Source organism: Funiculus sociatus GB2-C1 (assembly GCF_039962115.1).
In the GTDB taxonomy this organism is placed as follows: Bacteria; Cyanobacteriota; Cyanobacteriia; order Cyanobacteriales; family FACHB-T130; genus Funiculus; species Funiculus sociatus.
On sequence record NZ_JAMPKJ010000027.1, the window covers coordinates 1 to 55,699 of the forward strand.

At 45.3% G+C, this 55,699-nt stretch carries 64 protein-coding genes and 7 pseudogenes (1 of these 71 cut by a window edge); 30 read left to right on the forward strand and 41 right to left on the reverse strand.

The features are described 5' to 3' along the window. Positions 1-163, forward strand: a pseudogene (locus NDI42_RS14255) (ISAs1 family transposase); the annotation flags it as partial. A gap of 14 nt (positions 164-177) precedes the next feature. On the opposite strand, the gene NDI42_RS14260 reads toward NDI42_RS14255, so the two are convergent. Next, positions 178-312: a hypothetical protein gene (locus NDI42_RS14260; RefSeq protein ID WP_348231418.1), complete on the reverse strand. Its 135-nt coding sequence runs from the start codon at positions 310-312 to the stop codon at positions 178-180. Continuing rightward, complete coding sequence (locus NDI42_RS14265) at positions 309-1,016, reverse strand: winged helix-turn-helix domain-containing protein (RefSeq protein ID WP_190450904.1); 708 nt, start codon at positions 1,014-1,016, stop codon at positions 309-311. The genes NDI42_RS14260 and NDI42_RS14265 overlap by 4 nt, the downstream gene beginning before the upstream one ends. A gap of 174 nt (positions 1,017-1,190) precedes the next feature. Here NDI42_RS14265 and NDI42_RS14270 point away from each other — a divergent pair, with 174 nt between their 5' ends. Both NDI42_RS14270 and NDI42_RS14275 read left to right on the forward strand, forming a co-directional pair. Further along, positions 1,191-1,880 (forward strand): Uma2 family endonuclease, encoded by a 690-nt coding sequence (locus tag NDI42_RS14270; RefSeq protein ID WP_190450906.1) that lies wholly within the window; start codon positions 1,191-1,193, stop codon positions 1,878-1,880. 52 nt (positions 1,881-1,932) lie between these two features. After that, positions 1,933-3,399 (forward strand): Fic family protein, encoded by a 1,467-nt coding sequence (locus NDI42_RS14275; protein ID WP_190450908.1) that lies wholly within the window; start codon positions 1,933-1,935, stop codon positions 3,397-3,399. A gap of 191 nt (positions 3,400-3,590) precedes the next feature. Here NDI42_RS14275 and NDI42_RS14280 read toward each other — a convergent pair whose 3' ends face one another. After that, positions 3,591-4,451: an MBL fold metallo-hydrolase gene (locus NDI42_RS14280; RefSeq protein ID WP_190450910.1), complete on the reverse strand. Its 861-nt coding sequence runs from the start codon at positions 4,449-4,451 to the stop codon at positions 3,591-3,593. Between the two features lie 143 nt (positions 4,452-4,594). Continuing rightward, entirely contained in the window at positions 4,595-5,398 is an 804-nt protein-coding gene (locus NDI42_RS14285) for an SDR family NAD(P)-dependent oxidoreductase (RefSeq protein ID WP_190450911.1), read from the reverse strand. A 50-nt stretch (positions 5,399-5,448) separates the two neighbouring features. Between NDI42_RS14285 and NDI42_RS14290 the strand changes: the two genes are divergently transcribed. From NDI42_RS14290 to NDI42_RS14300, 3 genes are all read left to right on the forward strand, one after another. Next, positions 5,449-5,673 carry a hypothetical protein gene (locus tag NDI42_RS14290; RefSeq protein WP_190450912.1) on the forward strand — a complete coding sequence of 75 codons (225 nt, stop codon included), beginning with the start codon at positions 5,449-5,451 and terminating at the stop codon, positions 5,671-5,673. An 80-nt stretch (positions 5,674-5,753) separates the two neighbouring features. Beyond that, positions 5,754-6,356: a hypothetical protein gene (locus NDI42_RS14295; protein WP_242017457.1), complete on the forward strand. Its 603-nt coding sequence runs from the start codon at positions 5,754-5,756 to the stop codon at positions 6,354-6,356. Between the two features lie 301 nt (positions 6,357-6,657). Then, positions 6,658-7,440 carry an intradiol ring-cleavage dioxygenase gene (locus tag NDI42_RS14300; protein WP_242017458.1) on the forward strand — a complete coding sequence of 261 codons (783 nt, stop codon included), beginning with the start codon at positions 6,658-6,660 and terminating at the stop codon, positions 7,438-7,440. Between the two features lie 84 nt (positions 7,441-7,524). On the opposite strand, the gene NDI42_RS14305 is transcribed toward NDI42_RS14300, so the two are convergent. Further along, positions 7,525-7,701, reverse strand: coding sequence for a hypothetical protein (locus tag NDI42_RS14305; RefSeq protein ID WP_190450913.1), 177 nt, complete (start codon positions 7,699-7,701; stop codon positions 7,525-7,527). Between the two features lie 369 nt (positions 7,702-8,070). Between NDI42_RS14305 and NDI42_RS14310 the strand changes: the two genes are divergently transcribed. After that, entirely contained in the window at positions 8,071-9,717 is a 1,647-nt protein-coding gene (locus NDI42_RS14310; protein ID WP_190450914.1) for an RNA-directed DNA polymerase, read from the forward strand. Between the two features lie 5 nt (positions 9,718-9,722). Here the strand turns inward: NDI42_RS14310 and NDI42_RS14315 are convergent. The 16 genes and pseudogenes from NDI42_RS14315 to NDI42_RS14390 all read right to left on the reverse strand — a co-directional run. After that, a pseudogene (locus tag NDI42_RS14315) lies at positions 9,723-9,866 on the reverse strand (nucleotidyltransferase family protein); the annotation flags it as partial. 35 nt (positions 9,867-9,901) lie between these two features. Continuing rightward, positions 9,902-10,537, reverse strand: coding sequence for a Uma2 family endonuclease (locus NDI42_RS14320; protein ID WP_190451008.1), 636 nt, complete (start codon positions 10,535-10,537; stop codon positions 9,902-9,904). Positions 10,538-10,629: 92 nt separating this feature from the next. After that, on the reverse strand, positions 10,630-10,773 hold the full coding sequence (locus NDI42_RS14325; RefSeq protein WP_190450915.1) for a hypothetical protein: 144 nt from the start codon (positions 10,771-10,773) through the stop codon (positions 10,630-10,632). Further along, complete coding sequence (locus tag NDI42_RS14330; protein WP_190450916.1) at positions 10,736-12,625, reverse strand: tetratricopeptide repeat protein; 1,890 nt, start codon at positions 12,623-12,625, stop codon at positions 10,736-10,738. Before NDI42_RS14330 ends, NDI42_RS14325 begins: the two co-directional genes overlap by 38 nt. A gap of 281 nt (positions 12,626-12,906) precedes the next feature. Further along, complete coding sequence (atpC, locus tag NDI42_RS14335; protein WP_190422420.1) at positions 12,907-13,317, reverse strand: ATP synthase F1 subunit epsilon; 411 nt, start codon at positions 13,315-13,317, stop codon at positions 12,907-12,909. A 99-nt stretch (positions 13,318-13,416) separates the two neighbouring features. After that, positions 13,417-14,865 carry a F0F1 ATP synthase subunit beta gene (atpD, locus tag NDI42_RS14340; RefSeq protein ID WP_190450918.1) on the reverse strand — a complete coding sequence of 483 codons (1,449 nt, stop codon included), beginning with the start codon at positions 14,863-14,865 and terminating at the stop codon, positions 13,417-13,419. Between the two features lie 263 nt (positions 14,866-15,128). After that, positions 15,129-15,809: a PEP-CTERM sorting domain-containing protein gene (locus tag NDI42_RS14345; RefSeq protein ID WP_190450920.1), complete on the reverse strand. Its 681-nt coding sequence runs from the start codon at positions 15,807-15,809 to the stop codon at positions 15,129-15,131. A gap of 690 nt (positions 15,810-16,499) precedes the next feature. Beyond that, positions 16,500-16,616: pseudogene (locus NDI42_RS28915) on the reverse strand (PEP-CTERM sorting domain-containing protein); the annotation flags it as partial. A gap of 61 nt (positions 16,617-16,677) precedes the next feature. After that, on the reverse strand, positions 16,678-16,998 hold the full coding sequence (locus tag NDI42_RS14355; RefSeq protein ID WP_190450922.1) for a hypothetical protein: 321 nt from the start codon (positions 16,996-16,998) through the stop codon (positions 16,678-16,680). A 104-nt stretch (positions 16,999-17,102) separates the two neighbouring features. Further along, on the reverse strand, positions 17,103-17,780 hold the full coding sequence (locus NDI42_RS14360; RefSeq protein ID WP_199310920.1) for a hypothetical protein: 678 nt from the start codon (positions 17,778-17,780) through the stop codon (positions 17,103-17,105). Between the two features lie 1,203 nt (positions 17,781-18,983). After that, entirely contained in the window at positions 18,984-20,837 is a 1,854-nt protein-coding gene (locus NDI42_RS14365; RefSeq protein ID WP_190450925.1) for a PKD domain-containing protein, read from the reverse strand. Between the two features lie 875 nt (positions 20,838-21,712). Next, positions 21,713-21,988 carry a cell division topological specificity factor MinE gene (minE, locus tag NDI42_RS14370; protein WP_190422427.1) on the reverse strand — a complete coding sequence of 92 codons (276 nt, stop codon included), beginning with the start codon at positions 21,986-21,988 and terminating at the stop codon, positions 21,713-21,715. Between the two features lie 20 nt (positions 21,989-22,008). Further along, positions 22,009-22,815 (reverse strand): septum site-determining protein MinD, encoded by an 807-nt coding sequence (gene minD / locus NDI42_RS14375; RefSeq protein ID WP_190444794.1) that lies wholly within the window; start codon positions 22,813-22,815, stop codon positions 22,009-22,011. A gap of 270 nt (positions 22,816-23,085) precedes the next feature. Next, entirely contained in the window at positions 23,086-23,886 is an 801-nt protein-coding gene (minC, locus tag NDI42_RS14380; protein WP_190450927.1) for a septum site-determining protein MinC, read from the reverse strand. A gap of 128 nt (positions 23,887-24,014) precedes the next feature. Continuing rightward, positions 24,015-25,364 carry a four-carbon acid sugar kinase family protein gene (locus NDI42_RS14385; protein WP_190450928.1) on the reverse strand — a complete coding sequence of 450 codons (1,350 nt, stop codon included), beginning with the start codon at positions 25,362-25,364 and terminating at the stop codon, positions 24,015-24,017. Positions 25,365-25,366: 2 nt separating this feature from the next. After that, positions 25,367-26,038, reverse strand: a complete 672-nt coding sequence (locus tag NDI42_RS14390; protein ID WP_190450930.1) for a hypothetical protein — start codon at positions 26,036-26,038, stop codon at positions 25,367-25,369. A 217-nt stretch (positions 26,039-26,255) separates the two neighbouring features. Here NDI42_RS14390 and NDI42_RS14395 point away from each other — a divergent pair, with 217 nt between their 5' ends. Together NDI42_RS14395 and NDI42_RS14400 are read left to right on the forward strand one after the other, a co-directional pair. Continuing rightward, the gene (locus tag NDI42_RS14395) at positions 26,256-26,963 is read left to right on the forward strand and encodes a DUF4230 domain-containing protein (protein WP_190450932.1); all 708 of its coding nucleotides are present in this window, start codon (positions 26,256-26,258) and stop codon (positions 26,961-26,963) included. Between the two features lie 97 nt (positions 26,964-27,060). After that, positions 27,061-29,748 carry a hybrid sensor histidine kinase/response regulator gene (locus NDI42_RS14400; protein WP_190450933.1) on the forward strand — a complete coding sequence of 896 codons (2,688 nt, stop codon included), beginning with the start codon at positions 27,061-27,063 and terminating at the stop codon, positions 29,746-29,748. A gap of 26 nt (positions 29,749-29,774) precedes the next feature. Here NDI42_RS14400 and NDI42_RS14405 read toward each other — a convergent pair whose 3' ends face one another. The 3 genes from NDI42_RS14405 to leuB all read right to left on the reverse strand — a co-directional run bounded on the left by NDI42_RS14405 (position 29,775) and on the right by leuB (position 32,379). After that, positions 29,775-30,596, reverse strand: a complete 822-nt coding sequence (locus NDI42_RS14405) for a prepilin peptidase (protein ID WP_190450935.1) — start codon at positions 30,594-30,596, stop codon at positions 29,775-29,777. Positions 30,597-30,933: 337 nt separating this feature from the next. Further along, a complete protein-coding gene (locus NDI42_RS14410) occupies positions 30,934-31,197 on the reverse strand; it encodes a hypothetical protein (RefSeq protein ID WP_190444788.1) in 264 nt (87 codons plus the stop codon). 93 nt (positions 31,198-31,290) lie between these two features. Then, positions 31,291-32,379, reverse strand: a complete 1,089-nt coding sequence (gene leuB / locus NDI42_RS14415) for a 3-isopropylmalate dehydrogenase (RefSeq protein WP_190450937.1) — start codon at positions 32,377-32,379, stop codon at positions 31,291-31,293. Positions 32,380-32,572: 193 nt separating this feature from the next. Between leuB and NDI42_RS14420 the strand changes: the two genes are divergently transcribed. From NDI42_RS14420 to NDI42_RS14435, 4 genes and pseudogenes are all read left to right on the forward strand, one after another. Further along, the gene (locus tag NDI42_RS14420) at positions 32,573-33,523 is read left to right on the forward strand and encodes an ABC transporter ATP-binding protein (RefSeq protein ID WP_190444786.1); all 951 of its coding nucleotides are present in this window, start codon (positions 32,573-32,575) and stop codon (positions 33,521-33,523) included. An 84-nt stretch (positions 33,524-33,607) separates the two neighbouring features. Continuing rightward, positions 33,608-35,314 carry an ABC transporter permease gene (locus NDI42_RS14425; protein ID WP_190450938.1) on the forward strand — a complete coding sequence of 569 codons (1,707 nt, stop codon included), beginning with the start codon at positions 33,608-33,610 and terminating at the stop codon, positions 35,312-35,314. A gap of 121 nt (positions 35,315-35,435) precedes the next feature. After that, positions 35,436-36,944: a hypothetical protein gene (locus tag NDI42_RS14430; RefSeq protein ID WP_190450940.1), complete on the forward strand. Its 1,509-nt coding sequence runs from the start codon at positions 35,436-35,438 to the stop codon at positions 36,942-36,944. A 214-nt stretch (positions 36,945-37,158) separates the two neighbouring features. Further along, positions 37,159-37,323, forward strand: a pseudogene (locus tag NDI42_RS14435) (IS982 family transposase); the annotation flags it as partial. A gap of 79 nt (positions 37,324-37,402) precedes the next feature. On the opposite strand, the gene NDI42_RS14440 reads toward NDI42_RS14435, so the two are convergent. Further along, positions 37,403-37,846 carry a hypothetical protein gene (locus NDI42_RS14440; RefSeq protein ID WP_190450943.1) on the reverse strand — a complete coding sequence of 148 codons (444 nt, stop codon included), beginning with the start codon at positions 37,844-37,846 and terminating at the stop codon, positions 37,403-37,405. A 159-nt stretch (positions 37,847-38,005) separates the two neighbouring features. Between NDI42_RS14440 and NDI42_RS14445 the strand changes: the two genes are divergently transcribed. The 3 genes from NDI42_RS14445 to NDI42_RS14455 all read left to right on the forward strand — a co-directional run bounded on the left by NDI42_RS14445 (position 38,006) and on the right by NDI42_RS14455 (position 39,757). Beyond that, positions 38,006-38,644 (forward strand): TVP38/TMEM64 family protein, encoded by a 639-nt coding sequence (locus NDI42_RS14445; protein ID WP_190450944.1) that lies wholly within the window; start codon positions 38,006-38,008, stop codon positions 38,642-38,644. A gap of 77 nt (positions 38,645-38,721) precedes the next feature. Beyond that, complete coding sequence (gene nudC / locus NDI42_RS14450; protein WP_190450946.1) at positions 38,722-39,540, forward strand: NAD(+) diphosphatase; 819 nt, start codon at positions 38,722-38,724, stop codon at positions 39,538-39,540. Between the two features lie 52 nt (positions 39,541-39,592). Continuing rightward, on the forward strand, positions 39,593-39,757 hold the full coding sequence (locus NDI42_RS14455; RefSeq protein ID WP_190450948.1) for a hypothetical protein: 165 nt from the start codon (positions 39,593-39,595) through the stop codon (positions 39,755-39,757). Here NDI42_RS14455 and NDI42_RS14460 read toward each other — a convergent pair. Beyond that, a complete protein-coding gene (locus NDI42_RS14460) occupies positions 39,741-39,938 on the reverse strand; it encodes a DUF2283 domain-containing protein (RefSeq protein ID WP_190444774.1) in 198 nt (65 codons plus the stop codon). The genes NDI42_RS14455 and NDI42_RS14460 overlap by 17 nt on opposite strands. Next, the gene (locus NDI42_RS14465) at positions 39,925-40,188 is read right to left on the reverse strand and encodes a DUF4258 domain-containing protein (protein ID WP_190450950.1); all 264 of its coding nucleotides are present in this window, start codon (positions 40,186-40,188) and stop codon (positions 39,925-39,927) included. The genes NDI42_RS14460 and NDI42_RS14465 overlap by 14 nt, the downstream gene beginning before the upstream one ends. A gap of 62 nt (positions 40,189-40,250) precedes the next feature. Here NDI42_RS14465 and NDI42_RS14470 point away from each other — a divergent pair, with 62 nt between their 5' ends. Then, complete coding sequence (locus tag NDI42_RS14470; RefSeq protein WP_190450951.1) at positions 40,251-40,484, forward strand: hypothetical protein; 234 nt, start codon at positions 40,251-40,253, stop codon at positions 40,482-40,484. A gap of 161 nt (positions 40,485-40,645) precedes the next feature. Here NDI42_RS14470 and NDI42_RS14475 read toward each other — a convergent pair whose 3' ends face one another. Both NDI42_RS14475 and NDI42_RS14480 read right to left on the reverse strand, forming a co-directional pair. Next, positions 40,646-41,668 (reverse strand): IS4 family transposase, encoded by a 1,023-nt coding sequence (locus NDI42_RS14475; protein WP_190450952.1) that lies wholly within the window; start codon positions 41,666-41,668, stop codon positions 40,646-40,648. Between the two features lie 21 nt (positions 41,669-41,689). Then, positions 41,690-42,190: a Uma2 family endonuclease gene (locus NDI42_RS14480; protein WP_199310921.1), complete on the reverse strand. Its 501-nt coding sequence runs from the start codon at positions 42,188-42,190 to the stop codon at positions 41,690-41,692. A 209-nt stretch (positions 42,191-42,399) separates the two neighbouring features. On the opposite strand from NDI42_RS14480, the gene NDI42_RS14485 reads away from it, so the two are divergent. The 3 genes from NDI42_RS14485 (at position 42,400) to NDI42_RS14495 (ending at position 43,567) form a co-directional block, all read left to right on the forward strand. Continuing rightward, entirely contained in the window at positions 42,400-42,735 is a 336-nt protein-coding gene (locus tag NDI42_RS14485) for a DUF5674 family protein (protein ID WP_190450953.1), read from the forward strand. Next, positions 42,732-43,109: a hypothetical protein gene (locus NDI42_RS14490; RefSeq protein WP_190450954.1), complete on the forward strand. Its 378-nt coding sequence runs from the start codon at positions 42,732-42,734 to the stop codon at positions 43,107-43,109. The genes NDI42_RS14485 and NDI42_RS14490 overlap by 4 nt, the downstream gene beginning before the upstream one ends. A 140-nt stretch (positions 43,110-43,249) precedes the next feature. After that, a complete protein-coding gene (locus tag NDI42_RS14495) occupies positions 43,250-43,567 on the forward strand; it encodes a DUF4357 domain-containing protein (RefSeq protein WP_190450955.1) in 318 nt (105 codons plus the stop codon). A 188-nt stretch (positions 43,568-43,755) separates the two neighbouring features. On the opposite strand, the gene NDI42_RS14500 is transcribed toward NDI42_RS14495, so the two are convergent. From NDI42_RS14500 to NDI42_RS14515, 4 genes are all read right to left on the reverse strand, one after another. Then, complete coding sequence (locus NDI42_RS14500) at positions 43,756-43,941, reverse strand: hypothetical protein (RefSeq protein ID WP_190450957.1); 186 nt, start codon at positions 43,939-43,941, stop codon at positions 43,756-43,758. A 36-nt stretch (positions 43,942-43,977) separates the two neighbouring features. Next, positions 43,978-44,301, reverse strand: a complete 324-nt coding sequence (locus NDI42_RS14505) for a XisI protein (protein ID WP_190450959.1) — start codon at positions 44,299-44,301, stop codon at positions 43,978-43,980. After that, entirely contained in the window at positions 44,268-44,732 is a 465-nt protein-coding gene (locus tag NDI42_RS14510; protein WP_190450961.1) for a XisH family protein, read from the reverse strand. The genes NDI42_RS14505 and NDI42_RS14510 overlap by 34 nt, the downstream gene beginning before the upstream one ends. A gap of 164 nt (positions 44,733-44,896) precedes the next feature. Continuing rightward, positions 44,897-45,340: a hypothetical protein gene (locus tag NDI42_RS14515; protein ID WP_190450963.1), complete on the reverse strand. Its 444-nt coding sequence runs from the start codon at positions 45,338-45,340 to the stop codon at positions 44,897-44,899. Positions 45,341-45,378: 38 nt separating this feature from the next. Between NDI42_RS14515 and NDI42_RS14520 the strand changes: the two genes are divergently transcribed. The 5 genes from NDI42_RS14520 (at position 45,379) to NDI42_RS14540 (ending at position 47,024) form a co-directional block, all read left to right on the forward strand. After that, a complete protein-coding gene (locus NDI42_RS14520) occupies positions 45,379-45,543 on the forward strand; it encodes a hypothetical protein (protein WP_190450965.1) in 165 nt (54 codons plus the stop codon). Positions 45,544-45,595: 52 nt separating this feature from the next. Further along, complete coding sequence (locus tag NDI42_RS14525) at positions 45,596-45,826, forward strand: hypothetical protein (RefSeq protein ID WP_190450967.1); 231 nt, start codon at positions 45,596-45,598, stop codon at positions 45,824-45,826. Further along, complete coding sequence (locus NDI42_RS14530) at positions 45,823-46,086, forward strand: ParE family toxin-like protein (protein ID WP_348231417.1); 264 nt, start codon at positions 45,823-45,825, stop codon at positions 46,084-46,086. Before NDI42_RS14525 ends, NDI42_RS14530 begins: the two co-directional genes overlap by 4 nt. 177 nt (positions 46,087-46,263) lie before the next feature. Further along, the gene (locus tag NDI42_RS14535; RefSeq protein WP_190450968.1) at positions 46,264-46,626 is read left to right on the forward strand and encodes a hypothetical protein; all 363 of its coding nucleotides are present in this window, start codon (positions 46,264-46,266) and stop codon (positions 46,624-46,626) included. Then, complete coding sequence (locus tag NDI42_RS14540; RefSeq protein WP_190450971.1) at positions 46,623-47,024, forward strand: HNH endonuclease; 402 nt, start codon at positions 46,623-46,625, stop codon at positions 47,022-47,024. Before NDI42_RS14535 ends, NDI42_RS14540 begins: the two co-directional genes overlap by 4 nt. 219 nt (positions 47,025-47,243) lie before the next feature. Here NDI42_RS14540 and NDI42_RS14545 read toward each other — a convergent pair whose 3' ends face one another. From NDI42_RS14545 to NDI42_RS14555, 3 genes are all read right to left on the reverse strand, one after another. Beyond that, the gene (locus NDI42_RS14545; RefSeq protein ID WP_190450973.1) at positions 47,244-47,648 is read right to left on the reverse strand and encodes a fasciclin domain-containing protein; all 405 of its coding nucleotides are present in this window, start codon (positions 47,646-47,648) and stop codon (positions 47,244-47,246) included. A 596-nt stretch (positions 47,649-48,244) separates the two neighbouring features. After that, positions 48,245-48,658: a hypothetical protein gene (locus NDI42_RS14550; protein WP_199301606.1), complete on the reverse strand. Its 414-nt coding sequence runs from the start codon at positions 48,656-48,658 to the stop codon at positions 48,245-48,247. Next, complete coding sequence (locus tag NDI42_RS14555; protein WP_190450974.1) at positions 48,648-49,541, reverse strand: pirin family protein; 894 nt, start codon at positions 49,539-49,541, stop codon at positions 48,648-48,650. The genes NDI42_RS14550 and NDI42_RS14555 overlap by 11 nt, the downstream gene beginning before the upstream one ends. 269 nt (positions 49,542-49,810) lie before the next feature. Between NDI42_RS14555 and NDI42_RS14560 the strand changes: the two genes are divergently transcribed. The 3 genes and pseudogenes from NDI42_RS14560 to NDI42_RS14570 form a co-directional block, all read left to right on the forward strand. Beyond that, the gene (locus NDI42_RS14560) at positions 49,811-50,347 is read left to right on the forward strand and encodes a PadR family transcriptional regulator (protein ID WP_190450975.1); all 537 of its coding nucleotides are present in this window, start codon (positions 49,811-49,813) and stop codon (positions 50,345-50,347) included. Between the two features lie 89 nt (positions 50,348-50,436). Further along, positions 50,437-51,317, forward strand: a pseudogene (locus NDI42_RS14565) (IS982 family transposase). A gap of 12 nt (positions 51,318-51,329) precedes the next feature. After that, a pseudogene (locus tag NDI42_RS14570) lies at positions 51,330-51,576 on the forward strand (transposase); the annotation flags it as partial. Positions 51,577-51,590: 14 nt separating this feature from the next. On the opposite strand, the pseudogene NDI42_RS14575 reads toward NDI42_RS14570, so the two are convergent. Both NDI42_RS14575 and NDI42_RS14580 read right to left on the reverse strand, forming a co-directional pair. Then, positions 51,591-51,740: pseudogene (locus NDI42_RS14575) on the reverse strand (IS982 family transposase); the annotation flags it as partial. Positions 51,741-51,886: 146 nt separating this feature from the next. Continuing rightward, positions 51,887-52,168 (reverse strand): hypothetical protein, encoded by a 282-nt coding sequence (locus NDI42_RS14580; RefSeq protein WP_199310923.1) that lies wholly within the window; start codon positions 52,166-52,168, stop codon positions 51,887-51,889. A gap of 148 nt (positions 52,169-52,316) precedes the next feature. Between NDI42_RS14580 and NDI42_RS14585 the strand changes: the two genes are divergently transcribed. Continuing rightward, the gene (locus tag NDI42_RS14585) at positions 52,317-52,553 is read left to right on the forward strand and encodes a hypothetical protein (protein ID WP_190450977.1); all 237 of its coding nucleotides are present in this window, start codon (positions 52,317-52,319) and stop codon (positions 52,551-52,553) included. Between the two features lie 48 nt (positions 52,554-52,601). Here NDI42_RS14585 and NDI42_RS14590 read toward each other — a convergent pair whose 3' ends face one another. From NDI42_RS14590 to hisC, 3 genes are all read right to left on the reverse strand, one after another. Next, positions 52,602-52,733, reverse strand: coding sequence for a hypothetical protein (locus tag NDI42_RS14590; RefSeq protein ID WP_277876787.1), 132 nt, complete (start codon positions 52,731-52,733; stop codon positions 52,602-52,604). Positions 52,734-52,865: 132 nt separating this feature from the next. Then, positions 52,866-53,525, reverse strand: coding sequence for a hypothetical protein (locus tag NDI42_RS14595; protein WP_190450978.1), 660 nt, complete (start codon positions 53,523-53,525; stop codon positions 52,866-52,868). 174 nt (positions 53,526-53,699) lie between these two features. After that, the gene (gene hisC / locus NDI42_RS14600) at positions 53,700-54,749 is read right to left on the reverse strand and encodes a histidinol-phosphate transaminase (RefSeq protein ID WP_190450979.1); all 1,050 of its coding nucleotides are present in this window, start codon (positions 54,747-54,749) and stop codon (positions 53,700-53,702) included. A 432-nt stretch (positions 54,750-55,181) separates the two neighbouring features. Here hisC and NDI42_RS14605 point away from each other — a divergent pair, with 432 nt between their 5' ends. Next, positions 55,182-55,699, forward strand: the beginning of a protein-coding gene (locus NDI42_RS14605; protein ID WP_190450981.1) for a serine/threonine protein kinase. It continues 865 nt past the right edge of the window; the window shows 518 of its 1,383 coding nt (coding positions 1-518); it begins with the start codon at positions 55,182-55,184; the stop codon falls past the right edge of the window.

Here is a 55,699-nt window from a genome sequence, read left to right on the forward strand (position 1 = left end):
AAAGCGCCGTTTTGCTGTCAATGCCCTCAATCGAGAAGCGACCGGCAAGCGCAGTCTACGGCAGAAGTCAAAGCAGGCTGCTATGGATGATACCTATATGCTAACGGTATTAGTAGCTGCACTACCCGAGCCCATTGAAAACCTAGACCCTATCTGTAAATAGCGTTTGAGGTGCGCTTACCCTGCATCGAGACGGCTTACCTTCGCCTCATAAATCAGCCACCAAGAGATTAACCCAAACCCAACGATGGCGCTCCCTGCGAGAACAGCAGACAATAGAGCAATTCGGATACGGAAGGAACGCAACTTCACTGTTGAGACTCTGATTGCCGAAACCGATAGCCAACGCCGCGAATGCTTTCAATCCAACCCGCGCCACCGATGGAATCAATCTTTTTGCGAATGCGTTGAACGCACACATCTACGACGTTGGTATTGGGATTGAAATCGTAGCCCCAGATATGTTCTAAGATTTGCGTTCGGGTGAAGACTCGTCCAGGCGATCGCATTAGATATTCCAAGAGGTTAAACTCGCGGGTGGTGAGTTCAACTATATGTTGATTGCAAGTGGCTTCTCGCGTGATGCGATCGAGCTTTATGGGGCCAACGCAGACTAGATTTTGGCGATACTCCGAAGGAGTCGCTCCGCGATCGCCCGCACTCCGACGCACGACGGCATGAATACGGGCAACAAGTTCTTCAACGAAAAATGGTTTCGCTATATAGTCGTCAGCACCCAAATTTAGCCCCTCAAGTCGGTCATCCAATTCATTACGAGCAGTCAGCAAAATTATCGGCACATTCTGTCCTTTCCGACGCAGGTTTTTGAGGATGGACAAACCATCTTTTCCCGGCACCATTATGTCAAGTACAAGCGCGTCATACTCGTTATCCAAAGCGCGAGTATAGCCCTCGTCTCCGTTATCGCAGTAATCGACAACAAATCCTTGTTCCTTCAATCCAGCTTGGACGAAATTGGCAATTTTTGCTTCATCTTCAACAAACAGAATATGCACAGTTTCTCATGCGATTGAACGGCTTGGGAGGTTTATCCAGTTTAACTAAATGATTCGTGAAGGCGAGATACCCGACTTCTCCAAGAAGTCGAGTATCTGAACCAGTGGCATCTCACAATAGCCGATATGATCGGAGGATGACCCGGCAAGAAACCCGAACCCAAAACACAAGCAATGGTCAGAACACCTCCTCATCAAAAACCTTTGCCAATTCCACCGCTCGAAAGTGGCGATCGCCTAAATCGCTATGAATTTGAGCGACGCTACAATGCCATGCCCCATCTCAGGAAAGCTGAACTGATTGAAGGAGTTGTTTACGTGTCTGCTGCCAGGGGTTTTAGAAGTCATGCTCAACCTCACGGAAATTTGATTGGTTGGCTGGGCAATTACAAAGTTGCGACACCTGGTATTGAGTTGGGGATTGAACCCACCGTTCGTTTAGATTTGGACAATGAACCTCAACCCGATGCGGTGCTGATGATTGAGGAACAAGCTGGAGGTCAGGCGCGGCTGAGTGAGGATGATTATATAGAGGGTGCGCCAGAGTTAGTGGCAGAGATTGCAGCGAGTAGTGCAGCGATCGATCTAGGTAATAAAAAACGAGCCTATCGTCGCAATGGCATTAGAGAGTATATCGTTTGGCAAGTGTTTGAGCAGAAACTCGACTGGTTTTATTTGCAAAAAGGGGAGTATGTTCCACTGCCAGCTGATGAGCATGGGGTGGTTCGGAGTCAAGTGTTTCCAGGTTTGTGGTTGGCAGTGAATGACTTATTAGCAGGGAATATGGGACGAGTGCTAGCTGTGTTGCAGGAAGGTTTAGCTGCACCAGAACATACGGCATTTGTGCAGCAGCGATCAAAGTAGTAAGTGTTAAACGTTGTTAAACTATCCCAAATAGCTGTATGAGCAAACGCTTATGTTGTGGCAACCGATAGAAGACTTACCGTCAGACTGGAAAAATTTGGCAAGTTCTGAGTTGCCGCCTCTAGTCACTGTTTGGAACGAGCAGGCAGATCGTCTGCGTAAATCTGGTGAGTTCCAAACTTTTAACGAGAAGCTACGTAGGGAAATAGCTATTGAAACTGGGATAATTGAGCGTTTATACACTATAGATCGCGGCATTACTCGTTTATTAATTGAACAAGGAATTAATGAGGCTTTAATTCCTCATGGAGCCACAGATCGTCCGGTCAAGCAGGTGGTTTCTCTTATTAAGGATCAAGAAGCTGCAATTGAAGGATTATTCGATTTTGTAGGCGGACAAAGAACACTATCAACCTCTTATATAAAGCAGTTACATCAACTCCTAACTCAGAGCCAAGACAGTACGGAAGCTCTAGACCCACTTACAGAAAAAATATTTCGTGTCTCTTTGATAAAGGGCGACTGGAAACGTCAACCTAACAATCCTCTGCGACAAGACGGCACTGTTCATGAGTACTGTCCTCCTGAGCAGGTTGCATCCGAGATGGACACATTGATTGCACTACATCATCAACATCGTGACCAAAAAGTTCCTCCTGAGATCGAATCAGCGTGGTTGCATCATCGATTTACACAAATTCACCCATTTCAAGACGGAAATGGTCGTGTTGCTCGTTGTCTAGCTAGTTTGGTCTTTATTCAAGCTAGTTGGTTTCCTTTGGTTCTTACCCGTGATGATCGAGCAGTGTATATCGCAGCCTTGGAAGAGGCAGATCAAGGAAACCTATCCAACTTAATTAGTCTCTTTGCCAAGAGCCAAAAGCAAGCTTTTCTCAGAAGCCTTGGCTTATCGGAGCAAGTTCTATCAGAAGGACGACGAACTCAATTTATTATTTCCTCCATTGCTGACAAATTGAAACAAAATCAGTCAGCGTCTATTCAGGAGCGGTGTAATAAGGCTGAAAGCTTTGCCTCAAGTTTATTTGATATAGCTTCTGATCGCTTACAAGACGTTGCTGAGGAAATTAAGCTATCTGTCCAGAATTTTATAACGGATCCACAAGTTTTTGCGGTTTCTGCTCGTGTTGGCGACCCTCGCTCATATTACCATCGCTACCAAGTTGTGGAAACAGCTAAGCAGTTGGGGTACTTTGCCAATCTTCGCAACTACCACACCTGGATTCAATTAGTCATTAATGTAGAAACATCAACAACACTTCTTCTTTCATTCCATGTTCTTGGACATGAATACCGAGGGTTACTCGTATGCTCTGCATGTGCCTACCATAGAGAGGATGCTGAGGAGGGTGAACGAAATATTAGTGATATTCAGTCTTTAACAGATTCTCCATTCCAGTTTTCCTATGCAGATGAAGAACAGAATTTGATAGAACGTTTCAAGCAGTGGCTAGAAAATGTAATTTTGTCAGGCTTAGAGTATTGGAACAACAGTATTTAAGCAAGGTAACACAGTAATTGCATGAGAAGTGACGCGGCATAATCCCATTGTTCTGCCTTGCACTCATGGCAGAACTCGTGTTTTGGACTTGACCTCAAACATCAAATTGGGACTAACAGAGCATAGTCTTGTGTTGTTCGGCGCGATCGCTCTACTTTTGCTTCTTCAATCAATCTAACTGACACAGAACTTCATGAATGATGAATTTTCAAGTTCTGGGAGTCGCTGGACTGGTCGGCGAAGGCTTTGAATTCAATCGCATCGTGACTGCAAAAGAGGCGCACGTCGTTACTGCGATCGCGCGATAATGCACGCAGCCGATCTTGATTGTGGAGCCTCGCCTCGCGATCCACCTCCATCATCCATTGGTAAAACCGCATTCCCGGCGTGCAACGTGGCTCGGAGGAGTCCATCTCATGTCGGTAAAAGTAGGCATCGCCTGCATTCAGGAGCCAACCCTCTGCTGTCTGGATGGCAATGCCAGCATGACCCCGAGTGTGACCAACAAGCGGAACTAGGAGAATCTCTGGCGGTAGTCCCTCAAGATCGCGCACAGCCTGGAAGCCGAACCAAGGTTCGCCCCCCGGCGAATAGAACTTCCAGCGTTTTACCTCGTCCCACTGGTCTGGACGATAGCGCTGGGTGGTAATGAAGCCGTGCCGATCCTGCGCTGCGTCAATTTCAGTCTGCATTACGTGTACCGTTGCTTCAGGGAAATCCTCCAGCCCACCAGCATGATCGAAATCGAGGTGAGTAAGCACGATATGGCGCACGTCGCGTGCGGAAAATCCTAGTTGCTCGACCTGAGCGATCGCTGTGTACTTGCGATCAAACTGGATACCATTGAAATGAATAAAAAACGGGCTGAGTCGCGCGTAAGGCGAGTTGACATCGCGCAGACCAAAGCCAGTATCGATTAGAACAAGTCCCTGGTTTGTCTCCACAAGCAAGCAGTGGCAGACAAGGCGAGCTGTCAGACCGCGACTGAAGCCATCAAAGAGCGCCCCACCGACCGGACACATACAGCCACAATTGAGATGATGAATGTGCATAAATGTTCTGCTTTAAACTACTTCTTGCCTACGGGTATTGATGTCTGCACCTCATTCGACGCTTGCATTTGCTTCGGTCGGTATGAGAATGCCTGCCAAAACGCCTTTACATACAACAGATGAGCAGGAAGGCACTGCGTGCGTTACTTGTTAGCCGAGTCAGATTCAGTCATCTGACGATGCAGTTCAGCCTTGAGCGTATCAGGCAAAACCTTGCTTACATTGCCCTGAATCTTCGTCAGGAGCGAACCGGCGATGATGTGATCCTTGCCTGCCATTAGGGCATCGAAACCCTGTTTGGCGACTTCAGCCGGGTCATCGTTCTGTTTTGTACCCACCGTGGTGTCGTCCATTCCCGCACGATGGAAGAAGTTGGTATCGGTTGGCCCAGGCATGAGTGAGGTAACAGTGACGCCTGTATCCTTTAACTCGTTGCGTAGCGCTTCCGAGAAGGAGTGTACAAATGCTTTGGAAGCCGCGTAGACTGCTTCAAAGGGCCCTGGCATGATGGCAGCAATTGACGAACTGAAGAGGATTCGACCCTTGCCGCGCTCGACCATATCTTTCACTACCCGTTTGGCAAGATGCACAGATGAAACGACGTTCAGGTTGATGAGATTCAGCTCGTCCTTCAGGTCAGTCTCGCGGGCGAAATCACCGCCGACACCAACCCCTGCATTTATCGCGATCGCATCTACCGATCTGCCAGTCGCCTTAATCTGATTGTAGAGTGTCTCAACACCGTCATAAGTAGCAAGATCAGCTTGCACCGTCTCGACCTTGGCACCCATTCCCTCAAAGGTTTGAGCAGCTTCATCAATACTCGATCCGGTGGCTGTGACGAGGAGATCAAAGCCGTTTTGGGCGAACTGTTTGGCAAGCTCGTAACCGATGCCCTTGGAGGCACCTGTCACGACAGCCAGAGGTCGGTTCGACGAACTGTTCATAACCATTTAAACTCCTGTGGGACTTCTCCACGCTAGGAAAGCTGTGGATTGTGCTTCTTTTTCGCTACCAGACAATCTGCGCGAATGCGATCGCAACTCTTACTAATCCTAGGAAGACATCTGTGCGATCGCGTCTTTCCAAGGAAGTATGGCTGTTGTGTGTTTGGGGTTACTTTCCTAGAGTTCACGCGATTGCCTACGGTTCAGATCCCCGACATCTTAGAAATGTCGGGGATCTGACCTTCACTAGCTCGAATTACAAAACTGTAATTTAGACGAAGGGCAAGCTGTAATTTTGGTTGAGCTTAATTGAATTTATAGACACGTTTCGAGATTCAACCAAAGGAGAAAGCTTGTGATAAATACCCGCCGACTGCTGGCAGCGATCGCAATTCCTGTTCTAGTTGGGACGTTTGGATTTGTAACTTTGAATCAGGCAACGGCTCAATCGCCCAACCAACAGGCGCAAAACTCATCCCAGCCGAATCAACAACAGCAGGGACAGGGACGCAGACGAGGGCCAGATTTTGCCGCTGCGGCTCAGAAATTGGGCATTTCAGAAGCTAAGTTGAAAGAAGCACTGGGAGTGCCAGCGAATCCTACACCGGGACAACGCCCGCCTCGTCCCGACTTTAAGGCTGCGGCGGCAAAACTCGGCATTACCGAACAACAACTGGTTGATGCGTTGGGAGTTCCGCCGCGTCGCCCACGTCCAAATTTTGCAGCCGCAGCGCAGAAACTGGGCGTATCAGAAGCCAATTTAAAGGCAGCGCTTGGGGTTCCGGCAAATCCACCGACTACGCCGCCTGCACCGGGACAGCGCCCACCCCGACCCAACTTTAAGGCTGCGGCTGCAAAACTCGGCGTTACAGAAGAGCAACTGGTAAATGCGTTAGGAATTCCGCCCCGTCCTCCTCAAGATGGCAACCAACCAGACGTACCTCCTCCTCCTCAGTAATAAGCTTAAGCTCAAGCCAATTTAGCAACCTGTTCATGGATGCGACCAAGTTTTCAGGTCGTGTCCCTGACATCTTGGGTGAGATGTTTCTCATGTTGATATCTTGCGCCAGTCACAATAAGCCCCAGCGATTAGAAATCGCGGCTAAACAAACCAAGTCCGCCTGCGCGGACTGTAGAGACGCGAAATTTCACGTCTCTACATTTAAAGGGTTTTGAAACCCGCGAAGGCGGGTTTTGTGTGTGTAGACGCGGTTTCAACCGCCCAGTAAATTGCGATAATTCTATTGGGAGCAGATGCAATGAAAAAAGACCGTGCAAAAATAATTCCCGTAGCCTCCATGCTGAAGCGACGAGAGGTGCTTGGCTTCCTAGTGGGAACAGCCGCCGTATCGCTTATTGGATGCTGGCGCGGACAGTCTACCTCAGCAAAGCCGATAGGTACATCAACTCAGACACCAAATCGGAAAGCGATCGCGCAAACTCCGACCTGCGTGGCCAAACCCCAACAAACGGAAGGGCCATATTTTGTCGATGAGAAGCTTAACCGTTCTGATATCCGCTCAGATCCATCGAACGGTGCGGTAAAGCAGGGAGTACCGTTGCGTTTGGTGTTTCGTGTCTCTGGGATTGATGGTAGCGCCTGTACACCTTTGAGGGGTGCGACTGTAGACGTTTGGCATTGCGACGCGCTGGGCGTATATTCGGATGTTCGAGACTTCAACGGGGATACGCAAGGGCAAAAGTTCCTGCGCGGCAATCAGGTGACAGATGCAAATGGGACTGCGGAGTTTGTGACGATTTACCCTGGTTGGTATCCAGGCAGAACGGCTCACATCCACTTCAAGATTCGCACCGATTCTGCGTCCGGGCGGGGTTCTGAGTTTACCTCGCAGCTTTACTTTGACGATGCTCTCACGGATCGAGTCCACGCACAGCCTCCCTATGCCGCTAAGGGACAGCGCACCCAGAGGAACGATGGAGATAGCATCTTTCAAGATGGTGGCGATCAACTGATGCTCCAGCTTACCCAAGATGCACAAGGCTACGTGGGAACCTTCGATATTGGGCTTCAGAGGACTTGAGCGAGCGGATTTTACTTATAAGCGATCGCATTCTTCATAATCCCTGAGTTGATAGAACGCGATCGCCCAAAACGCCCAACTCACTCACGACGAAACACAATGGAGTGGCTGTGGGATGGGATTGATGTCCTCTAGCCGTTGCACAATTGTATCAATTGGCTCTCCATCAGATGGAAATAAGGCTTGCTGTAGCCCTAACGCTTCCACTCCTTGAAAGAGTTCGGTTTTTAAAACAAATCTCGTTGCGTCATCTCCTACCATGTTTTAATGTTCCACTTTCATACTTTGGGGAAAGCATACATATATTTAGAGAATAGTTACCCTTGGCTAGGATAGTTCGGGAAGATGACTTATCTGGTGCAGCCGACTTTAGGTCATGCCAGTCTCATCATTAAAAGTAAGAAGACTAATTCAGTGGATTCTAAGCTACGCTAGGTCATGTAAGCGTTGCTACTAGGCTTCGTGAACTTCATGTTCGTCCACAGGGAGGCAGTAGCCTTCTGCCTCGTAGGTGATGTGTTAGCTATGATCATCAATTAGGTGTCTCTGAGACGAATCAGCCATGTTAACCCGTATTTTCATCGATACTAAAAAGTCTAAGGGCATATAGTCACGCTAATATTACTACGTATGACACAGCTTAACCCTTCTACAGAAAAAGATTTTTTAGAGCTAGAGGAAAATTCTCAGCCAGCTCCTACAATACAAGATTTTATTAAGAAAGGTTTTTTTCCTAAAGAGTTAGTTCCAGCGTTCACAACTGAGAGCCTAGCGCAGAATTTACCTTCTTTTAAAGAAATTTTAGGAAGCAAAAATAATTTAGCTAGTAAATGTTTTTATTACTCCTTTCCTAAAGTTAAACATCTTCGTCGTAATCTAGGAATCCCCAACCCTTTTCATCAAATTAACCTTTCCCAAACTTTAATTGATAATTGGATTGAAATACAAAAAACAATTTCAATCTGCGATCTATCTATAAGCGCTCCCTTAACCAATTCTATCAATAGAGCAGTTTCTCCTCCTCCTGTTCAACTAAGTAATGAACGAGCTATACAAGCAGCTGGCTCTCGCTATCGTTTATATACTGATATTTCACGCTACTATTCCACTATTTACACACATAGCATTCCTTGGGCTATTCATGGAAAAGCTCAATGTAAAGCTAATCTAAAATTAAAAAAAAATCAAAGGACTACTTTCTATGGTGACTTAATTGATGAATGTGTTCGTAATACACAGGACAAACAAAGTATAGGGATACCAATAGGCCCAGATTCTTCCTTCGTTATAGCAGAGATTATAGGTACAATTATGGATAAAATGCTATGCGATCGCTTAGGGGATAAACCTAGGGGGTTCCGTTTCATTGATGACTATTATTTATATTTTGATACTTTCTCGGATGCAGAACAAGCACTTTATCAACTCCATAAAATTCTGAAAGAATTTGAACTTGAAACCAATTCATCTAAAACTTCTATTATCGAGCTTCCTGAACCTCTAGAGTCGGCTTGGGTTTCTGAAATAAGACGTTATAATATTAGTCCTGACGGGAAGGAACAAAACACAGAAATTATAAGTTTTTTTAGCAAGGTATTTGAGTACTCAAAATTATTTACAGATGAACAGGTAATTAAATATTCTTTGAGTAGAATCCGCAACCAAAAAAATCCTATATCTCCTGACAACTGGTCTCTTTTTGAATCTTTAATCTTACAATCAATTATAGCTGAGCCAAGTGCCTTAGAAACAGGAACTGAAATATTAGTTAGTTACTACGAGAATGACAACTTTGAATTAGATAAGAGCAGAATAGCTGATACTATCACATCACTTATTATTAACGATAGTAAACTTAGTCATAGCCATGAGCTTGCATGGGCTTTATGGCTAAGTAAAACATTAAAAATAGCTATAAAGGAGGAAGCGGCTCAGAAGATTTCGGAAATTGAAGATTCTGTAGTGGCTCTAGTTACATTAGACTTACGTGAGCAAGGGCTTATACCAAGAGGCTTAGATTTAACTAGATGGGAATCATTAATGACAACTGATGAGTTATATTCAACCAATTGGCTTCTAGCTTATGAAGCAAACATTAAAGGTTGGCTTCCCTCACAGGGTAAAAGCGATCATGTTGATAAAGACGCTTTTTTTAAATCTTTAAAATCTCATAATGTCAGTTTTTATGACTCAATACAGCAAGCCAATCTAGTAGATGATGATCAGACTGGATACGACAACGATGATGAAACTGAAGCTTACTATTGGATGTACTAAACAAGACCAAACAGCGATCGCCAAACCGTATTTCGTACCGCACCACCTGCTAACCACCAGTTGGGGAGATTGAGAAGGGAGATCGCAGGTAACACAACACCAACAGGCGAATCAATTAGAATCTTCTGGAGGCGAGTGGCACTATCCATGTTTTGCTTATCTAGTTTTGTTCCCATCTTTCCAGTTATTGACTCAGTTGTATTTTCAGTTCGCGCAGCATCCGACTGGTTCCATCATCAATGGCTTTTTGCACCAGTTGGGGAATCATTTCGGTAATCGGCAAATCGGGAAAGATAGCACTGACGGATGATTCGGCGTAGTCACCATTTTGTAGAATGTAAATCTTGAGTTGGCGATTCCGATAGATCCACACTTCCGGAACGCGCAGCGCTTCGTAGGCGTTCAAGGTGGTCTTGGAAGTGACATCAGACTCAATGGCGAGATCCGGGGGTGGGTAAACCGCTAGATCCATATTGGTGCAACCCCGGACACGACTCGCATTCTGGATGTAAAAGCAGGTATCGGGTTCGACTCCGGCAATTTCTGGTTGCTTTAGAGTAGTTGAGCCAAAATCTTCCCAGTCCCGCCCTTGAGCCTCCAAGATTGTTGTGAGGAGGTAAGCAATAATGCGATGGGGGCGTTCGTGCAGTGCTAGAGGAGACATGATTTCGAGAGTTCCTCGGTAGTATGCAATGCGGGTGCTGCGCTGTTCTCCCAGTTCCGTAAGAATCTGTTCAAAGTCCTGCCAAGACAAGTTATGAATGCTAATCGTACTACCGGGAGTGAGTTCAATGGCACGAATGGGAATGGTAACGGTCATTGGTGTTCCTCCATCGATTGCTGGGGCGGTTTCTTCAACCGTAACTCGGCATTCACCCATAATTATCATTAATGACTAACTGACAGTCATTGCTAAATAGCGATCGCTTCTACCGTATTTCGCACCGCACCACCCCCTAACCACCAACCGGGGAGATTCAAAAGCGCGATCGCAAATAATACAGCTCCAACAGGTGAATCAGCCAGAAGCTTTTGGAGACGAAATAGAGCGAGCAATTTCTACGGCTTGCTCTAGTAACTTTAGAGCTTCCTCAGTCTGCTCAGCTTGAGCGTATTCACGAGCGATCGCACTGAGCGCCTGAACCCTTCTATAGTTACCAAATTTGTTCGAGTTCATCATATTAACAGCTTGAATCGCACGGTCAAACTGCCTTAACTGTCCATACTCACGAGCAATTGCCAAGAGCAGTTTATTGCGATAGTTAAGACTCTCATTTGTCGCTCCATCAATTGTCTCACCAATGGCTTGAGTTGCCTGCTTTGTCCATTCAATTGTCTGAGTTGTTTGCACCGCCCAGTCTAGTTCTCTTGCCTCAATAGCCCGTTCGATGATACTGTAAATGACGCTAGCTTTATTTTGAACTTCCAGAGCCTTAATCATCTGAGCCGTCTTAAGCGCTTGGGCGTACTGCCCTTTTGATGCATATTGATCGACAATGCGACGCAACGCCTCGTCTCGATGACCTCTACCAAGGGTATTAGCAAGCTGGAGTGCCTGTTCAAATTTCCCAGTTTGTGCATAGAAGTCCACAATAGGTGGCATCAAACTTTGGTAGGCAAACTTGGAGTCTACTGGAACTTGAGAAAAGTCGGAAGCGGCAAGATTCAGTTTGCCAGTTTGAACCAGTTGAGCCACTGCGAGTGCCTGAGCGATTTGTCCAATTCTTAAGTACCCAGCAATAATTTCTTCAAGCGCACGACTCGCCTCATAACGAGCATCTGAGCGTAAATTTTCTGCACCGGCTTGTAGAGTCAATAGTGATTTATTCAAAAGCTTGACTGCTTCTGCATCCTTCTCCACATTTGCATACAGATTGGCAACTGCTGTCAATGTACGCGAGCGAGAAATAGGATTTGCAATCTTTTGTGTAGCTACAACTATTTGTTCAAGAGCTTTGAGAGTTAGTGCAGAAACTTCTGTCGCTTGTTCAGCTAGTTCTACTTCCTGGCAACTGTTGAGAATTTGCCTTAGCTGCTCTGGATCTAAAGTTTCTATAATTGTTCTTATTGACAAAAGAGTGTTAGTTTCTTTTTGGGCAAAACACCGAGAAAGCTCTATTTGTGCTTGATTTTGTCGAGATTCGGTGCTTGAGGAGCTACTATTGAAGGTTCGCTCAGCCTTTGAAGCTAAACTCTGAAGCTCGGCTGCTCGGTCAGGCTGACCTATCTCGTTATAGTAGTTAACTAGGAAAAGCCATATTTGAACAGCTTTGTCAGATTGCCCTGTCCTGTTGTAGTAATCAGCTAACTTTAGCTGTATTTCAGCCGCTCGATCAGGTTGTCTTAAGCCACTGTCAGTGTATGTATATAGCAGCCCTTGCAGCATATCTTCAAGATAGTTGTCTCCAAAACTCGTTGCGATTCTAAGGGCTATGTCATGGCGACCATCTCTAGCGTGCCTTCCCGCCGCTACAAGTACCCAATTCTGTGGATCGTTACGAGCAGATCCAGACGGTTCTGGTTCGCAGTATTTAGTTGTCTCAAGAATTTTTTGAGCTTGAGCAAAAAGTGCAGAACTTTTGGCTTCTTGCCCCATGAAGGCGTAGTGACCCGCAACATCGGTTAAAATTTCGAGCTTGTGGCAGGGGTTTGCCAGGGTTTGATTGAAAGACAACGTTTCTTCTAGAAGCTGAATAGCTCGGTCAGGCTGCTTAATGGTAGTGTAGCCCCCTGCAAGGGAAGCTAATAATTCTGTTTCAGCTAGAACCAGCTCCGGCTCCGCATTTTTTTGTCCAATCACTGCGCTTTCAGCTAGAACCTGTTCCGGTTCCGCATCTTGTCCAATCACTGCGCTGCCTGGATGAGTGATAGTCAACAGCAGCACAGCCAACAAAAGTTTGAGTTTCACCCTGTAAACCCCTGCTAAAACTATAAATGTAAGTTGTTGTTAACTTGCACAATCTTCAATCAAGTTAGTCACATCTTAACAACCGCCAAATCGTATTTCGCGCCAGACCACTTGCCAACCACCAGTTAGGGAGATTGAGAAATGCGATCGCAGATAATATAGTTCCAGTTTAGTGACGCATTACCTCCACCATCTTGTCGGAAATACCGAAACAAAAAACTCCTGCTGTGCATGGACAGAAGGAGTTTTAGAAATAGAAAGGTTTGGCGAAAACTTTTAACTTAAACCATGCCACCAGCAGCTTGAAACCGAGCGCGGGCGCGTTTAAGGGCTTGAGTTGCCTGAATTTGCTCCTGACGGGAGCCGCCACTCTCAGCTTTATTAATTCTGGCTTCGGCTTCGGAGTACGCAGCACGGGCTTGTTCCCGGTCAATTTTATCGCCCCGTTCGGCACCATTAACCAGAATAGTGACTTCATCATTGTCCACTTCTGCGAAGCCACCCATCAGAGCGATCGCTACCCAATCTTTCCCTGGACGAACGCGCATCACACCGATATCCAACGCCGTCAGTAAAGGTGCGTGGCCAGTGAGGATACCTAGTTGACCAGTTGTGCTTGGCAGAATCACCTCTTCAGCACTGGAATCCCAAACAGTTTTGTCGGGAGAAACTACACGAATAGTTAAAGCCATAGTTTGTTACTTGTCAGTTGTCAGTTGTCAGTTAGCTCATCGCTAATGCCTAATTGTCAAAACTAGCCATCCTGACCTTAGCGATGAGCAATCCTTCAATTAGCCTTTGATTTTTTCGGCTTTAGCCATCGCTTCGTCAATTGTGCCGACCATGTAGAAAGCCTGCTCTGGCAAAGAATCCAACTCTCCTGAGAGAATCTTCTTAAAGCCGTCGATTGTTTCTGCCAGCTTCACATACTTACCAGGAGAGCCGGTAAAGACTTCTGCTACAAAGAATGGCTGAGACAAGAAACGCTCAATTTTCCGCGCCCGAGCCACAGTCAAGCGGTCATCTTCAGACAATTCATCTAAACCCAGAATGGCGATGATGTCTTGCAGTTCCTTATAGCGCTGGAGAGTTGCTTGCACTTCACGAGCAATCCCGTAGTGATCTTCACCAACAATAGCAGGCTGCAACATGGTGGAAGTAGAACCCAGGGGATCTACAGCCGGATAAATTCCCTTAGCAGCCAAGCCGCGAGACAACACAGTTGTTCCGTCCAAGTGAGCAAAGGTGGTTGCTGGCGCGGGGTCGGTTAAGTCGTCTGCTGGCACGTATACCGCTTGAACAGAGGTAATCGAACCTTCAGTGGTTGAGGTGATTCGCTCTTGCAAATCTCCCATGTCGGTTGCCAGAGTCGGCTGATATCCCACAGCAGAAGGCATCCGTCCTAGTAGCGCCGACACTTCCGAACCTGCTTGCACAAACCGGAAGATGTTATCAATAAACAGCAATACGTCTTGCTTACTGACATCGCGGAAATACTCAGCCATTGACAGTGCTGCCAAGCCTACGCGCATTCTCGCGCCGGGTGGCTCGTTCATCTGACCGTATACAAGGGCGATTTTCGATTCATTGAGATTATCTTTATTAATAACCCCAGACTCGATCATTTCATTGTAAAGGTCATTTCCCTCGCGGGTGCGTTCGCCCACACCGCCGAACACAGACACACCACCGTGGTTGGTGGCAATGTTGTTGATCAGCTCCATCATGATTACGGTTTTGCCGACACCAGCACCGCCGAATAAACCGATTTTGCCGCCGCGTCGATAGGGTGTCAGCAGGTCAATAACTTTAATCCCGGTTTCAAACACTGATGGCTTGGTTTCCAGGTCAGTCAGCTTGGGTGCTGCACGGTGGATGGGGAAGGTTTCCTGGGCATTAACTGGCCCTTTGTTGTCTACAGGTTCGCCCAACACGTTGAAAATCCGACCCAAAGTGGCGGGGCCAACGGGAACGCTGATAGGAGCGCCTGTGTCTACCACGTCCATACCGCGCACAAGTCCATCGGTGGAACTCATAGCAACGGCACGCACTTGGTTGTCGCCCAAAAGCTGCTGGACTTCGCAGGTTACGGACACGTCTTGTCCGGCTTCGTTTTTGCCTTCAACCTTCAAAGCATTGTAAATTTGCGGCATTTTGCCAGTGGCAAATTCCGCATCGATAACGGGACCGATGATTTGGGTAATACGCCCTACGTTTGTCTTGTCTGTGGTGGCTACCATGCTTGTGCCTATGTTGTGAAGCTATCTATATAGATACAGGAAAACGGTCTTAACATTTAGCAATGCCATTCTCCAGATTACCACGCCAAAGCGATCGCACAGCTAGAGATGATCCCTATGAGGATGCGATCGCTATTTATGATTTCCCCTTACTCAACCGGAACGCCTGAACTAAGCTGATTACAAAATAAACTGCTGTGCCAACCACAAGGAAAGCACAGCAGCGATCAAATTAAATTTAGAATCTGAGTATGGCTATTATCTTAGGCTTGCTGTTCTTGTTTGCGCTTGGCCCGCTTTGTGACACCTAATGCACCAAGACCCAGTAAAGCGATCGCACTAGCAGGCTCAGGAACATCTATCGGCGGCTGTACTGGATCGGTTGTCGTACCGCTATCAGTATCGGCTTTAAAGCTCATCCCCCCTGTAAATCCGTTAAGCCAGCTCATTGACAAAGTACCGAACAAATCGCCCAGTGAAATGTCAATTGGTGTCGAATAGTTAGATGAAGTTGGAGCTTGTCCAGATTGGACTGCAAACGACAAACCACTAGCCGACCCAGGCGTACTGGGGTTGCTACCTGTATCAAAAACTGTGTTTCCGGGAATAGCATTGATTGTCAACTTGGCAATACTTTGCCCCAGGTTGTTAAATCTCCAGGCTGAAGTGAAAGTATCACCAGCTTGGGTCAACGACCAGTTGCTACCGAATGCTCCTCCCGAATTGGCATCATTTGAAGTTGCCGGATTTGAAGTCGCCCCCCAAGTTGCAGTCTGGGAACCTCCACCGAGATAATCAACTGTCACTTTCATCCCAGCCATCATGTCTCCGAAAGTTGAAAACCCTGTGAGAGTGGTTGCTTGGGATGGTGCTACGCCTGTTCCCACGATTAACGTCGCCCCAACAACACCAGTTGACAATTTTTTCAAGAAAGATGTACGCATAAAATTCATTGCTCCAAACGGCTAACTTTTTGATATTACGGTTAATGGTTACTTGGCAATTACAACAATTTCGTATTATTAGTAGTTGCCAATTTCTGAGCTACACTTAGCTATTTAGCTTTTGTAATTGCTTGTGCTTGCAAACGCTAAGACGAATATGGCACATGATTTTTACAACTGGCAACTACTTTAAGCTATCTTCATCAAATCAATACATTTAAATGACTTCTGTAAACTTCGTGATTTGTTTTTTAGAAAAAATATTCAAAAAAATACTGGAAGCGCTAATTTGTATAAATAGAAAAAATTTATTAGTAATATTACAGGCTAAGCTAAACTATTGATAGTGTTATTTCTTCAGTATTACGTACATAGTATTTTATCTTGCTCGTAGGATTACTTAAGTGTACGTCTATACATGGTTAGTAGGGGTAATAAACGTTCCATTTTCCTTTAAAATTTAGTAATTATAATTAACTGTGCATAATTAATTGCACCACAATCTTGCCTTGCTACCTAAGGCTTTTAATAGGATTTGAGGTGTAATTTATTTCGCATATTCACTCATTTGTAAAGAATACAAGAGTGCGATCGCACTCTGAGCAATACCCACATTTACCATCCTCTTTTTCAAAAAACTGCCATGTCTTCTGGTAGAAGACACGGCAATCATTAACTAGATTTTACTTTTTATGCTTTGTGTGGTTGTTTGCGCTTTAAATGCGAAGCTGCACCCAAAGCACCAAACGCCAGTAAACCCATCACAGAAGCAGGCTCAGGAACATCTTTCGGTTCCACTGGATTGGTTGTCGTACCGCTATCAGTATCGGCACGGAAACTCATCGTACCTGTAAAGCCATCAAGCCAGTTAATTGACAAAGTACCAAACAAGCTCGCCCAAGGAGATATCAATTGGCACAGAGTAATTAAAGGAAGTTGGAGCTGTCCCAGGGGTTACCAAGAATGGCTGACCAAAAGCTGACCCAGGCGTACTCGGTACACTTCCTGTATCGAAAACCGCATTTCCCGGAATAGCATTGATTGTTAGGGAAGCAATTTCTGACCCAAGGTTGGTAAATGTCCACGCTGAAGTAAAGGAATCGCCTGCACAACTTAAACCCCAGTCAGTGCCAGAAGCTTTTCCCGTATCAATACCAGCAATAGCTCTTTGTTTTTTAGCAATAAACAAAACTTATGTTCTATGTCATGCTGTCGGTGCTTCGCCTTCCCTGATATGAAGCGTTACCCCTATTTTTTTTACATAGAATTGAGACTATTTTCCTTGGCTTTGTGTCACTGTTGGCTCAACAGCCGCGACCGGACACCTAAAGCACAAAATGTTAATATACCGAACACAGAGGAGGTTTCAGGAATTTCACGGGCTGCCAAACGGAACTCAGCCATAGCAAAACCATTAGCAGCACCGCCCGTTCGGTCAGTGATCGTGACGGAGGAAAGCACACCTCCATTAGTGGCGTAGAATCCGAAATACTTGGCACCTCCAAAACCATTTATTTCTTGCGTCAGAGTTGCCAGACTACTATCAATAACCGTTACTGTAATTTTGTATGTACTAAACATATCTGGCTCTACATACAAATCAAACGCAGATATACCAAAGGGCAATTTAATCTTCGTGGTCACAACATTAGCGCCGCTATAGTAGACCTCGCCCATGTGGCCATGACTCCACGTTGTCCAGCTGGAACCAATATATCGTTTTTCTACCGTAGGGCTGAAAGTTAAGTTGCCAAACGGTGAAGAAAGGGTCGAAACCGACGATAACTCCGCTTCGGGGCTATCTGGCACCGTTACCATATTGAAACCTAGATTGGCTAAGGTGTCCGTCCCTGTTGCCCACGACCCAGAATCGTCTACTGCAATAATTGCTGCCCTAACAGGGGGCGCATTAGCTAAAGATCCAAGGGTTATAAATGTTACGCCAGCAGTAATCATAGATAGCTTTTTCATAAAAGCTGAGGTTTTCATAGGACTCATTTTTCTACAAGTGTGCATATTCACAGGAAACGTCTTGAGAAGTGCGTTAATTTGCACTGTTGATCTAGCGATTCCGAAAGATTTAGCGTTTGTGTACTCCTAGTGGCTTGCTAGTTGTGATAGTAGAGTCACCAGAAATTTGCTTCATTAGTAAGAATCAATCACCAGCAAAAATGACTTAAGATCATTTCCTATTAATTGCTTTGAGCAAGTACCTGCACAGATGATGAAAAGATATTGCCTCAGTCGTTAATAGAAGCCTTCAGGAATCTTACTGACAAAAATTATGTATCCCTCAAACTTAATGTTGATTCAGTAATTTTTCTGACGTGCGATCGCAACCTTTGTTTCTCTAAAAGCTACTTATTTCATATGTGGACTGGAATTCTTATTTGCTAAGTTTGGTTAGAACATAGCTAGGGAAAGTTTGGCATATATTTAATAACTATGGCTAGTATTTATACGTAATCTTTATTAAAAAAACATATTTAACTACGGTATTTTCGGATACCGATAGAGGATTAAGTAGCTATATCACTTGTTGCATATAGCTTGCACGATTCCTAAGAAGCACTTGATTACATTAAATCTATATAAAATTTTAGTAAAGCCTGATTGTAATAAGATGTTATTTCTACAGGTATCCAGGTATACTTTTCAGCTATTTTTCCGGCAAAATTTGCTGTTGAAATGTCCCTAGGAGATTTTATTTTTGCTAAGACCTGCTGAGATTAAAATAATTGTTCCGGCGGCAATATAAGACGGAGTTGATGTTATTTTTGTATTAATTGTTGCTTTTGTTCGCAATCGTCAAGCTCTGGCGACATGAGAAATAAAGTAATTATAAACTGGTAAGAAAACCAGGTATAGGAAGTGAAGGTTCTATTTTTTTGAAAGAAAAACTCACCCTTTTTTTAGGGGCGGATTCAATACCATAATTTTAACCATGTTTTAAAAGAGTGTATTTTAAAATACATTTTTCCGGCTTAAGCTTTCTGTAGGGTTGCAGGAAGGATGAAAGCGATCGCTCTCAACTTTCCCACTTTTGGAAAAATACCCGTGCAGCTCTGGCTTACAAAGCCAGAGCTGCACGGGTAGACTTAGTTTGTAAAACATTGAGGCAACGCCTGCGGGTATATATACAAGCAGGCGTTGCACCGCCAAGTAACGGTTACGCTAAATTTTTCGCTGGTGTTTACGCTTATAGGCTATACCAGCACCTACAGCACCAAACGCGAGTAAACCGAACGCCGAAGAAGGTTCCGGAACGTGTTCAACTGCCACGTCAAAAGAACTGTAAGTAAAACCGTTATTACCATCAGAGACTTTTAACTTAACGTTATAAACACCGTCATTGTTAAAAGACCACTGCCCATCGGTACCAAAGAAATCATCATACTCGCCATCATCATCCAAGTCCCAAGCAAAGCTGAGAAGATCGTTGATACCCGGATCAGTTGCGGTAGCACCAAAATCAAACAACTCACCTTCTAAAACACTAATAGCCTTGGTGATGCTGGTAATTGTCGGCGCAACGTTCTCCACTGTGACGTTAAAAGAACCGAAATCAAAACCACCATCGCCATCGGCGACTCGCAACCCCACGGAGTTGACACCTACATCTGTATAGGCATATTTTCCAGTTTGACCCCTGTAGTCATCATACCTACCGTCACCATCCAAATCCCAGCGATATCTGAGAATATCGTAGATTCCCGGATCGGTAGCAGTAGCGGCAAAATCGAAGGATTCGCCTTGTTTAATAGTTAAATTTTGGGTGAGGCGGGTAATTGTAGGAGCAACGTTCTCCACTGTCACGTTAAAAGAACCGTAATCATACCCACCATCGCCATCGGAAACTTGCAGCTTGATGGGATTGGAACCCTCATCCGCAAAGGAATGTCTGCCCCTAATGCCAGTGCGGTTATCATACTGACCGTTATTATCCAAGTCCCAATTGTAGGTGAGAATATCATTGATACCCGGATCAGTGGCTCTAGCAGCAAAATTGAAGCGATCGCCTTCTTTGATCGTGATATTTCGGGTGAGTCTATTGATGGTAGGAGCGACATTTAAAACAGTTAATGTCCTCGTGATAACACTTGTTTCACCTTTATCGTCCTGTACTTGCGCCGTTAAAGCATGGGTTCCCTCATCAACATAAGTTCCTAAAGGCACAGTCACAGAACTGCCTCCGGCAGTATTTACCGCACTGCCAATAACATTACCGTTCAGCCAGAAAGTAAGCGGATCGTTATTCGCATCACTGCCATATACGATTGGCGATACCGATTGACCCTCATTGATCGTGTAATTGTCCAAACTCACTATCGGTGCGACGTTTGGTGGTGGTGGCGGTGGTGGCGGTATGACAGGTGGCAGTGGTGGTGGGATGACGGGTGGCGGTGGCGGTGGCGTGATAGGTGGTGCTGGCTCTAGCGGCTTAACCGGATCGTTTGTGGTGCCGCTATCAGTATCGGCGATAAATGTCATTGTCCCGTTAAATCCGCTGTTCCATACCATTGCGAGACGGCCAAACAAGTCTCCCCGCGAAATATCAATCGGTACAGAGTAAGCGTGGTTATCGGGCCTTTTTCCAGATAACACCTCGAAGTTCCAACCATCTGCTGAGTTCGGCGTATATTCGCTATCTCTACTTCTGATCCGATCGAAAACAGCATTTCCGGAAATAGCATCAATCAGTAGAGAGTTAAGCGAGTTGCCACCAGAGTACGAAAACGTCCAGCCGTAGGCGTTATTATCGGAACTATAACCGTATGTATCGCCACGTTGGGTGAGTGACCAGCCAGTACCAAACGCTCCTCCTGAATTAGAGCTTGTGGCACCCCAGGTTGCAATTTCGTAGCTTCCATCAAGGAAGCCAACCTTAACTTGCATTCCACTCATCATATTTCCGGTAGTTTTAAAGCCAGTGAGAGTTGTTGCCTGGGAGGGTGTGGCTGTGGTTCCTATGACAATAAAACTTGCGCCAACAATAGCAGTTGCTAGATTCCTGAAAGAGATATTCATAAACCCGGTTGCTCCTAAATGGTAGATTTTTGAAATGGTGAAGATGCGGCTGATTTTATAAATAAAAATCTACCTCCTTTTTTTTCTAAAAAAGCTTAAGACAACAGGCTGAGCCAAGGCTTATTATTAGTAATATTCTAATAAATTTTTTAGCCAGCCAAAGCCTCGGAAAGATTAAACACACTTTTCTAGACGTAATAATAAATATTGAAGTTCCGGAAGATTTATAAATTTCGTTATATTTATTTGAGGGTTTATATAACTTTTTGCAAGCAAAAGTTAGAGCTTAAAACCTCCAATAAAAAGGCAAACTTTTTTGCCTTTTTACTTTTAATTTCTTACTTTTTATAAAAGTTGAAAATCTTCTGAATTTCAACTTTATTTACTTGCGTGAGCGATGTACTCAACGCCAGAAATGCAGTCTCTATATAAGCTGCAAACTTATCCTATTTGTTGTTTGTAGCGCAGGCGTCTTCCCGGCAAAAGGCTATTTTGCCTGTCCTACATACAAATGAAATAGGGCTGCTATAGTGCAGCTTTTTTTATTTCTAATCTTGCTCTCCGATAGAGATCGCAACTTAGAAAAGTGTTGCATACCTTATCTGGAAAAAACCAGTATTTCTGTGCAATCTTTATAAAAAAAATATATTTAGCTAGGTAAAATTTAGATTAAAACGTACAATAAATCAGCCAGATAGCTGAGCTTACATGATTTGTAAGCATCCTACCCCTAAGTGATTGTACTGAGATGATGTGAAGTTTCAGTAAAGGCTGACGTGAAGTGCGGGATGTATGGATACCTTACGGGTATCTACGGAATAAACCGCGCGATCGCAACAACTCTACTACTTCCTAAAATGGCAGATAAATGATCGCTACTCAGACTCAGCCTTAACGCGCCGGATGGGCAAATTAGCAATTAACGCCGTCGCCCGTTGATTACTTTCTAAAGAAAATTCCAATCCGTCTGCCTCAATTTCAACGTACCGAGAGACGACCTCCATAATTTCTTTCCGCATTGACTCAACCATCTCTGGGGTTAAGTCAGCGCGATCGTGAGCGATTACCAATTGCAGACGGCGCTTGACTTCCGCACGGCTGTTGTCAGCACCCATGCGAGGAAAAAGTCGTTCTAAAAGTTCATTGATCATCGAACTGGCAGAAGTGAAGGTTAGATAATCTTAGACCACAATAATTTTCGGATGCGAGAAAAGACGTTTTCCTTAGCAGCATCCAAATCAATAAACTCGATTGGCTCACCTTCCAGGCGGCGTGCAATATTGTAAAATGCCATTCCCGGTCGAGAGAGATTTTCAGCCAATACCAAGGGTTCGCCTCGGTTGGTGGAGACAATTACCCGCTCGTCGTCAGGGACAACGCCAATTAGGGGAATTGAGAGAATTTCTTGCACGTCTTCCACTGACATCATGTCATTGGCTTGCACCATCGCGGGTCGAATGCGGTTGACAATCAGGCGGGTGCTTTTGATAGTGTGTGCTTCCAGTAAGCCAACAACGCGGTCAGCGTCGCGCACGGCGGCAATTTCCGGGGTAGTGACGATCAAGGCTTCTTGGGCGGCTGCGATCGCATTCTGGAAGCCCATCTCAATACCCGCCGGAGAGTCAATCAAAACATAATCGTACTTTGCAGCTAACTCATTGACCAACTTCTTCATCTGGTCTGGAGTAACTGAATCCTTAGTTCGATTTTGGGCCGCTGGTAGTAGCACCAGTCCCGGTTGGCGTTTATCTTTCACCAAAGCTTGATCCAGCCGACACTCACCAGCCAGAACTTCAACAGCAGTGTAGACAATCCGATTTTCCAACCCCAGCAACAGATCCAAATTTCTCAGACCGAAATCCGCATCCACCAAGGCAACTTGCCGCCCCAATCGAGCTAGAGCCATGCCCAAATTTGCCGTTACAGTGGTTTTTCCTACCCCTCCTTTGCCGGAGGAAATTACAATAATGCGACTCATGTTGAAAGATTTGTTTTTTGACTTCTGATTTTGTTCTAGGCGCGGTTTATTGCGGCTTTGTTTTTGCCTTTTAAATTATGTTAATGGCTTAGCTATTGAGTTTTGTAGTTGTGATATATAGTTATCACTCAAAAATAATAACTCCTTAACCGAAAACTAGCGCAAAACTTGGTGAGAGTGGGAGAGCAGGAGAGGGGGGAGAATGTGGCTAGTTCCCAGTCTCTGAGGGGGAACTAGCCATTATTTTTTTGCCTTCTAAGTTTTGCCTGTTTATCCCCTAGCCCCCAGTGATAAAAATTGGGTTTTGGGAAAATCAGCAGCTTTAGCGATGCGAATTCCTTCCGGCGTTACATAAGCAACCTCCGGGTAAAATTGAGCAGGTGGCGTTTCCGGCGATCTGGCTAAATAATCGCCTATTCGCAGCTGAGTAGGTTCCATCTGTAGCGCCATAATCAGACATTGAGAATTCCCCTCAGCACCAGCATGAGCAATTCCCCGCAAGCGTCCCCATACTAAAATATCGCCTGCCGCTATAACGCTACCGCCGGGATTTACTTCTCCCAGGATAACGACGGTGCCGGGATGACGAATTTCCATGCCAGAACGCACAGTAGTTTGCAGATACAAAGGTTCTGTTAATAAAGGTGCTGGACTCGAAGGCTTTTCATTCAGGGAAGAAACAGGGGGCGACTGTTCCACCGAGTACCCAGCAGTAGCAGCAGCGACAGCGGTTTGACGGCGTGAAGTGTAAACGCGCTTAAGTTTTAGCTGGTCTTCAGAAAGAGCATCAGCGATCGCTTGCAGCTGGCGTGCATCCAACAAGCGATCTTTCGCCACCAAATGCACCGCTGTATTTGGTTGCCAGAAGCGATCGCCTCCATTCAGGCGCTGCTTTAGCTGTTGCCAAAGATCAGACCAGCTGCTAGTAGCAGGTGTCTCCGCTTCTGGGGGCAAAATTAACATAATCCCCCCATCCTCATTTTTGATGCGAACTTGCTCGTGGCAATTCACCTCCCTTGGATTATCGGGAACCACTGAAACAGCTATAGGAACGGAGGAATCAGAAGTCATGGGCGAAAAGTCTGACCTGGGCGGAATTGACTAATTATCCATAATAGAGGCAAGCGGCTTCTGCTGTAGAAATACTGCTGTCGCTTATCCTAGAAACGCCGGAAGCATCTATCTGGGCTGACGATTTTCTAAAGATTTTTAGTCAAACGTCGATAAACCGTGGCTAACGCATCGGCATCTCCTACATTGCCAGGAAACAGCACCACTGGCAAATTAGGAAACTGAGGATGACTCTCTGGAGTCCGCACCATTGAACATCCAGCCAAAATTTGACCGAGTAACCGCGCCGAAGTCAGCGCCAAACCTGTACTCAAGACATCATTGGAAGTAATGCCACCTTTGCTAATCAGAAAGCCGATATCTGTCGGTAAACCGCGCACGATATCCATCAACAAGGCGGAAACATCTGCCCCAAACTGCAACCTTGTCTGCACATCCTTAAAGCTGAGTTCCTGGCGGCTAGTGTAAACTACTGGCGTTTTACCTGAATTATGCGCCGCTTGAACTTTGGTAAGAGTTTCCTTGAGGAGTGTTGCCGACTGATTGATAGAATCATCAACTAAACGCGCCACCTCAACCTCAATGCCCAATATACCCGATTCTTGCAATAGCTTTTCCAGCTGTTGCGTCGTCTTTTTGACGTGGGAGCCGACGATTACTGCGCCCGGTTTGCCACCCCGCACATATTGCGCCATATCCTCGGCGGCGACTGGTTGAGGAGGTAAGGCAGCTAAGGCGGTTAAAATACTGGCAGCACTGCGAAATAAGAAACGTTTCCCTTGACTTGCTGCTTTGAGAATATCCTGGGCAAACTTGTTGAAGTCGTCTTGGGTTTCCCCATCCACAACACCGCACTGATTACCCGTCAAGTTCATCAATCGTTCCCAACTTCCGGCGCGAATATCTGATAATAAAAATCTTTCGACGGTGTTAGCTGGAATCCTACCTTTCGTCTTTTCTTGGACATAATCGGGCAGGTAGGAGTGATGGTAGCCAAAGACAGAATCGCGGGCAAACTCTGTTTCATGGACTGGTGTGGGAACGCCGTCGATAATCAGATAATGTACGCTATCGCGGGTAATTCGTCCCCCCTCGAAGAAAGCGGGAACCAAAAAATGAGCATCAAAGGGGCCAATTTCTTCAGCAATGATATCCGTTTCGACTGGGTAATGTCCGCGCAGGGTGGAGTCGGAACGACTGACAATTAGAAAATCTTGGATGTCATAGAGGGCGGATTCCTCGGACTGAAGCGAAGCGATCCCTTCCTTCAAGTTATGGCAAACTTCTCTAGTGACAGCGGTTGCTTCTTGTGGTGTCAGCGCCCTAGTATTTGTCAGTACAAAGAAAATCGGCGACTCATCAGCTAACCCCAATTGCAAGGTTTCCACGTCCCAGCGCGTCAGCAGCAGGCAGCTGTGGACAGTTTGAGAACCAGTGGGGTCATCATCTAAAACAATAATTTTTGGGTTGGTTGTCATCTTCAGTTTGAACGTTGCCCCTGTAATTTTCTCATTTCTTCTTGTACGCTGACACCAATCTGCAAAGCTTCATTCAATAATTGTCCATATTCACTCGCCTCTTGGCTGACTTGCAACGCTCTCACTGCTGCTAAATTATTGTTAAACAGTTCGCGATTTTTAGCAATCAGGTCTTTGTTATCTCGCAAAATTCTTTCGGTTCTCAAAGCCTTAACTAAATCTTCTCTTGTAAGTTGCAGTCCGGCAATTACGTTTTCTCGTTCGCTGAGACTTTCTGACATACTGCCAGCATTTTCCAGTTGATCGTGAATATGTATGGCTTTAATAACGGAATTGTATTTATCAACTTCATCAAGCAGATTTATCAATAATTTTGGACTTCTTTTATTTACCCAAATCCATCGACAGATAGATACTAAAATTGGCGTTATTATTAATAAAATAATTACGGCAATGATTGAGTAACCAAGAGTTGGTAAAATAATAAAGGTATAAATAAAGCCACAAATAATAGGAGTAAGCGCTAGTCCAATTAGTAGCTCATTAAATAAAAAATTAAACCGATTTTCAGGTTTTTGGAAAAGTGAGGGTCTGAAGACCTCATCTGTATCAACTCCAGTCAAATGTTTCAGTTCTCCCTTAGTAATTTCCAAACCTTGCAAATCTGGCTGCACAGATTAATACTCCTGGGATATTGAGTTGGCTATTTATGGTATTTTACTCGCGTTTTGCGGAATAAAGGCTATGCGATCGCTTCCGGGAGATTAAGGCCGATTGTGTAACTTTTACGGAGAGGAGACAGGGACATATTCAGCATAATCTGAGCGGAAGCGATCGCTTGGCAGAATTGAAACTACAACTGTTCGGGCGTTTGTTATAAGGAGCAACGGCATGAATGATGAGCGATCTAATCGGCGGGGTGGCAACAACTACGACCATCTAAAGAGAAACCTGCTACTGATGACCACAGGGGGCATTTTGCTGGCGACGCTGTTCGTACTGATTGGTATCTGGCGCACGGGTACTCGCTTTGTGGGCGAACTCAATTCTATGTTTAACCCTCCACCTGCCACACCTCAGGTTGATGTACGCTCAGTAGTTGTCCGTCAAGTGAGGAATGCCAGCGAACTAACCACCGCCGTTTTTACAATGGAAGCAGTCGTCCCCACCAGCCAAGATAGAAAATTAGGTGAATATGTTATTGGCACAACCAGACTGCTCTACATTGCTTATGGCGAGGTGAAAGCTGGGGTAGACTTGAGCGAGCTAAAAGCTGACAACGTGCAAATCGTCAACGACACTATTCTGCTGCGCCTTCCGCCGCCCCGCATCCTCGACAGCAAAATTGACGTAAATCGCTCTAAAGTATATGACTACGACCGGGGGTTTTTAGGCTTGGGGCCAGACGTAGCACCGCAGTTGCAGACCCTAGCCCAGCAAGAAACGCTGTTGAAAATTATCACCGCTGCTTGTAATCAGGGGTTGTTAAAGCAAGCAAACGACAGAGCAGAGCTAGTTGTTTCCCAGCTTTTGAATGTAGCAGGTTACAAAGAAGTTTTGGTGGAAACTACTTCGCCCCCACCAGAAAGCTGTAGGTGAAGGGGCTGGGGAGTATGCACAGGGGTAGAAAATATACAATATAGGCCAAACTCTGAAGGTATCTAGCCGCGAAAACTGGTTTAGAAAGTACACATTTATGAAAAACCCGTCAATACCTTTACGAATGCCTGACTTTCGGACTTTGTTTGAGTCTGTACCAGGCTTGTATCTGGTATTGATGCCAGATTTTACTATCGTGGCGGTTAGCGATGCTTACTTGCGTGCCACGATGACAAAAAGGGAGGAAATTCTGGGACGCGGAATATTTGATGTTTTTCCCGACAATCCAGACGATCCCAGTGCTACGGGGGTTCGGAATCTGAAAGCTTCCTTGGAGAGCGTACTACAAAATCGGGTGGCGGATACGATGGGGGTGCAGAAGTACGACATTCGCCGCCCGGAATCAGAGGGAGGTGGATTTGAGGAGAAATATTGGAGTCCGATTAATTCGCCAATCTTTGGGGAAAACGAAGAGATTGCCTATATCATCCATCGTGCCGAAGATGTGACAGAATTTGTCCGCCTCAAGCAGTTGGGAATTGAGCAGCACAAGCTCACCGAAGAACTGCAAGCACGAACCCAGCAGATGGAAGCTGAGATTTTCTTGAGAGCGCAAGAGTTACAGGATGTAAACAGACAGCTAAGAGCAGCCAATGAGGAACTGGCAAAGGCGCGTGACGAAGCGCACACAGCGCAGGAGCAGATAGCAAGCATTCTCGAAAGCGTGACCGAGGCGTTTATTGGCTTAGATAGGGAATGGCGGATTACCTATGTGAACCAACAGACGGCGAAGCTTAACGGTAAACAGCCGGAGGACTTCATTGGCAAAATCTACTGGGAGGTTTGGCCCTGGTCAGTAGGGACTCGCCTTGAGAGGGAATATCGTCGAGCAGTTAGCGAGCAGATGGCTGTTCATTTTGAAGAGTTGTACGAGCCGTTGAATATCTGGTTGGAAATTTCTGCTTATCCTACCAAAGACGGACTCGGCATTTATTTTCGGGACATTAGCGATCGCAAAGCTGCGGAGAAACAGCGCGAACACTTGCTCTTCCAAGAGCAGCAACACACAACCCGCTTACAAAAACTGGCTGAGGCAACGTTAGCTATTAACTCGGCTTTGTCAATAGAAGAGGTGTTACAAGTAATTACAGAGCAGGCACGTTCTCTCATCGATGCACACCAGTCAGTCACGAGTGTGACGATTGATCAAAACTGGAGTCAGGCGATTAATTCGGTTTCGCTTTCAGATAAGTATGCTGCATGGCGAGATTATGATGAAAAGACTGATGGTTCTGGGATTTACGCCTGTGTCTGCCACATGAATCGCCCGATGCGGATGACTCAGGCTCAACTGGAAGCTCATTCCCGATGGCGAGGGTTTGGGGATGCGGCTGACAAGCATCCACCGATGCGGGGTTGGTTGGCGGCACCTTTGACGGGACGGGATGGACGTAATATTGGTTTGCTCCAGTTGTCGGATAAGTACGAGGGCGAGTTTACCGAGGAAGACGAAGCGATTGTTGTGCAGCTGGCGCAGATGGCATCGGTGGCGATTGAGAATGCGCGGTTGTACGAAGCGGAACAGAATGCACGTACTCAGGCGGAAGCAGCCAACCGAGTTAAAGATGAATTTTTGGCTGTGCTGTCTCATGAATTGCGATCGCCTCTGAATGCCATACTTGGTTGGGCGCAAATGTTGCGATCGCGCTCTTTTGACCAGAAAACTACATTTCGCGCGTTGGATACAATTGAGCGCAATGCCAAGTTGCAAACTCAACTAATTGATGATTTATTGGATATTTCCCGGATTATTCAGGGTAAGCTAAGTTTGAATGTCTCCCAGGTGGATCTAGTTTCACCGATTGAGGCAGCAATTGAAACTATGCGTTTAGCTGCTGAAGCTAAGTCGATTAATGTTAAATTTTCGATTTTAGATTCTGAATTGCAGGTAAACAAAAATCCCAAATCCCAAATCCCAAATCCCAAATTTCTAGTTGCGGGCGATCGCAATCGATTACAACAAGTTATCTGGAATCTGCTCTCCAATGCCATCAAGTTTACATCTTCTGGAGGAATTGTAGAAATTAAACTTGAGGCTATAGGTTCAAACACGCAAATTCAAGTCAAAGATACAGGTGTTGGAATAGATGCTGATTTTCTGCCTCATGTCTTTGATTACTTCCGCCAAGCTGATAGCAAAATTACCAGATCGTTTGGTGGCTTGGGATTGGGATTGGCGATCGTGCGTAACTTGGTAGAATTGCATGGCGGAACTGTTAGCGCCGAAAGTCTTGGAGTTGGGCTTGGGGCAACGTTTATCGTGCAATTACCGCTTATTAAGGATGAAAGCATAAGTAAGGATGAATTTAATTCATCCCTGATCCCTGATTTCTCATCTTTACCTCTTGAGGGTGTGCGGATACTTGTTGTGGATGATGAAGCCGACACCCGCGAATTTTTGACTTTTGCGCTGGAAGAATATGGTGCCGAAACGATTGTAGCTGCATCAGCAGCAGAAGCGTTAAAAGCATTGGAATTGTATAATCCAGATGTGTTATTAAGCGACATCGGAATGCCCGAAGAAGACGGCTATAGTTTGATCCGCAAAGTGCGATCACTTTCTTTAGAACGTGGCGGAAGCATAAAAGCTGTAGCACTGACAGCTTACGCTAGAGAGGAAGACCAGGAACGGGCTATCTCTGCCGGGTTCCAGATGCACGTAGCTAAGCCCGTCGAACCAGCAGAGTTGGTGGCGGCGGTGTCAAGTTTGACGGTTGGTTCTTGAAAGTCATCTGTCATCGCAATGGCACTTCAGCTGAGGGGAAAAAATAGTCGCAGGTAAGTGGATAAAATTTCTTTCCCCCAAAAAGCTGTTAAAACCGCTCCCAGTGCCAAGAATGGCCCAAAAGGTATCGCTTGACGGCGTTTTAGCAAACCGAGTGCTAAAGCCCCTCCGCCACCAAATGCACCCACCACACACGCTAAAAAACCAGCTAGAAGCAAATACTTCCAACCCAGCCAGGCTCCCATCATTGCCGCCAGTTTAGCATCTCCTCCACCCATTGCCGCTTGCCCAAAAACTAATGCTCCGACAATGGTAATGATGTCAAATAACCATATTCCGACAACTGCACCAAAAATACTCGATGACAAATAATTTACCAATCCTACCCAACTTGCCTCTGGGATAAAACCTGCGATCACTTGAAACACTAATCCCAAAATTAATCCCGACTGAGTGAGTTGATTTGGCAACGTCATTGTGTCTAAATCTATCAAAGATAGTGCCAAAAGCCAGCTGAAAAAAGCCCAATACCCTAGCGTTTGCCAGGACATTCCAAAAACCAAGAATACCAGCAAAAATAGCGCCCCCGTTACCGCCTCAACGATTGGGTAACGCACGGAAATCTTACTTCTACAGTGGCGACACCGCCCCCGCAACAACAGCCACCCGAAAATTGGTACATTCTCGCGCTTACCCAGCCGATGTAAGCAGTGGGGACAGCGAGAAGGAGGCCAAAGAATCGACAAACCCGCTGGTAGCCGATAAACAACTACATTCAGAAAGCTGCCTATTGCGGCACCCAAGGCAAAGACAATGAAAACAGCAGGCAACGCCAACAGGGTATCCATAATTAGGGATTGGGGGCTGGGGATTGGGGATTGGGGATTGGGGAAGATAGGAATGTAACTGTTTTCTTTTGCTTTTCAGCAATTTCTTAATCCCTAATTCCCAATTATCAGATGCTTCGTGAAATTAGTTTAAATATTTTCAAAAAAATGATATTTTTTCTGATATTCTTATAATATATTTAATTACTTTTAAATGATTTTGTTTACAATCGAAATCTCACCAAATTTTTAAAAATCGCACAGATTCCCATTATTTAAGTATACATCAATACATCAACCAGTACAAAACAGGGGACAAAAAAAGTTTTTTTGCCTGCTTCAATTTTTCGCGGTAATATCAATAAATTTCAGATTCAATCTGACTAAGGGGTACAAAACATTCTTGTGGCAGGAGAATTGGTTTATTGTAAAAAATCAACTTTCCACGACAAGTGTATCGGTCAATTGCCACACCCAAAGGACGCTGTACGCGGTCTGGATGAACTTCCGAGTAAGTGCGATAGATTTGTCTGGCTGCTCTGATGATACTGGGATCTAGCAACACGGGAATCTCTATCCTTTCAGTCCAAGTTTCTGTTCGTTGCTGTGAAGCGTAAACCACTTTTAACCCCTATTGTTTTTTGTTAGCTGTTAATCAAGAGCGTGCAATGGCATCAATCAAGCATGGCAATTTTAAGTTTTGGGAAGAGTTTAATTAGGACTCCTCCAGTGCTTGAATCAAACTATCACCCATTGCGCGGCACCCTAAAAGATTCATTCCTTCGGACATGATATCGCCAGTGCGATCGCCTTTATCGAGAACTTGCAATACCGCTTGCTCAATTTTATCTGCGGCAACAGGCTGATTTAAGCCGTAGCGTAGCATCATTGCGGCACTGAGAACCTGGGCTAGAGGATTTGCCTTATCTTGCCCCGCGATATCGGGGGCAGAACCGTGAACGGGTTCAAAGACACCGGGGCCAGATGCACCTAAACTGGCAGAAGGTAACATACCAATACTGCCTGTAAGCATAGCGGCAGCATCAGAAAGGATATCACCAAAAAGGTTGCCTGTAACAATTGTGTCGAATTGTTTAGGTCTGCGGACAAGTTCCATAGCGGTGGCATCGACATAGAGGTGAGAAAGCTCCACATCAGGATATTCTTTAGAGAGGAGAGTAATGCGATCGCGCCAAAGTTGCGACACCTCCAGCACATTCGCCTTATCCACAGAGCATAGCTTACCGCCGCGTTTTTGCGCTGTTTCAAAAGCTACTCGCCCAATTCTGTCAATTTCCGCTTCCGTGTAAGCCATCGTATTGACACCGCGTTTTTCCCCGGTTTCTGTCTCAAAAACTCCCCTTGGTTGCCCGAAATAAATTCCCCCAGTAAGTTCGCGTACCACCATCATATCGACACCCTCGACAACTTCCCGCTTCAACGAAGAGGCATCAACTAGCTGAGGTAATATTTTTGCGGGACGCAAATTAGCAAATAAACCCAATCCCGCCCGAAGCCCCAATAATCCGGTTTCTGGGCGTTGATGGCGAGGTAAATTATCCCACTTGTAACCGCCAATTGCCGCCAGTAAAACAGCATCGCTATTGCGGCAAGTTGAGAGAGTTTCGTCGGGTAGTGGTGAGGACGTAGCATCAATCGCTGCACCACCGAGGAGTGCTTCTGTGAATTCAAAGCTTAAATCCAGTTGCTTCCCTACGACTTTTAAAACATCTACCGCCACTGCCATAATTTCAGGGCCAATGCCATCGCCGGGTAAAAGAGTAATGCGGTAGTTCTGTGCCATAGCTCGTTATGGGTAAATGTTGAATCTGCTGAAAGTGGTTGCAGAGTAAATATAATACACAGCAACTGTACCGATGGAGTTTTTAATCTACTTAGATGTTTTGTTTAAATTTCGGAAACGCTGATGGCAAATGCTGTAGGTAAAGGCTACGCTATGGTCAATCTAGCGGTCTTAAAGTCAACCCCCAGCAGCTATGGCAAAAGAACTGGCAATACGTACTTGTGGACTCACCAAGCAATTTGATCGGCATATTGCAGTTAATGATATAGATTTACAGGTAAAAGCCGGGGAAGTCTACGGACTAATTGGGCCGAATGGTGCCGGAAAAACTACGCTGTTGCGGATGTTGGCGGCAGCTGAAGAACCAACAACGGGTGAAATTTATATTAATGGCGATCGCTTGCAAAGAGATCACTCTAACCCAACCCTGAAGCGGCGACTCGGCTATCTTCCCGACGACTTTCCCCTGTATGACGATTTGACAGTCTGGGACTACTTAGACTATTTTGGACGACTTTATCGCTTGCGAGAGCCACATCGCAGCCAGCGCCTGCGAGAAGTTTTGGAACTGGTGCAACTCACCAATAAGCGCAATAGCATTATTTCCACCCTCTCGCGGGGGATGAAACAGCGCCTGAGTCTGGCACGGACGATTATTCACGAGCCGATTTTGCTACTGTTAGATGAACCAGTTTCCGGCTTAGACCCAATTGCCAGGATGCAATTCCGGGAAATCATCAAAGTATTGCAGGAAGCTGGGATGACGATTGTGATTTCTTCCCATGTCCTTAGCGACTTAGCGGAACTTTGTACCTCAGTCGGCATCATGGAACTAGGTTTTTTAGTGGAAAGTGCGCCGCTAAAAGAACTTTATCGCCGTTTGTCGCGACAGCAGATTTTCCTGTCAACATTGGGTAAGCTAGAAGCACTTATTACCCAACTGAAAAACCATCCTTTAGTCGAAGAATGGGAGGTGGTGCCGGGACAAGAGCGAGTACGTCTTTATTTTACCGGGAGTCAGGAAGAGTGTGCTAAGTTATTGCGATCGCTCGTAGAATCCGGCATTGAGTTGACCGAATTCCACTGCACCCAAGAAGACCTGGAAACTATCTTTCTCAAACTGGGACACCAGCAAGCCTCATAGATTTTGGATTTTGGATTTTAGATTTTGGATTTGATTGGAAATTGAAAATCTAAAATTCCGTTGATTCTGGAGAATTTTTTACTCATGAAAGTTAATTGGACAGATCGGCTGGGAGACTTAAATCCCCAGTTATTGCGAGAATTCAAAGGACGTTTAAAACCCCGGAACGTACTTATTGCAGTAGGGATATCCCTGCTGGGGCAGCTGCTACTGCTAATGAGTTTTAGCACCATGTTGCCTCTTGATAGTGGTAACGCCGACATTTACAACAGATATTGCAGAGGAAGAGTTGGGGATACCAAATGCTTACGGGATGCCCTTGGCAATATTGACATTAACTGGCAACTGTGGTGGCTAGATGTATCCGTCTGGCTGAGTGTTATTGGTTTCTTAACCGTGTTAGTGGTTGGCACCTATATGCTGATCAGCGACCTGGCGCGGGAAGAAAATCGCGGTACGCTTAACTTCATTCGTCTGAGTCCGCAGTCTACTACCAGCCTTTTCAGCGGCAAGCTTTTGGGTGTGCCGATTGTCATGTATCTTTTGGTAGGTTTGGCGATTCCTTTGCATTTATTCGCGGGACTGTCGGCAGGAATTCCTTTAGCCCTGATTTTGGGCTTTTACGGGGTCGTCGTTGCTAGTGCCGCTTGCTTCTACAGTGCGGCACTACTCTATGGCTTAGTCAGCGGTGGACTAGGTGGATTCCAAGCTTGGTTCGGCGGCGGCATCGTGTTAGCTTTTCTGAGCATGATGACTGCCATGAACCTTCACAATGGTTCAGTAGCTGGTAATAATGCACTAGACTGGCTGCAAGTATTTTCTCCTTCAGTTGTACTGCCATATCTAATAGATGCCAGTCCGCTAGGGAAAATGTATTCTTTGGGAATGGAGCAGCGAGAAGCGTGGCAATGGTTTGGCTTACCATTAGGTGCCAGTCTTTGGAACATGGCCAGCTTTAGCGTACTGAACTATGCTCTGGGAACCTTCTGGTTTTGGCAAGGGCTGAAACGTTGCTTCCACAACTCCGGTGCTACTCTACTGAGCAAGCGTCAAAGTTACTTGATCACAGCTTGCTGTGAAGTTGCGCTGATCGGATTTTCTCTGCAACTACCAAAATGGTTCGAGAATCCAGACGCTATACCAGCAAGACTATTCGAGAATTTTGGTGCTTTACTGCTGTTGAATCTGCCGCTGTTTTTGTGTCTAATGGCAGCTTTGTCACCGCACCGCCAAGTCTTGCAAGATTGGGCACGTTTCCGCCGAGAGGGGACATCTTCTCGTGGTAAGAAACTGGTTCAAGATTTGGTTTGGGGTGAGAAAAGCCCCTCACTGGTGGCAGTGGCGCTGAATTTGCTGATTGCCTCACTAATAGTCGTACCCTGGATACTGGTTTGGCCTGAAAGCGACTATAAGGTATCAGCACTAATGACTGTAGTGCTGAGCGTGAATGTAATCTTGATTTACGCAGGCGTAGCGCAGCTGATGCTGTTTATGAAGACACCGAAGCGATCGCTATGGGCTGCCAGTACAGTAGCTGCATTGATTATATTGCCGCCTGTCACCTTCGGCTTGCTGTCCATCGAACCTAATGAAATTCCTGGTTTATGGCTGTTTTCCGCCTTCTCTTGGTATGCGGCAAAAGACGCTGCGATAACCACCGTTTGTTTATCAGTGCTGGGACAGTGGTTGGCGTTCAGCTTATTGAGTATTCAGACAGCCCGACAACTGCGGTTGGCTGGTGAGTCTGCCTCGAAAGCTCTGATGTCCGGGCGTTCTGCTTTACCTAGCTAATCCTTCTCATTCCCAGGCTTAGCCTGGGAATGACTATCGGAGGCTCTAGGAGGCCCTGCCTCCGGAATGCGTTCCCAGGACGCAGCCTGGGAACGAGATTAAATAATAAAGGAAAAAGGCAATGAATCTACGTTGGATAGAGCGGTTAGGCGACTGGAATCCGCAGTTGTTGCGAGAACTAAAAGGAAACCTAAAAAACCGTAATTTACTAATAACAGTTGGCATATCTGTGCTAACACAGTTTTTACTACTGACGTATCTCTACGAACAGGCGCATTATTCTTTTTGGGAGAGCTTGTTTCCAACTCTCAACTGGATTTTGCCGCTTATTCTTTTGCTGGCAGGTGTCTATATGTTAATCACTGACCTCGGCAAAGAAGAACGTCGAGGCACCCTAAATTTTATTCGGTTGAGTCCCCAATCTAGCCAAAGTATTTTGATTGGCAAGATGTTAGGAGTTCCAATTATAGTTTATTTGGGTGTAGCTCTTGCAGTGCCGTTACATTTGTGGACTGCTATTAGTGCAGGTGTTCCTTTTATTTTTATTCTGAGCTTTTATCTCCTCATAGGCGCAGGTTGCTGTTTCTTTTACACTGCTGCTCTGCTCTATGGTTTTTTAGGAGGATTTCAAGCTTGGGCAGGCACCTTTTTGAGTTTTGTATTTGCTTGGCCTTTGCTACAAATACTAAATTTTGCTATGGGCTTGGTGAGGAGTAAGGATTTCGATTCAACCAGCATCAATATTTACAGTTTGCAATGGTTCCACTTACCACTTGGTAGTGTAGTGTTGACCGAAGGTTTTATAATGCTAAATTTTGGTTTGTGGACTTACTGGATTTGGCAAGCATTAAACCGACGTTTTTCTAATGCTAATGCTACTTTAATCAGCAAAAAACAAAGTTACTGGATAACGGGTTGTTTTGAAGTTATACTTATAGGATTCTGTCTGCAAAACAATCATTTTAACCCAGCAAGAACCTCTAATTACGGGTTTTTGTCACTATTGACATTGGTTTTTGAAATAATAAACTTGCTTTGGTTTGTAGGGTTAATTGCTGCTTTGTCACCTCACCGCCAATCGTTACAGACTTGGGCGCGTTACCGCCGAGAAAGGGTTTCTAAACGCCGAGGGTTCTGGAAGAGTGATTTAGTTCAGGATTTGATTTGGGGTGAAAAAAGCCCTGCTGTTGTAGCAGTGGCGATTAATTTGGGAATTAAAACAGCAGTTTGGGGAGCTTGGATTTTATCTTGGCCGGCAAATTCTGAGAAGATGCAAGCAATTTTAGGTTTGATACTAAGCCTAAACTGGATTTTGATTTACGCGGTTATAGTTCAGAGTCTGCTGTTTATGAAAACAGATAAGCGATCGCTCTGGGCTAGCATGACTGTAACAGCCTTGATTGCATTCCCCCCGGTCTTTTTCGGCTTGCTGTCGATGCCATTTTATAAAAATCCTGGTGTTTGGCTGCTTACCGCCTTTCCCTTGATGGCTGTAAAAGAAGCCTCCGTGATTACTGTTTTTATGGTGATCTTGGGGCAATGGAGCGCTATGACATTGTTAAGCTTACAATTGAGGAGACAGATGCGGCTGGGTGGTGTATCTGCATCAAAAGCGCTGTTTGCAAAATAATCGGTTGTTGATTGGCTGACAATGATTGATAGCGATCGCTCTTTGCAAATAAAGACGCGATCGCTATATAGTAATCCAGGGTAAAAGCATCTAGATTAACTTGACAAAAGAAAGCATCTGTGTGATTAACGTGAGTTCGGGATAAGAATTGAGACAAGAAAGGGGCAAACCCGATAGGCTGAAAATGCAAAAACTTCATGCCCTGTTTGCCCTCATGCTTAGTCTAGAAGAACTGTTCTGCTTTGTAGATGATTTGTGCAAAACCTTTGAGCTGCAATGGAAGCAGCAGCTTTTGGGATTTGGCTTGCACTTTCGCAATCGACCATGTAGTTTGAGTTTGAGTGAAATTATGACGATTCTAATTAGATTTCACCAGTCGTGAAGAAGCAATTTCAAAACGTATTATCAACAGAAAGATCGACTACAATCTCTTGCTTCCAGCTTAACCCGAACTCACGTTACTTTACATTCACCTTACGCTTGAATACCGTTCCACCTGACCTACCAGTTCCTGGGTATTTGTGGATTACTTCAACCTGATACTTGCCAGGGGTAAGGTTGTTAACAGTAGCTAGATACCGAAAATTACCCTCTGTGGCGATACATCCACCCTCAAGTGGATGGATGGTAACGCGCACCGTCACTTTATTGCCCTTCCGTTCCGCCGCACCGCTTAGTTTCTGGCAAGGATAGGGGGTAGATACCCCTTCTGCACGAATCGCCATACTACCCGCGCCACCTGTTGCACTCATCAAAGGACGTTCTAACTGTTGCCCAAGGGGACCCGGTTGAGCGACGAAACGAAACCAGTCTGTTTGAGAGGATGTATCAGCTGAGACTACGTTCAAGGGATTGGACGCCAAAACAGAAGCGAATACACTGGCGAGTAGCAAAGTGTTCATTGTCAGTTTCCGATGATAAAAGGAAAGAGATTGGAGGCAATACTTTGCTTTGAATGACACTCACCAGAACTTCTCAGTTCCCTTCAACTGCGATCGCTCCATCACAGTGCGATCGCTTTTATGCAACCATACCAGAGAGGATTCGAGTAGTTGAGCCGCATGAAATACAACTGGATAAAAATTCTGCGTTGGTTTGCGATTGGAGTTCTGATTACTTTAGCAATCTGGCTGCTCAACAAATTTGGGATTGAGCAAGTTCGAGAACAGGTGGATCGGGTTGGCATCTGGGCACCCGCAATCGTGTTCGGGCTGCGCTTTACCAGTATCATCGTGCCAGTGCTTCCAGGTACGGCTTACGCGATTTTAGCCGGAGGTTTGTTTGGGTTCGCTCAAGGATTGCTAGTGGTTGCGTTGGCAGATTTAGCCTCCTGTACGTTCAATTTCTATATTGCTCGTCGCTATGGACGGAGTTTAGTAGAGCGATTTGTCGGTCAGCAATTTATGGAAAAAGTCGATCGCCTCGCTCAACAACATTTAGAAGGCAACTTTTTCCTAATGACGGGTCTTTTGATGACCGGACTATTTGATTTCGTCGCTTATGCCGCCGGAATGACTACAATGCGTTGGCAAAGCTATTTCTTAGCGCTCATTGTCAGCATTCTGATTGCCAAACCGCTTTGGGTAGCGGCTGGTGCTGGAATCTTTGAAGGTAGTCAGTTACTATTAGGCTTTGCAATCCTCGGAGCATTGGGCATCGGCATTGTGACTGCTATTGTTCAACGCCAGGGGTCACAATGATCGGCTAGGTGCTGAATGGCGGTGATACGATAAAAGCGATCGCCTGCGGCACACTATGCGATCGCGCTTGATTAAATATGCATCGAACTTTCATCCCTGGCATTGCTCCACCGGAAGTACAATCTCAACCCGCTTGGTGGTTTGCATTTGCGGGCAATAAGTTGCTAGTTCGCGTTGAAGGAACGGTGAGCTATATTCCCAATCTAATCAGCCTAACTGAGATTGGCTTAATGCCCGTGAGATCGCAATTTCTCGGCACCTTGGACGATAGACCTTGTTACTCGGCGGAACTACCCAAAGATGCAGTGATAGCCGATGGCCTGAGATTGCAGGGACTGCGCGAATTGTACGGCACCTTAGACGAAGACTTGTATGCACTCAGCAGTCGTGCCATTCAGATTATGGAATGGGATCGCACCCATCAGTATTGCGGACAATGTGCGACTCCGACAACCCAATTAACCAACGAACGTGCCAAGCGTTGTCCTAAGTGTGGATTAGTTAATTATCCTCGCCTGTCGCCTGCGGTGATTGTACTCATCTCGCGTGGTGAAGAGATATTGTTAGCTCGCGCTTCTCGGTTTCCCGCAGGAATGTACGGTTTGATCGCTGGATTTGTCGAACCGGGAGAATCACTTGAAGAAACAATCGTGCGCGAAGTCCGAGAGGAAGTTGGCATAGAAGTCAAGGATATTCGCTATTTTGGTTCGCAACCTTGGCCTTTTCCAAACTCGCTGATGATTGGATTCACAGCTACCTATGCCAGTGGTGACATTATCATCGATCCGCAAGAATTGGAGGATGCTGCCTGGTTTAGTAAAGACAGTCTACCGCTGATTCCCCCTAAACTGAGCATCGCTCGAAAACTTCTCGACTGGTTTGTTTCTACTCCCTAAGCGATTCGGATGATATTGCGATCGCAAGCCATACATCTGTAGGGACATTGCCATGTCCCTACAGAACGTTAGAACCACAAGATATTCCACCCAACTGAGAACCGCTATAAAAGAAGCGATCGCTCTCACTGTTCATCCTCTACATCCAGAGTGCGCGATTTGTTTAGCAGCAGCGCTTGCGCTATTGGATTTAACAAACATCAAGATGTTGAAATAAGTTCAGCAATAATATCTTCCGACATAAATTGCTTGAAATCTAAAATCTCAATCAGCACTAACTTTTCATTATTTGAGTAGTGAAGAATTACTCGTCCTTCATCCTCTGCATAGGCGATCGCATCATCTGATAGCTCAATCAGAAGTGCATCAACATCTTTGCTGTATTTAACTGTTTTCATAACGGCTCCTTCTGCCTGGATAAAGTGTAATCACTAGAATGAATGCCTCGTATTCTCGGTAGACAACCCGTAGCACTAGATTCTCATTCAACTGTTTTTGTGCTGTGATTTTTTCTCCTTCTCCCGCTTCTCGTTTATCAGGAAACTGAATGGTTTGAAGTATAAACTCCTGATCAATGGCAATTCCTCGTTCACTTAAGAGGTCAATTTTTAACAGGGCATGGTCACTGAACCGGATTTCCTTTGACATAGTTCTAACCCGAGAACTCAACTCCTAATGCGACAATTTGTTGGTTCATCCAGGCACTTGCAGTGGCTTCCTCTGTCTCAATTGCCCGTTCCACTCCAGTTTTAGCAATTTATAGCAACAAAGCGATCGCTCTCACCGTTCATTCTCCACATCCAGAGTGCGCGATCGCTATTGGCAAAAATCAAGACATTGAAATAAGTTTAGCAATAATATTTTCAGGGGCTTACTTCTACGGACTCAAACTCAATTTTGTCATATATATCTGCCAGCGATATTTGAAAAGAAAAGGAGTTTAGAGATACTATTTCATTGGCATCGTCATACTCAGTAAATGTCCAGCGTTTTTGCTCGGTTTTGAAGTATTGCTCAATGTGCATAGTGTATTGGTCAGAAATGTTGAATGCTGATACAAAACTTTACATAGTTAGTTGCAATAAGTCTAAAAAGCCTAAATTAGTCAACAGAACATCATCTCCTCAAACCAATGGACATAACTGATTTTTTGACACATACAACATTGTAAATAGCGGAATTTATCTAATAGTGTATGACCCCATTGTTCGGGAATACATAAAAGCTGTAAAATCAGATAAGCTATCAAACTAATGTAAATTTGTATAGTAATACCATTGACGTTTTTAGTAATTAATTTGTCAAGTTTTAAGTGCATTTTTAAAAACTTCCATAATAATTCAACTCCCCAACGTAATCGATAAATATCCCTAATGTCATCATCACTAACTGCTGCATCCCCTGCTGCTGGTAAATTAGTTACTAAACGGAATTCACTTCGGGTTTCCAGATCACAAAAACTAATCACTCTATATGCTTGAGCATTGTTAGATGCACCAATTTTCACTAATTCATTTGACTCGTGAAATTCTAACTTCCAATTGTTTTTTATCCGCAAAACAAAGTATTTTTTTTCTTGTACTAAGTCTTGAATGAATTTTAATCCCGCAAATCCCCTATCCATTATGCCAACAGCATTTGTTGGTAAGCTAGACATCATTTTTGCACCAAAATTATAATCATGCTTATACCCAAAATTGATGAAGTTATCTCCAAGACTCCCTGTAGATAAATTCAGAGAACTAAAAAGTTTAACCTGATTATGACCCAGAAACCACAACAATTTACTTGTTAAAGTAATAACCGTTGAATCAATTGGACAAATAGCATATTCACCATGTATTTTTTTATGGGGTTTCTTCTGCACTAACTTATTCAATTTCTGATAAATTTCTTGAAAAGGTTTCTGGCTCCGATGAGAACTCGCCTTAGAAAATGTAGAAATATCTACTTCAAACCCTGTATTGTTTAATCTTTTAAATAAATCCCGCATACTCGTTAAGCTGTTATCCAGGGCATAAGATAGCCAACACTCAAAGAACAGACGACTGTTTAACACTGGATAATCATTTTTTGGTAGTCCTCTCAGGACACCTTTGACAACCTTCGGAAATGAATTTATAATCATTATCAACAGATATACTTAGATTTATAGCCCAAAATATAACAGATTTTGGGCTATTTTTATCGAGGCTTTCTTAACATTCAACATTTCTGTGTATTGGTCAATTAAGAGATATTCTTGAAAACTGGTAATGGTACGATAGGCGGTAAATTTTGCGTCTTTGTCATAGCTTCTAGTAGATGCTGACAACACTTCAGCAATCATCAAGGGGTTAGTAATGGTGTCTCGCCGTCCTTCTTGTAATTGCAATTCACCCTGAACTACCATGACATCAGGATAAGTATAGATGCGTTTTCTAGGAATCCAGAGACGCTGATCGGTGACGAATACTCGATAAGGTTGACGCTTGAGTGCAAAATTCAACGCACCACTCAGGTTAAGCGCAATTTGATTGTGATTGGGGGTTCCGCCAGTCATTAGGGCAACTTCACCATTAATATATTCATGCCGTTCTTCTGAGCTAACCTCAAACTCAAGGTATTCTTCATCTGTGTAAACTTTTTTATCTTCAGCTTGCATAATCATTGTTTCTAAGTTTGAGAATTACACTATTGGGATAAGCCTTCTGTCTAAGTCGGTAAATAAATTATGACAAACTGAATGTTTGGTTATTGTCCCAGTTTCAATCTTGAGCGATCGCTCTCACTGTTCATCCTCCACATCCAGAGCGTGCGATCGCTCTCTCCGCCCCACTCCTGATAAACTATGGAGCGGCTTACTCAGATGCACTTTGAATGATTCTCATCATCCGCGATCGCGCTACAAAGGCGCAAATTGATGGAATGCGGTCGGCTCATCGTTTCTACATTAAACTAGCAGTAGATATCGAGCATGGAATTCTTGCAGGTGGTGGGGAGCTTCATGCAGATTGTGAAGCGGTGTTGCTGGAAGATGGGAGCAGGCAGGAAAATATATGGGGAGCGAGTTGGAACCCATTGACGCAGGAAGTGTTCTATGAATCGCTGATTAATATCCGTCCTCGTCAAAATAATCGCTCGATGGAGATTCTTGACCCAGCAATTCGAGAGCAAGTTGCCCAAATTACTCAGGAGTTATTAGAAGGCGTATGAAAGACTGGACGACAAAGCGAGAGCATTATTTGCATGAATCTGTACCCACTCGCTTAGGAGAACTCGCTGCAAACTTAGCTCGAATTCGGTCATTTTCTAATAATGACCTGAACCGCGATGCAGTTGCCCATTTGATAGAGGAAAGCAAGTTTTTCATCGAGTGGACAGCAATCGATTCTGGAATAGACATTGCAGCAGAGTTAGTTGAGTTACAAGTGCAATTAGCTCGTTGGCAACTAAATTGGTCAAACATTTGGGCAGACAATTCACAACGAACGAAGGTTGCCCAACAAGCGAAAGTTTGGTCAGACCATATATTAGAAATGTCAGGATTGCTGTCTGAGCCAGTGACATTATGGCATCAAAGTAGCTAGACTCTAAACATTCATTTAGCGATGATGGGTTTCGTTCCTCAACCCATCCTACGGCTGAAGAGGGTAACGTCATCTCAAGTTGAAGGGACTTGCAGTAGGTAGTTTAGGAGTTAGTTACTAACATTACTAATGAAGGTGAAATGCCACAAAAATATATTTTTGAAACCAATGAGATAAGAGCAACTGGATATTACGAAAATGGTAGAAATGGAGAATTTATTGTCGAAAAAGGTTCAACAGCAGTTGGCGACATGAGGCTAGGTAATTCATTTATTGAACGCCCTGAAAATGAAGGAAGGCGTTATTTAAGGCAGAAATTAATACAAGAAGGAAAACTAAGAAGTAATGGTGATTTTTTAATTTTCACAGAAGATGTTCCATTTAACTCTCCTTCCCAAGCTGCAACAATAATTGCTGGTAGTAATCAAAATGGGTTGAAAGTATTTGGAATTACGTAATTATTCTGTAATTACTCTTACAGCCGACCACCTGCAATGCCCGAAGCAAAATGGCTGAACTCAGGCGTTATTTGCTCAGCGTAATAGGGGTTATCGGTGAGGTTTAGTGCAATCACCCATCGCCGTAGTAAGGCGTCTAGGTTAAAATGTTGAGTTCATAAAATTAGCAGAATCAAAATATACCAAGCTTAGAGGCATTGATCTACCCAACAAATTAGGCTGGATGTGTTACTACAATAGTACACTTTTGAGGTTGTTTGACTGCACGTAAATATCGGTGCGATATCCTCTTTCCAATAGCCATCTGTAATGTCAAGCGATCGCATCATCAAAGAAACTTGCGCGATCGCATCCTTGCTAAGTTTTCGCTGCACATAGAAGCGCGATCGCTACCTAGTCATACTTTGAGTTTACGCAGTTGCAGCAGTTTGCTCTTCAGGGAGAAACGCAAGAACAATTTGCTCCCTTGGAATGCCTGCGGCGATTAAGTCTTTGGTGATTCCCTGTTCCATTCCGTCATATTCCACCCAAACCTTACCCTCACTCAGAGTCACATAAATCAAATTCCCCCTAACTCGTCGTCCTCTATCCCAACCCACCTGCATCAGCGCATAGCGGTTTTGCGTGTCGTCAAATACCGTGTCGAGCCGAATATCACCGTGAGAAGGTTTGAATTGAGCGTATCGTTGAATTACTTGCTTTACAATGTCCCGTTCTTGAGTGGTGGTATCCATTGCTTCACCTCTTGCGCCGCTACATCTACAATAAGCAATTTCATCGGTAACTCACGCCTCACCAACTCACCAATCGGTTCGCTGAAAATCCCGTCAAAAGTTGTGTCTGCAATAGCAAGATACAATTCACGATCTGGATCGACCTGTTCAAGTAGAAGTCGATAAAGAACGTATTGACCAATCGCTTGCTCCAAATCAGCAATTGCCGAATTGCCTCGAAATTCCTTGATTTCAACTGCAATTCGACTACTCCCGCGTCTCGCACCAATAAAGCGTCCTGCAATACCGCTGACGGCATCTAATCTTGCTGCTAAGTCGATAAACAGAAATCGCTCACCATAGGATATGACATAGGGATCATCCGTGATTTCCCAACCCTCTTTGATGAGAGCTTGCCTAATGATGTTATGGATCGCATCTCGTTGAGGCATGACTTAATAGGCCATAAGCCGCATGACTAGCCTATAGTACGCTATGCGAAGCGACTTTTCAGCGCAACGCGATCGCATCCTTGCTAAGTTTTCGCTGCACGTAGAAGCGCGATCGCATCCTCAAACAAACGCAAGCTATCGCTCTTCGTGGAAGATTTTCTGTCTTATCTTACGCTCACTTTACTCTTGAATACTGTCTCACTTAACGAACCCCTATCCGGGTATTGGTGGATTACTTCAACTTGGTACTTGCCAGGGGTAAGCTTGTTAAGAGTAGCTTCATAGCGGAAATTGCCGACCATGAGTATACATCCACCAGTCTCAGGTGGACGGATGGTAACGCGCATCGTCACCTTATTGCCTTTGCGTTCCGCCGCACCGCTGAGTTTCTGGCAAGGAGTTGATGTTGATAGGTCTGTACGAACCGTAATATTTCCCGTACCACCTCTTGCACTCACCAAAGGACGTTTTAACTGTTGTCCAGGCGTACCCGGTTGAACCATGAAACGAAACCAGTCTGCTTGAGAAGGCGTGTTCTTTGAGGACACATTCAAGGGATTAGACGCCAAAATAGAAGCGAATACACTGGCGAGTAGCAGAGTCTTCATGGTTGGTTGCTATTAATAAAAGGAAAAAAGATTGGAGCGTGCCATGCTTTAACCTGTATGACACTCAGCACGACTTCTCAGTTCCCTTCAACAGCGATCGCCTCCATCTCCAGCCAAAGCGATCGCAACCTCAAATAAACTTGCGCGAGCTGACAAGTCAGCGCTTCGCGATCACATCCTTGCTAAATTTTCGCTGCACGTAGAAGCACGATCGCTCATACTAGAATACAGAATGTCAAGTGAGAGCAGCACACTATGTCATCAGCAGCGATCGCTACAGTAGTAAAGATGATGGAGTTTTTACCTGTTGATGTACAGGAGCAAGTTGCAGAGCATCTTCGGGAGTATATTGACGACTTACAAGATGAAATTCGATGGAATGAATCGTTCCAGAGAACACAACAAAGCCTTATTGCTGCTGCAAAACGTGCCAAACAGGAGATTGCTGAAGGGCAAGCTACTGTGATGGACTACGACCAACTATGAAGTCGGCAGCCCTTCCCTCCTGTTGGGTTGAATATCGGCAGTTAAGTAATGATCTCAGGCAGAGTGCCAGGAAAGCTTATCGTCTGTGGGCAAAGAATCCATTTCACCCATCTTTGCATTTCAAGTGCATCAATAGCCAAGAGGATATTTGGTCTGTTAGAGTGAAGCGAGGTTATCGGGCGCTTGGAGTATTAGAAGGCGATACAGTTACATGGTTCTGGATCGGTAGCCACGACGATTATGAGCGGTTCTTCTCGTAAGTTGTATCAGGTCAATATTCGCCTATGCGAACTGACGAGTCAGCGTAACGCGATCGCATCCTTGCGAAATTTTGGCTGCACGTAGAAGTGCGATCGCCTGTCGTTATAGTTTGAGTTTAAGCAGTTGCGATAATGTTGCTCCAACTATAATTGGACAAAAGGCTCTCAGGTAAAGACATGACTACAGTCGCTATCTTGCCAGTATCTGATGCCAATGGCGAGAGGCTCTATCGAGCGATCGCAGGTGATAAGCAATCAACAGGTAAAACCGCAGGTGAAGCGCTCGATGCGTTAACTGCTCAGTTAGAAGGTAGCGAATTGGGTACATTACTGCTTATCCAGAGTTTTCGTCCTGACTGGTTTTTTAGTGCTGGGGAGCAACAGCGTTTATCAGAGTTGATGAGTTTGTGGCGAACAGCTCGCGATGAAGGACAGGTGCTACCTCCAGAACAACAAGCAGAGTTAGATAGACTGGTTGAAGCTGAATTGAAAGCAGCCACAGCCCGAACAGCAGCTTTGGTGCAACAACTGAGTCAATGAACCCTTTCTATACTCTAGTCGCTGACCGCGCTGCTCATCGATGTGAATATTGTCATACTCCAGAGCTAGTTTTCAACTTCCCGTTTGAAGTCGAACATATTGTGCCTCTTTACCGAGGCGGCGCTGATGCCGAATTCAATCTGGCTCTTGCTTGTCGCTCCTGCAATCTTCGTAAAGGAACTCGCATCAGTGGAATCGATCCTGAATCCGATACGGAAGTTCGTCTGTTTAACCCAAGGCAAGACCAATGGGACGACAATTTCCAAGTAGACAGCGATTCTGGAACGCTTGTGGGAAAAACACCCATTGGAAGAGTAACAATTGCTTGTTTAGAGATGAATAGCCAAGCACAAGTAACGGCGCGGCAGCTATGGATTCGTCTAAGTTTATTTCCTTAACAATACCTATATCGTCATGGGCGATAAGCCGAATGACTAGCTTATAGTATGCTATGCGAACTGACGAGTCAGCGCAACGCGATCGCATATTAACCCTAAGAATCGCTTGAGAAATGTACTCCCAACTTTCCCATAGAGAAAACACATTCAAATAGTTGTGGGGCAGCAATTATAAATAATCGCTGCCCCACACAGAGTATTAACTATTTCTTGCGTTACTTACGCAGGAAGCAATACTGTATCAATGATGTGGATGACACCATTATCAGCAGCAACATCGGCTGTTGCAACTGTTGCATCATTCACCTTGACGCCACCATTGGAAGCATCAATTTTCACATCTGAACCCTGAACTGTAGTAGCTGACTTTAGCTTAGCTACGTCAGCTGCCATCACTTTGCCGGAAACCACATGATAGGTCAGGATTTGCTTAAGCTTCGGAATATCTTGAAGCAAGGAATCTACTGTACCTGCGGGAAGTTTAGCGAAAGCTTCATCAGTAGGCGCAAACACAGTGAAGGGACCAGCGCCTTGTAGTGTATCAACCAAACCAGCAGCTTTGACGGCAGCAACTAGGGTGTTAAATGAACCAGCCTGAACGGCGGTATCTACGATATTAGCCAAGTTTTTTACCTAGTTTTTTGTCTCTTGTTAACAACTATAAAGGGTATTCTAATAAATTGTCTGTACCTTTAGGCATACACTCACTTTGTTGGGCGGGGGCCGCAGAAATACTGGATATCCTTTATACTAATAAAGCTATAGGTTTAATTTAGGTTAAGTGGAGTTTATGCAAAAGTTATAAGATAAACTTCGATTTTATTTAAGAAGGTTACTTAGCATTTTTATAACAATAACTACTGGAATAGTATACATTACTGCAAATACAGCCGAGGCAACGCTTTCTCATATTTTTAATATAAATTCATGTAGTTTTATCCTAATCTTGTAGATTAACCTGCTTAGCTGAATTTGGCAAATGCGGAGTAGTGGAAACCTGAATCGCTGCTTCAGGGAAAGCAGATTTTCTGTTCTGTAATGGTAAGTGCAATTGGGCAAAGCCCAGCGCCTGTCTGAAGAGATGCCAAAAGCTGCTCAAGCGATCGCACTCTTCTCAGATGAAGTCTAGATCGTTGCTTGCACTAAAGGACTATCAAAGATTTCCGTACCCATAGAAAAGCACCGCAAGGTAAATTGCGGTGCTTTTCCTTCACTTAGCCTTATTTATCAGATGCAAGAAGCTCTGATACGGCTGCGTGTGCCAACACAACACCAGGTTCCCGCTGGAAAGCGTTGTAGTATTTCCTGGCAAACCCATTGCCTACCTCTGAGGGAGTTAGCAGCGTGCGAGCATATCCAATCAAATTCTGGACATCCTCCAGCGATACGGGTTCATCAGCTTGGAGCATTTCATCAATCTGCACAACCAGCTCAGAAATGCGATGCAGCCAAGCAAATTGTTCATGCTCAATGACGAGTTGAAGAAGTTCCGTGTTCGAGACTCGTCCGCGCACCTGTTCGTAAGTGATGCGTTCTGTGTCAAGCAACATCCGGTGGAGGTGCAGCAATTTATTCCGCAGATCGCGCAGATATTGATGTTGATGTATTCGTTGTAAAAGTGTGTTAGAAGTCAATTGAACCCATCCTCCCATTACGATAATCTTCAATCGCTTGAACAATTTCTGCTTCGGTATTCATCACGAATGGCCCGTAGCGGACAACTGGCTCGTTTAGCGGGACGCCAGCAATGAGCAGCACATCCAATGGCGATCGCGCATTTGATGGATTTGAAATTGCTACTTCCTCACCATCTTGTGCAAACAACACCATCTGTCCATCTCCTGCACGTTCCTTGTCTGCACCAAACAAACCTTCTCCATCTAGCACGTATGTAAAGGCATTGTATTCTTTTGGCACAGGCTGAACCACTGTTCCGCCTGGTTGGAGGGTGAAGTGCAGGTACATTATCGGAGTCTGCGTTGCGATCGCTGACTTCACTCCCAGCGCTTCTCCAGCGATCGCTTTTACCGTTACCAAGCCATCATCAGTCTGAGCCGTGGGAATTTGCTCCGCCGAGATTTCCTGATAACGAGGCTTCATCATCTTGTCCCGCCGAGGCAGATTGACCCAAAGTTGCAGTCCGTGAAGCCGTCCGCCAGTCCGAGCAAATTCTCGCTCTGGCATTTCCGAATGCACAACACCCGCTCCTGCTGTCATCCACTGCACATCACCGGAACCCAACTGTCCTGCATGACCCTGTGAATCTTTGTGTTCCAAGCGCCCCTCAAGGACATAGGAAACCGTCTCAAAGCCTCGATGGGGATGATCCGGCGCTCCTTTTGCTTGACCCGGCTCAATATCAACCGGCCCTAATTCATCAAGGAGGAGGAAGGGGTCGAAGTGGGAAAAGGCGCTTTTGGGGAATGGGCGACGCACAAGCATCCCTTCACCCTCCAGGGTTTCGACACTGTTAATGATGCCTGCAACCGTTCGCATCGTTCGTATTTGAGTCGTCATCAACTGTCTCCTTGATGCCTTAGTTTTCAGTTTAATAAGAACCCTGGCGAAGAATATGCGGATAACCAGCACTTGCAGAGTATGAAAGTCTATCTAAATTGGGTCATAAACCCCGGACGGCAAGAAGCTGATGCCTTTAGGTTCTTTGTCGGAGCACATCATTCATTTCGTTTACTTTGATTGCTCCTATATGTGATTACTCATATATTAGCATAAGATCATAAGTAAGCAATAGAGCTTCCACTACTTCATTCTTCGGAAAACCGTCTATGTCTCTGGCACACGCAATTCTGGGTTTACTTCAGCAACAAGAGAGGACGGGTTATGACCTGAAAACAGGCTGCTTCGATGGATGTATTGCTCACTTGTGGCCCGCAGACCAAGCACAAATCTACAGAACCCTCGATAAACTGGTTGAGCAAGGTTGGATTACCTGTACTGTAGAAATTCAGAGCGATCGCCCCAATCGCAAAGTTTACAGTTTGACAGAGGCAGGACTAGCTGAGTTAATCCGGTGGCTTCAATGTCCTCAGCCTTTGGCAACGGTAAGAGAACCGTTACTTATTCAAATGTATTTCGCCGGACAGCTATCAAATGATGCGATTATTCATCTGCTAGAAGAGCAGCTAGCTGCACGTCGCGAAAAGCTGGCTGAGTGTGAGAATATTGATTTACCAACTCTGGGCGACGAAGCTGCTAGTCGCGAACAGATTATGCAACGCCTGGTGCTGGAGCTGGTAATGGGAAGAGAACAAACTTATATTGATTCGCTCAAGAGTGCCATTGATGTAATTCGTCAGCAGTGAACTTTTTAATGTAACGTGAGTTCGGGATAAGGAAAGGACGAGCAGGTAGGCTGAAAGTGTTGAAGTTCCAAGCCACCTATACTCGTCCCATGCTTAGTCTAGAAGACCTCTTCTGCTCCGTCGATGATTTCTGCCAACAGTTTGAACCGATCTGGCAAAACCAGTTGCTTTGTAATGGAGTATTGCACCGCAATCGGCGACGCAGCTTGTGCTTAAGCGAAATGATGAGCATCCTGATTGCCTTCCATCAATCCTCCTATCGCAATTTCAAAGCCTACTACACCGAAAAGGTGCAAGCCCAGTGGCACTCAGCTTTTCCAGGGTTAGTTAGTTATGGACGGTTCGCCCTTGTGTATACCCAGCACCCTGTTACCGTTGTGTGCCTACTTGCACTCTTGTTTTGGCAGATGTAGCGGCATTAGTTTTCTCGATTCCACCAGCCTCAAAGTCTGCCATAACCGTCGCATCAACCAACACAAAGTATTCAAGAACTTGGCAGCACGAGGCAAAACCTCGGTAGATTGGTTCTTTGGGTTTAAGGTACACCTGCTGGTTAATGACAAAGGCGAGTTGCACGGGCTTCACCTTCACCCCAGGGAATATTGACGACCGCACTCCTATGCCTAAACTGTTGCAACAGCTATTTGGTAAGGTGTTTGCTGACAAGGGCTATGTTTCTCAGAAGTTGGCTCATGTATTGTTGGAAACTACAGGTGTGCAACTGATCACGAAGCTACGGCGCAACATGAAGAATCGCTTGATGGCGTTGAGCGACCGCCTCATGCTCCGTAAACGGGCGATCATCGAGACGGTGATTGACCAGCTCAAAAACATTTCTCAGATTGAGCATTCTCGTCACCGTTCCCCGGTCAACTGCCTGGTCAACGTGGTCTGTGGCTTAATTGCTTATTGTCACCAACCGAAGAAAGCGTCCATTGCGCTTGACCATAATTTCCTCCCCTCCGCTTAACCCGAACTCACGTTGACTAAGCTCAAGCGCAACATGAAACAGCGATTGATGTCGCTCAATGACCGTCTGATGCTCACAAAGCGCTCGATTATTGAAAGTATCATCGACCGGTTGAAAAACATTTCTCAAATCGAGCATTCTTGGCATCGTTCTCCGGTCAATTGTTTTGTCAACATTTTGGCTGGAGGGAATTGCCTACTGCCATCAGCCAAAGAAACCGTCGATCGCAATTGACTACAATCTCTTGGTTCCAGCTTAACCCGAACTCACGTTAATTAGAATCGTCATAATTTCACTCAAACTCAAACTAAGTGGTCGATTGCGAAAGTGCAAGCCAAATCCCAAAAGCTGCTGCTTCCATTGCGGCTCAAAGGTTTTGCACAAATCATCTACAAAGCAGAACAGTTCTTCTAGACTAAGCATGAGGGCAAACAGGGCATGAAGTTTTTGCATTTTCAGCCTATCGGGTTTGCCCCTTTCTTGTCTCAATCCTTATCCCGAACTCACGTTAAAGTAAGAGGAAATCGTCATGCTGACCTGGGATAAAGCGCTACATCTGGTACTTCCCTTCAGTCAGCAAAGAAGGCTATCACCGCATCTTTTGGCAGTTCCGCCGAGTAACAAGGTTTATCGTCCAGGGTGCCGAGAAATTGCGATCGCACAGGTATCAAGCCAATCTCTCCCAAACTGATAAGATTGGGAATTGTGCTGAGTGTCCCTTCTAGTCGAACCAACAGCTTATTGCCGACAAATGCGAACCACCACGCAGGTTCAGATTGTACTGGAGGTGGAGCGATGCCGGGGATGAAGGTTCGATACCTATTCAGTAGAGTGTGATCGCACGTATCCACCTAGCGTGCGGTAGGCAGCCGCCTTCATCGTATCATTGCGATCGGAACATCATTTCCCTTAGCAACGGAACATGGCGTTGCTATATCGCCGCGCATATCCTGGCATCATGATGAATTATTGTTGTTTAAAGCAGGGGGAACTTAAATAATGCGATGTGTAATTAGTAGTCGTGCGGGGCAAGTTTTGGCAAGGGGTCGCCTGATTCTTCACAAGAGTGATGATGGCGAATTGCGATTGAATTTGGAAACCGAGGGAGGGAGGTTGCTTGAGGGTGGAATCATTGATCCGGATGGAGATATGGCATCAGCTAGTGAAGTGTTATTTCGTGAGTTCTTTGAAGTTTGGGGTATGAGCGATTTGACGTTGAATGTAACAGTCAGATAAGCGATCGCTCACAGACAACTTCCTTAAGTTCTTGCTCTAGACGTGGGACTACTTCAACAGATGCGTATGTCTGAATTTTAGTATGAGCGATCGCACTGATGCCCACGTGGAACGAAAATTTAGCACGGATGCGATCGCTCTGTTTGCTTGAGGATGCGATCGCTCACAGATAACTTGCAATTATGCTTGCTCTTTGAGTTCTTTCTAGCGTTTATTAGTGAGAATCATTCAAAGTCCATCTGCGTAAGCCGCTCCATAGTTTATCAGGGGCGGGGTGCAGGGATCGGCTCTCCAGATTGAAACTTGTGACCTTCAACGATGAGAGCGACTTTGTGTTTTTAAAGCTTGATAAATAGATAAAGCAGCAAGCCCCTCCAATGCTGCAATATTGCCAGTACGAGTGGTGCAAACCCACACGCAGCTAAACTCTAAAATAAGGTTTCCCACAATAATTATTAGTGCAGCAGTCAATACTTGCTTTGTGAAATGCTTAGGTACAACAAAAAGCCCCAGCAAAATTAAGCCAGTGATCATAGACCCGGTAAAGCCTTGCTGCCACTCTACAAACTCCCGAAATTGTAACGTCTGCGGGAGCGCGATCGCTTTAACTGGCATAAATATCGCTAAAATCAACTTTGCCGACCCCACCCCAAGAATCCAGCCATTAGCGGTCGATAAACGTTGTTGGGGGTTAGGTATCAACCCCGGTAAATCCCGCCCATCCAAACTCAGGTGTAGGTATGGCTGAAACCCCATTCCCAATATTTTGAAACTTGGAATCTGCTTAATCTTTAACCGCGAACCGTTCTTTAGAACAAATTCATGTGCTTTTCTAAGTTTAGCTCTGGGAATCCTGCCAATTTCCTCACCATCTAAGCGAATTACAATCTCTCGACTAAAAAATCCCCAGGAAATTGCCAAGCGTGGGGGTTCGCCTTCTTCCAAAGCATAGAATTCTTGCTGATCGAACATAACAAGGCTAATAAATATTCCTAGTTTTTGATTTTAACTGCGGGGAAGATAGATTGATGCGATCGCACTTGCAACGCCAACCAATTTTCCAGTTATTAGCACAGCGTAACTCACAGAAAGATTAAACCGCTCACTTTAAGATACCCGACTTCTTCGAGAAGTCGGGTATCTCGTTTACATCAAATGAATCAACGCCTCAACAAGTATCTGATTTTGCTCATCAGTACCGACAGTAATGCGAAGCTTATCCTCTAAACCAGGCTGCTTGAAGTAGCGCACCAAAATTCCCCGTTCCTTTAGCGCCAGATAAATTTGCTCTGCATTGCCTTTGGGGGGTTGTGTCAAAAAGAAATTAGCTTGAGAATCCCACAACCGGAATCCCAATTGCTTGAGAGCCACCCCTAGAGTTGTCCGCGATCGCTTCACCTTTTCGGCACACTCATTTTTATAAGCTTGATCGCGCATCGCCGCCGCGCCAACAAAACAAGCGATCGCGTCAATGTTGTAGCTATCTTTAACCTTAAATAAGCCACTCAAAAGCTTTGGATTTGCAATCCCAAAACCCAGCCGCAACCCTGCCAGAGAATAACCTTTAGATAACGTGCGGATTACAATAACATTCTCAAATTCCTTCACCAAGGGCAACGCCGTTTCGCAAGCAAAATCAACGTAAGCCTCATCAACAACTAAAACGCCAGACAACCTCGCCGCCAACTGTCGAATCTCGTCAATGCGAACAATATGCCCTGATGGACTATTGGGCGTTGCAATAAACGTCACCGCACCGTTTACCGCCACCAATTCTTCAATTGGCAAACGATAATCTTCCCCATAGGGAATTTCGACACGCTCCGCAGGCTGGATATCCGTCAATGTCCGATACAGTACATAAGTCGGCATCGGATAGACGACCTTGCGCCCCAACTCCGCACAAGCACGCACCACAACATTCAGCAATTCATCGCTGCCATTGCTAACAATAATCCACTCAAGCGGAACCTCCAACGCACTAGCGATCGCAAGGCGAAACTCGTTGGCGTAAGGATCTGGGTAACGTCGCAGCCATTCACTATCCAGGTTTCGCAGAACTGCGATCGCATCTGGTGAAGGCGGATAGGGATTTTCGTTGGTGTTCAGTTTGATGATATTTGTCCCAGGCTTGGGCTGTTCGCCGGGAACATAGCCAGTCATCGCCTCAACACTGGGGCGGAAGTAGGTAGTCATGGACTGTGTTGCGTCTAGAAAAAATGAATTATTGGAAGCAGAAACCAGCTAACACAAGCGGTAAGACTATAAAGGCAAACACAATCAGAACAACGGTTCCCTCATCAATGTCGATAGTATTCTTCTGGCGATCGCGCATCTGGCACCTTCTATAAAATCTGCATATTTATTCAGGCTAGGGGATTTTGGTTCCTTTCTCCAAGCCCCATCAGATTGATAATTACTGGCCGCATAACAAGACCTTTGGAAGCTTTATTAATCAACCTTTTGGGGAATCACCCAGAACAAGATAGCAATCTTTATAAATTGCTCTTTGCAAACTCCTCGCACCAGCAATACAATCGGCTGTAGGGTGAGATGTTGCTGAAAGACTCTGTAATTAAGCTCTCATTCCCAAGATTCTGATTTAGAGACGCTGGCGCAAACACCCTCATGCTTCAACCAGAACAAGTAATTCACAATCGTTACCAACTCAAGCAAAAACTAGGACAAACTGCTGGGCGACAAACCTGGCTGGCAGAGGATATATCTGTACCAAATGCTGAACCTGTCGTAGTGAAGTTATTGGCGTTTGGCGATGAGGTGCAATGGGACGACGTGAAATTATTTGAGCGGGAAGCGCAGGTACTCCGACAACTAGCTCATCCCCAAATTCCCAAATACCGGGATTCGTTCTCAGTTGACGATCGCCTGCTCTGGTTTGGGCTAGTGCAAGATTACATCCCCGGTTCCTCCCTCAAGCAATTGCTGGCTCAAGGCAAACGCTATACGGAACAACAGGTACGCCAGATTGCGGCTGACATCCTCCATGTACTGACTTATCTACATGAACTCAGCCCACCCGTCCTGCACCGCGATATTAAGCCCAGTAACTTGATCTGCGGCGAAGGCGATCGCATCTATCTGGTTGATTTTGGTGCGGTACAAGACCGAGCAGCAAGGGAAGGAGC

Bases quoted from the DNA above. Each gene is read 5' to 3' on its own strand.
- NDI42_RS14300 (WP_242017458.1), top strand. From the start codon at position 6,658: ATGAAAAAAGACCGTGCAAAAATAATTCCCGTAGCCTCCATGCTGAAG.
- NDI42_RS14490 (WP_190450954.1), top strand. From the start codon at position 42,732: ATGAAAGACTGGACGACAAAGCGAGAGCATTATTTGCATGAATCTGTA.
- NDI42_RS14530 (WP_348231417.1), top strand. From the start codon at position 45,823: ATGAAGTCGGCAGCCCTTCCCTCCTGTTGGGTTGAATATCGGCAGTTA.
- NDI42_RS14365 (WP_190450925.1), bottom strand. From the start codon at position 20,837: ATGAATATCTCTTTCAGGAATCTAGCAACTGCTATTGTTGGCGCAAGT.
- NDI42_RS14395 (WP_190450932.1), top strand. From the start codon at position 26,256: ATGAATGATGAGCGATCTAATCGGCGGGGTGGCAACAACTACGACCAT.
- NDI42_RS14405 (WP_190450935.1), bottom strand. From the start codon at position 30,596: ATGGATACCCTGTTGGCGTTGCCTGCTGTTTTCATTGTCTTTGCCTTG.
- NDI42_RS14275 (WP_190450908.1), top strand. From the start codon at position 1,933: ATGTTGTGGCAACCGATAGAAGACTTACCGTCAGACTGGAAAAATTTG.
- NDI42_RS14455 (WP_190450948.1), top strand. From the start codon at position 39,593: ATGTCCCTACAGAACGTTAGAACCACAAGATATTCCACCCAACTGAGA.
- atpD (WP_190450918.1), bottom strand. From the start codon at position 14,865: ATGGTAGCCACCACAGACAAGACAAACGTAGGGCGTATTACCCAAATC.
- NDI42_RS14305 (WP_190450913.1), bottom strand. From the start codon at position 7,701: ATGGTAGGAGATGACGCAACGAGATTTGTTTTAAAAACCGAACTCTTT.
- NDI42_RS14440 (WP_190450943.1), bottom strand. From the start codon at position 37,846: ATGAACACTTTGCTACTCGCCAGTGTATTCGCTTCTGTTTTGGCGTCC.
- NDI42_RS14555 (WP_190450974.1), bottom strand. From the start codon at position 49,541: ATGACGACTCAAATACGAACGATGCGAACGGTTGCAGGCATCATTAAC.
- NDI42_RS14485 (WP_190450953.1), top strand. From the start codon at position 42,400: ATGATTCTCATCATCCGCGATCGCGCTACAAAGGCGCAAATTGATGGA.
- NDI42_RS14510 (WP_190450961.1), bottom strand. From the start codon at position 44,732: ATGCCTCAACGAGATGCGATCCATAACATCATTAGGCAAGCTCTCATC.
- NDI42_RS14385 (WP_190450928.1), bottom strand. From the start codon at position 25,364: ATGACAACCAACCCAAAAATTATTGTTTTAGATGATGACCCCACTGGT.
- NDI42_RS14460 (WP_190444774.1), bottom strand. From the start codon at position 39,938: ATGAAAACAGTTAAATACAGCAAAGATGTTGATGCACTTCTGATTGAG.
- NDI42_RS14430 (WP_190450940.1), top strand. From the start codon at position 35,436: ATGAATCTACGTTGGATAGAGCGGTTAGGCGACTGGAATCCGCAGTTG.
- minC (WP_190450927.1), bottom strand. From the start codon at position 23,886: ATGACTTCTGATTCCTCCGTTCCTATAGCTGTTTCAGTGGTTCCCGAT.
- NDI42_RS14425 (WP_190450938.1), top strand. From the start codon at position 33,608: ATGAAAGTTAATTGGACAGATCGGCTGGGAGACTTAAATCCCCAGTTA.
- NDI42_RS14400 (WP_190450933.1), top strand. From the start codon at position 27,061: ATGAAAAACCCGTCAATACCTTTACGAATGCCTGACTTTCGGACTTTG.
- minE (WP_190422427.1), bottom strand. From the start codon at position 21,988: ATGATCAATGAACTTTTAGAACGACTTTTTCCTCGCATGGGTGCTGAC.
- NDI42_RS14345 (WP_190450920.1), bottom strand. From the start codon at position 15,809: ATGCGTACATCTTTCTTGAAAAAATTGTCAACTGGTGTTGTTGGGGCG.
- NDI42_RS14310 (WP_190450914.1), top strand. From the start codon at position 8,071: ATGACACAGCTTAACCCTTCTACAGAAAAAGATTTTTTAGAGCTAGAG.
- minD (WP_190444794.1), bottom strand. From the start codon at position 22,815: ATGAGTCGCATTATTGTAATTTCCTCCGGCAAAGGAGGGGTAGGAAAA.
- NDI42_RS14560 (WP_190450975.1), top strand. From the start codon at position 49,811: ATGTCTCTGGCACACGCAATTCTGGGTTTACTTCAGCAACAAGAGAGG.
- NDI42_RS14285 (WP_190450911.1), bottom strand. From the start codon at position 5,398: ATGAACAGTTCGTCGAACCGACCTCTGGCTGTCGTGACAGGTGCCTCC.
- nudC (WP_190450946.1), top strand. From the start codon at position 38,722: ATGCATCGAACTTTCATCCCTGGCATTGCTCCACCGGAAGTACAATCT.
- NDI42_RS14280 (WP_190450910.1), bottom strand. From the start codon at position 4,451: ATGCACATTCATCATCTCAATTGTGGCTGTATGTGTCCGGTCGGTGGG.
- atpC (WP_190422420.1), bottom strand. From the start codon at position 13,317: ATGGCTTTAACTATTCGTGTAGTTTCTCCCGACAAAACTGTTTGGGAT.
- NDI42_RS14540 (WP_190450971.1), top strand. From the start codon at position 46,623: ATGAACCCTTTCTATACTCTAGTCGCTGACCGCGCTGCTCATCGATGT.
- NDI42_RS14595 (WP_190450978.1), bottom strand. From the start codon at position 53,525: ATGTTCGATCAGCAAGAATTCTATGCTTTGGAAGAAGGCGAACCCCCA.
- NDI42_RS14535 (WP_190450968.1), top strand. From the start codon at position 46,264: ATGACTACAGTCGCTATCTTGCCAGTATCTGATGCCAATGGCGAGAGG.
- NDI42_RS14505 (WP_190450959.1), bottom strand. From the start codon at position 44,301: ATGGATACCACCACTCAAGAACGGGACATTGTAAAGCAAGTAATTCAA.
- NDI42_RS14270 (WP_190450906.1), top strand. From the start codon at position 1,191: ATGGTCAGAACACCTCCTCATCAAAAACCTTTGCCAATTCCACCGCTC.
- NDI42_RS14515 (WP_190450963.1), bottom strand. From the start codon at position 45,340: ATGAAGACTCTGCTACTCGCCAGTGTATTCGCTTCTATTTTGGCGTCT.
- NDI42_RS14525 (WP_190450967.1), top strand. From the start codon at position 45,596: ATGTCATCAGCAGCGATCGCTACAGTAGTAAAGATGATGGAGTTTTTA.
- leuB (WP_190450937.1), bottom strand. From the start codon at position 32,379: ATGGCACAGAACTACCGCATTACTCTTTTACCCGGCGATGGCATTGGC.
- NDI42_RS14495 (WP_190450955.1), top strand. From the start codon at position 43,250: ATGCCACAAAAATATATTTTTGAAACCAATGAGATAAGAGCAACTGGA.
- hisC (WP_190450979.1), bottom strand. From the start codon at position 54,749: ATGACTACCTACTTCCGCCCCAGTGTTGAGGCGATGACTGGCTATGTT.
- NDI42_RS14320 (WP_190451008.1), bottom strand. From the start codon at position 10,537: ATGACCGTTACCATTCCCATTCGTGCCATTGAACTCACTCCCGGTAGT.
- NDI42_RS14420 (WP_190444786.1), top strand. From the start codon at position 32,573: ATGGCAAAAGAACTGGCAATACGTACTTGTGGACTCACCAAGCAATTT.
- NDI42_RS14465 (WP_190450950.1), bottom strand. From the start codon at position 40,188: ATGTCAAAGGAAATCCGGTTCAGTGACCATGCCCTGTTAAAAATTGAC.
- NDI42_RS14585 (WP_190450977.1), top strand. From the start codon at position 52,317: ATGCGATGTGTAATTAGTAGTCGTGCGGGGCAAGTTTTGGCAAGGGGT.
- NDI42_RS14445 (WP_190450944.1), top strand. From the start codon at position 38,006: ATGAAATACAACTGGATAAAAATTCTGCGTTGGTTTGCGATTGGAGTT.
- NDI42_RS14360 (WP_199310920.1), bottom strand. From the start codon at position 17,780: ATGAAAAAGCTATCTATGATTACTGCTGGCGTAACATTTATAACCCTT.
- NDI42_RS14480 (WP_199310921.1), bottom strand. From the start codon at position 42,190: ATGATTATGCAAGCTGAAGATAAAAAAGTTTACACAGATGAAGAATAC.
- NDI42_RS14475 (WP_190450952.1), bottom strand. From the start codon at position 41,668: ATGATTATAAATTCATTTCCGAAGGTTGTCAAAGGTGTCCTGAGAGGA.